The organism is Vibrio sp. V33_P6A3T137 (assembly GCF_009904835.1).
GTDB lineage: Bacteria > Pseudomonadota > Gammaproteobacteria > Enterobacterales > Vibrionaceae > Vibrio > Vibrio metschnikovii.
In genome coordinates, this window is sequence record NZ_WXWK01000102.1 from 1 (window position 1) to 41,784 (window position 41,784).

The 41,784-nt window shown below is 43.0% G+C and carries 43 protein-coding genes; 23 read left to right on the forward strand and 20 right to left on the reverse strand.

Annotated elements, in window-relative coordinates; translation table 11 throughout:
- On the reverse strand, positions 1 to 1,944 hold the full coding sequence (locus tag CAG60_RS09805) for a PAS domain-containing sensor histidine kinase (RefSeq protein ID WP_161438838.1): 1,944 nt from the start codon (positions 1,942 to 1,944) through the stop codon (positions 1 to 3).
- Between the two features lie 95 nt (positions 1,945 to 2,039).
- Here CAG60_RS09805 and CAG60_RS09810 point away from each other — a divergent pair, with 95 nt between their 5' ends.
- The gene (locus CAG60_RS09810; RefSeq protein WP_154168153.1) at positions 2,040 to 2,354 is read left to right on the forward strand and encodes a heavy metal-binding domain-containing protein; all 315 of its coding nucleotides are present in this window, start codon (positions 2,040 to 2,042) and stop codon (positions 2,352 to 2,354) included.
- Between the two features lie 97 nt (positions 2,355 to 2,451).
- On the opposite strand, the gene CAG60_RS09815 is transcribed toward CAG60_RS09810, so the two are convergent.
- Positions 2,452 to 3,318 carry a fructosamine kinase family protein gene (locus CAG60_RS09815; RefSeq protein ID WP_154168155.1) on the reverse strand — a complete coding sequence of 289 codons (867 nt, stop codon included), beginning with the start codon at positions 3,316 to 3,318 and terminating at the stop codon, positions 2,452 to 2,454.
- Between the two features lie 384 nt (positions 3,319 to 3,702).
- On the opposite strand from CAG60_RS09815, the gene CAG60_RS09820 reads away from it, so the two are divergent.
- Positions 3,703 to 4,044: a DUF3802 family protein gene (locus tag CAG60_RS09820; RefSeq protein WP_154168157.1), complete on the forward strand. Its 342-nt coding sequence runs from the start codon at positions 3,703 to 3,705 to the stop codon at positions 4,042 to 4,044.
- Between the two features lie 68 nt (positions 4,045 to 4,112).
- Here CAG60_RS09820 and CAG60_RS09825 read toward each other — a convergent pair whose 3' ends face one another.
- Both CAG60_RS09825 and CAG60_RS09830 read right to left on the reverse strand, forming a co-directional pair.
- Positions 4,113 to 4,595: an NlpC/P60 family protein gene (locus tag CAG60_RS09825; RefSeq protein ID WP_161438839.1), complete on the reverse strand. Its 483-nt coding sequence runs from the start codon at positions 4,593 to 4,595 to the stop codon at positions 4,113 to 4,115.
- 10 nt (positions 4,596 to 4,605) lie between these two features.
- On the reverse strand, positions 4,606 to 5,391 hold the full coding sequence (locus tag CAG60_RS09830) for a sterol desaturase family protein (protein WP_161438840.1): 786 nt from the start codon (positions 5,389 to 5,391) through the stop codon (positions 4,606 to 4,608).
- A gap of 111 nt (positions 5,392 to 5,502) precedes the next feature.
- On the opposite strand from CAG60_RS09830, the gene CAG60_RS09835 reads away from it, so the two are divergent.
- Positions 5,503 to 6,279, forward strand: a complete 777-nt coding sequence (locus tag CAG60_RS09835; RefSeq protein WP_161438841.1) for a tRNA-uridine aminocarboxypropyltransferase — start codon at positions 5,503 to 5,505, stop codon at positions 6,277 to 6,279.
- Positions 6,280 to 6,436: 157 nt separating this feature from the next.
- The gene (gene nagK, locus CAG60_RS09840; RefSeq protein WP_154168165.1) at positions 6,437 to 7,345 is read left to right on the forward strand and encodes an N-acetylglucosamine kinase; all 909 of its coding nucleotides are present in this window, start codon (positions 6,437 to 6,439) and stop codon (positions 7,343 to 7,345) included.
- An 86-nt stretch (positions 7,346 to 7,431) separates the two neighbouring features.
- Here nagK and CAG60_RS09845 read toward each other — a convergent pair whose 3' ends face one another.
- The 6 genes from CAG60_RS09845 to CAG60_RS09870 are packed head-to-tail and all read right to left on the reverse strand — an operon-like array spanning position 7,432 to position 12,332.
- Entirely contained in the window at positions 7,432 to 7,707 is a 276-nt protein-coding gene (locus CAG60_RS09845; protein WP_154168167.1) for a DUF2960 family protein, read from the reverse strand.
- A gap of 28 nt (positions 7,708 to 7,735) precedes the next feature.
- Entirely contained in the window at positions 7,736 to 9,523 is a 1,788-nt protein-coding gene (locus tag CAG60_RS09850) for a bifunctional molybdopterin-guanine dinucleotide biosynthesis adaptor protein MobB/molybdopterin molybdotransferase MoeA (RefSeq protein ID WP_161438842.1), read from the reverse strand.
- Positions 9,520 to 10,107: a molybdenum cofactor guanylyltransferase MobA gene (mobA, locus tag CAG60_RS09855; RefSeq protein WP_158143876.1), complete on the reverse strand. Its 588-nt coding sequence runs from the start codon at positions 10,105 to 10,107 to the stop codon at positions 9,520 to 9,522. Before mobA ends, CAG60_RS09850 begins: the two co-directional genes overlap by 4 nt.
- Complete coding sequence (locus CAG60_RS09860) at positions 10,085 to 10,798, reverse strand: energy-coupling factor ABC transporter ATP-binding protein (protein ID WP_154168173.1); 714 nt, start codon at positions 10,796 to 10,798, stop codon at positions 10,085 to 10,087. The genes mobA and CAG60_RS09860 overlap by 23 nt, the downstream gene beginning before the upstream one ends.
- A 13-nt stretch (positions 10,799 to 10,811) precedes the next feature.
- A complete protein-coding gene (locus CAG60_RS09865) occupies positions 10,812 to 11,510 on the reverse strand; it encodes an ABC transporter permease (protein ID WP_158138458.1) in 699 nt (232 codons plus the stop codon).
- Positions 11,511 to 11,516: 6 nt separating this feature from the next.
- Entirely contained in the window at positions 11,517 to 12,332 is an 816-nt protein-coding gene (locus CAG60_RS09870; RefSeq protein ID WP_161438843.1) for a substrate-binding domain-containing protein, read from the reverse strand.
- Positions 12,333 to 12,553: 221 nt separating this feature from the next.
- Between CAG60_RS09870 and CAG60_RS09875 the strand changes: the two genes are divergently transcribed.
- Both CAG60_RS09875 and CAG60_RS09880 read left to right on the forward strand, forming a co-directional pair.
- Positions 12,554 to 13,999: a sigma-54-dependent transcriptional regulator gene (locus CAG60_RS09875; RefSeq protein ID WP_161438844.1), complete on the forward strand. Its 1,446-nt coding sequence runs from the start codon at positions 12,554 to 12,556 to the stop codon at positions 13,997 to 13,999.
- Positions 13,977 to 16,031: a sensor histidine kinase gene (locus CAG60_RS09880; protein ID WP_161438845.1), complete on the forward strand. Its 2,055-nt coding sequence runs from the start codon at positions 13,977 to 13,979 to the stop codon at positions 16,029 to 16,031. The genes CAG60_RS09875 and CAG60_RS09880 overlap by 23 nt, the downstream gene beginning before the upstream one ends.
- A gap of 63 nt (positions 16,032 to 16,094) precedes the next feature.
- On the opposite strand, the gene fdhD is transcribed toward CAG60_RS09880, so the two are convergent.
- A complete protein-coding gene (gene fdhD / locus CAG60_RS09885; protein WP_154168179.1) occupies positions 16,095 to 16,913 on the reverse strand; it encodes a formate dehydrogenase accessory sulfurtransferase FdhD in 819 nt (272 codons plus the stop codon).
- Positions 16,914 to 17,121: 208 nt separating this feature from the next.
- Here fdhD and CAG60_RS09890 point away from each other — a divergent pair, with 208 nt between their 5' ends.
- The 10 genes from CAG60_RS09890 to cobB all read left to right on the forward strand — a co-directional run bounded on the left by CAG60_RS09890 (position 17,122) and on the right by cobB (position 26,659).
- Positions 17,122 to 17,586 (forward strand): DUF3305 domain-containing protein, encoded by a 465-nt coding sequence (locus CAG60_RS09890; protein ID WP_161438846.1) that lies wholly within the window; start codon positions 17,122 to 17,124, stop codon positions 17,584 to 17,586.
- Positions 17,576 to 18,100 (forward strand): DUF3306 domain-containing protein, encoded by a 525-nt coding sequence (locus tag CAG60_RS09895; RefSeq protein ID WP_161438847.1) that lies wholly within the window; start codon positions 17,576 to 17,578, stop codon positions 18,098 to 18,100. Before CAG60_RS09890 ends, CAG60_RS09895 begins: the two co-directional genes overlap by 11 nt.
- A 192-nt stretch (positions 18,101 to 18,292) precedes the next feature.
- Positions 18,293 to 19,954 carry a 4Fe-4S dicluster domain-containing protein gene (locus CAG60_RS09900; protein WP_161438848.1) on the forward strand — a complete coding sequence of 554 codons (1,662 nt, stop codon included), beginning with the start codon at positions 18,293 to 18,295 and terminating at the stop codon, positions 19,952 to 19,954.
- Between the two features lie 10 nt (positions 19,955 to 19,964).
- Complete coding sequence (locus CAG60_RS09905; RefSeq protein WP_161438849.1) at positions 19,965 to 20,600, forward strand: TorD/DmsD family molecular chaperone; 636 nt, start codon at positions 19,965 to 19,967, stop codon at positions 20,598 to 20,600.
- 61 nt (positions 20,601 to 20,661) lie between these two features.
- Positions 20,662 to 20,862: a transcriptional initiation protein Tat gene (locus CAG60_RS09910; protein WP_158138450.1), complete on the forward strand. Its 201-nt coding sequence runs from the start codon at positions 20,662 to 20,664 to the stop codon at positions 20,860 to 20,862.
- Positions 20,863 to 20,871: 9 nt separating this feature from the next.
- Entirely contained in the window at positions 20,872 to 23,724 is a 2,853-nt protein-coding gene (locus CAG60_RS09915; RefSeq protein WP_161438850.1) for a formate dehydrogenase subunit alpha, read from the forward strand.
- Between the two features lie 11 nt (positions 23,725 to 23,735).
- A complete protein-coding gene (gene fdh3B, locus CAG60_RS09920; RefSeq protein WP_004395267.1) occupies positions 23,736 to 24,344 on the forward strand; it encodes a formate dehydrogenase FDH3 subunit beta in 609 nt (202 codons plus the stop codon).
- 6 nt (positions 24,345 to 24,350) lie between these two features.
- Complete coding sequence (locus tag CAG60_RS09925) at positions 24,351 to 25,409, forward strand: formate dehydrogenase subunit gamma (protein WP_161438851.1); 1,059 nt, start codon at positions 24,351 to 24,353, stop codon at positions 25,407 to 25,409.
- On the forward strand, positions 25,393 to 25,815 hold the full coding sequence (locus CAG60_RS09930; protein WP_161429715.1) for a hypothetical protein: 423 nt from the start codon (positions 25,393 to 25,395) through the stop codon (positions 25,813 to 25,815). The genes CAG60_RS09925 and CAG60_RS09930 overlap by 17 nt, the downstream gene beginning before the upstream one ends.
- Positions 25,816 to 25,930: 115 nt before the next feature.
- Positions 25,931 to 26,659 (forward strand): Sir2 family NAD+-dependent deacetylase, encoded by a 729-nt coding sequence (cobB, locus tag CAG60_RS09935; RefSeq protein WP_161438858.1) that lies wholly within the window; start codon positions 25,931 to 25,933, stop codon positions 26,657 to 26,659.
- 110 nt (positions 26,660 to 26,769) lie between these two features.
- Here the strand turns inward: cobB and CAG60_RS09940 are convergent, their stop codons facing one another.
- The 5 genes from CAG60_RS09940 to potA all read right to left on the reverse strand — a co-directional run bounded on the left by CAG60_RS09940 (position 26,770) and on the right by potA (position 31,815).
- A complete protein-coding gene (locus CAG60_RS09940) occupies positions 26,770 to 27,807 on the reverse strand; it encodes an extracellular solute-binding protein (RefSeq protein WP_154168197.1) in 1,038 nt (345 codons plus the stop codon).
- A 126-nt stretch (positions 27,808 to 27,933) separates the two neighbouring features.
- On the reverse strand, positions 27,934 to 28,965 hold the full coding sequence (locus tag CAG60_RS09945; RefSeq protein WP_161438852.1) for an extracellular solute-binding protein: 1,032 nt from the start codon (positions 28,963 to 28,965) through the stop codon (positions 27,934 to 27,936).
- A 105-nt stretch (positions 28,966 to 29,070) separates the two neighbouring features.
- The gene (potC, locus tag CAG60_RS09950; protein ID WP_004395273.1) at positions 29,071 to 29,841 is read right to left on the reverse strand and encodes a spermidine/putrescine ABC transporter permease PotC; all 771 of its coding nucleotides are present in this window, start codon (positions 29,839 to 29,841) and stop codon (positions 29,071 to 29,073) included.
- Entirely contained in the window at positions 29,841 to 30,698 is an 858-nt protein-coding gene (potB, locus tag CAG60_RS09955) for a spermidine/putrescine ABC transporter permease PotB (protein WP_004395274.1), read from the reverse strand. Before potB ends, potC begins: the two co-directional genes overlap by 1 nt.
- On the reverse strand, positions 30,682 to 31,815 hold the full coding sequence (gene potA / locus CAG60_RS09960) for a spermidine/putrescine ABC transporter ATP-binding protein PotA (protein ID WP_161438853.1): 1,134 nt from the start codon (positions 31,813 to 31,815) through the stop codon (positions 30,682 to 30,684). Before potA ends, potB begins: the two co-directional genes overlap by 17 nt.
- A 519-nt stretch (positions 31,816 to 32,334) precedes the next feature.
- On the opposite strand from potA, the gene CAG60_RS09965 reads away from it, so the two are divergent.
- Together CAG60_RS09965 and CAG60_RS09970 are read left to right on the forward strand one after the other, a co-directional pair.
- Positions 32,335 to 33,138 (forward strand): hypothetical protein, encoded by an 804-nt coding sequence (locus CAG60_RS09965; protein ID WP_004395276.1) that lies wholly within the window; start codon positions 32,335 to 32,337, stop codon positions 33,136 to 33,138.
- Positions 33,131 to 33,925 (forward strand): glucosaminidase domain-containing protein, encoded by a 795-nt coding sequence (locus CAG60_RS09970; protein ID WP_161438859.1) that lies wholly within the window; start codon positions 33,131 to 33,133, stop codon positions 33,923 to 33,925. The genes CAG60_RS09965 and CAG60_RS09970 overlap by 8 nt, the downstream gene beginning before the upstream one ends.
- 73 nt (positions 33,926 to 33,998) lie before the next feature.
- Here CAG60_RS09970 and ttcA read toward each other — a convergent pair whose 3' ends face one another.
- The 3 genes from ttcA to CAG60_RS09985 form a co-directional block, all read right to left on the reverse strand.
- On the reverse strand, positions 33,999 to 34,931 hold the full coding sequence (ttcA, locus tag CAG60_RS09975) for a tRNA 2-thiocytidine(32) synthetase TtcA (RefSeq protein ID WP_158138445.1): 933 nt from the start codon (positions 34,929 to 34,931) through the stop codon (positions 33,999 to 34,001).
- A gap of 142 nt (positions 34,932 to 35,073) precedes the next feature.
- The gene (uspE, locus tag CAG60_RS09980) at positions 35,074 to 36,021 is read right to left on the reverse strand and encodes a universal stress protein UspE (protein ID WP_161438854.1); all 948 of its coding nucleotides are present in this window, start codon (positions 36,019 to 36,021) and stop codon (positions 35,074 to 35,076) included.
- 155 nt (positions 36,022 to 36,176) lie between these two features.
- Positions 36,177 to 36,929, reverse strand: a complete 753-nt coding sequence (locus CAG60_RS09985; protein WP_072669111.1) for an FNR family transcription factor — start codon at positions 36,927 to 36,929, stop codon at positions 36,177 to 36,179.
- Between the two features lie 246 nt (positions 36,930 to 37,175).
- Here CAG60_RS09985 and CAG60_RS16515 point away from each other — a divergent pair, with 246 nt between their 5' ends.
- From CAG60_RS16515 to CAG60_RS09995, 3 genes are read left to right on the forward strand one after another with little or no spacing between them, the layout of a single operon-like run.
- Positions 37,176 to 37,373 (forward strand): hypothetical protein, encoded by a 198-nt coding sequence (locus CAG60_RS16515; protein ID WP_154168201.1) that lies wholly within the window; start codon positions 37,176 to 37,178, stop codon positions 37,371 to 37,373.
- A 52-nt stretch (positions 37,374 to 37,425) separates the two neighbouring features.
- Complete coding sequence (locus CAG60_RS09990) at positions 37,426 to 38,610, forward strand: FIST signal transduction protein (protein WP_154168203.1); 1,185 nt, start codon at positions 37,426 to 37,428, stop codon at positions 38,608 to 38,610.
- Positions 38,611 to 38,619: 9 nt separating this feature from the next.
- Positions 38,620 to 40,353, forward strand: coding sequence for an ATP-binding protein (locus tag CAG60_RS09995; protein WP_161438860.1), 1,734 nt, complete (start codon positions 38,620 to 38,622; stop codon positions 40,351 to 40,353).
- A gap of 143 nt (positions 40,354 to 40,496) precedes the next feature.
- Here the strand turns inward: CAG60_RS09995 and CAG60_RS10000 are convergent, their stop codons facing one another.
- Positions 40,497 to 40,865 carry a DUF3693 domain-containing protein gene (locus CAG60_RS10000; RefSeq protein ID WP_161438855.1) on the reverse strand — a complete coding sequence of 123 codons (369 nt, stop codon included), beginning with the start codon at positions 40,863 to 40,865 and terminating at the stop codon, positions 40,497 to 40,499.
- A gap of 165 nt (positions 40,866 to 41,030) precedes the next feature.
- Here CAG60_RS10000 and CAG60_RS10005 point away from each other — a divergent pair, with 165 nt between their 5' ends.
- Together CAG60_RS10005 and CAG60_RS10010 are read left to right on the forward strand one after the other, a co-directional pair.
- Entirely contained in the window at positions 41,031 to 41,597 is a 567-nt protein-coding gene (locus CAG60_RS10005) for a 3'-5' exonuclease (protein WP_161438856.1), read from the forward strand.
- A gap of 2 nt (positions 41,598 to 41,599) precedes the next feature.
- On the forward strand, positions 41,600 to 41,784 hold a 185-nt coding region (locus CAG60_RS10010), incomplete at its 3' end, for a hypothetical protein (RefSeq protein WP_161438857.1).

Consider the following 41,784-nt stretch of genomic DNA (forward strand, 5'->3'; position numbering starts at 1 on the left):
CTATTGATTTTTACCATTGTCAATAATTAATGGTAGCTTTTTAGGTATGCGAATAATAAATTTAACACCATGATTAATCTCAGATTCAAATTTAAGATCACCGTTTAACTTTTGCTTGACCAAGTTGAAGACTAAATTTAACCCTAGGCCTGAACCACCATAACCTCTTTTACTGGTATAGAAAGGTTCAAATATCTTGTGATGTAAATGGGGAGCTACGCCACAACCATTGTCTTGATATTCAATTAATACACTATCCTCGATTTCTGATAACTGAATCGAGATTTTTGCATTAGGTTGCTGCTCGAAAGCATGATTGACACTATTGAGTACTAAATTAGTGACAATTTGCGTAATCACACCCGGTAAACTGTTCATTTTTATTGGACCGCTAGGGCTGATAATTTCCGGTTCAACTGGGATTTTCTTAGTCTCGGAATGCAAACTGGCCATTAAAGCATCTAAGGTTTGCACAAGTTCAAACTCACAGCGACTTTCAGATACTTGATCTACCGCAGTTTGTTTGAAATCTCGGATCAATTTTGCCGCTCGATTTAAATTGTTTTCGAGCATTTTACCGCTTGAGGTCATTCTTTGCATTAATTCTGAAAATTCAGTGCTGGTCAACGTTTGATTAGAAAACGCTTGATTGAGTGCTATCGCTGTTTCGTTGATGATGGATGCAGCTGTCACAGAGATACCAAGAGGGGTATTCACTTCATGGGCAACACCGGCAACCAAGCCTCCTAATGCTGATAATTTTTCAGCTTCAATCAGTTGTTTTTGTGTAGCTTTCAATTGCGCCATACTCAGTTCGAGATCGTGAGTTCTAATGGCGACTTGTTGTTCAAGACTTTCATTTAACTCATGCAATTGAAGTTGAGTGTTTTTGAGTGAGGAAATATTTAATGCAGTACCACGAAAACCAATGAAAATCTCATCTTTATAACGTGCGATGGCTTGTAACATCAGATATTGCTTTCCAGAAGCTTGTTCTATAGTGACTTCACAGTGATTAAAATTTCGTTGTTGTTCGAGAGCAATCAATAAGTCATTAGTTTTAGAAAAACAGTCAATGTCATTAAAAGTAGGTTTTTTTTCGAGATCGATTCTTAAGGTATTTATCATGCTTTCTGAGCAATAAATTAATTCTCCTTGTTGATTAGTCTCCCATAGCCAATCTGATGAGACTTGTGTGAAATCAGCCAGTCGTTCTTTTTCTTGTTGGATATTTTGATAGAGCTTAGTGATATTAGCCGTAATACGATTCGCTTCGTAACCAAGAAGATCAAGTTCATCATTTTTTTCCATCACCCATTTATGATTATTTAACTGTAAAGGTAAATCGGGGTGCCTTGGATTGTAGCGGCGTAAATACTCAACGATTTGAAATATTCTCTGGTTAATGCTTGAATGGAAAACTATTAATAATATCCCACACACAAAAAGAGTTTTAAATGCGTTAATCGCTAAAGTCGTTAAAAATTGTTGAAAGAGGGCGGTATAAATTTCTTCTGCATTAGACTCAACATAAATCGTACCAATGGTTTCAAAGCTCTGATCGGGTAGATTGAAATAAACCAATGGATAAGTATCGGTGATTGGATAGTTTTCCACTTTTTCTCCGGCGCTCAATACCGTTTGGACCGACTGTATTTCTAAGTATTGAATTTTTGGGAGATTAACCAATAGGTCGAGATGCTGTTGTAATAGCGCTAAATCGTAAGACCATAGTGAGCTAACGAGAAGCTCGGAATGTACATTTTCTACTTCATAATGTTTTTGGTTGATGTCATTGATCTCTTGTCTATAGTCCCAGTAGATTTGTAGCAATGTTGTCGTGAGGGTTAAAATACCACTCAAGATCACCATAATGATAATGATACGTCTGCCTATCCGACTTGAAAAAGGATTGCTTACGGCATCAGTGTATTGTTGTGTCATTACATACCTTCCAAATAGTCAGCGACTTTATAAAGTATAGCTGGTAAATTTAATTAATCTGTGTGAAAGCAAATAGATAAATAGTGAGGTATTTGATGATTTACACCACAACAGAAACCATTCCTGGTCGAGAGATTGTTGACATTCTTGGTGTTGTAATGGGCAATGTCGTTCAGTCTAAGCATGTAGGGCGAGATATTATGGCCAATTTAAAGGGCATTATTGGTGGTGAGTTGCATGGCTATACTGAGCTGCTTACCGAAGCGCGCGGTGTAGCGATTGAGCGGTTATTGATAGAAGCAAAACAACTCAAAGCGGATGCTGTGGTTGGGGTTCGTTTTACCACCAGTGCGATTACGAATGGCTCTTCGGAGGTATTGGCTTTTGGTACGGCGGTCAAACTAAAGTGATCATTTGAGGTTTAAAAGCAACACGGTATGTTTTAGAGCATGCCGTGTTGGGATGATTGGGTTCGTTAGATAGGGAGGCTTTATTCCTACCTTGAATTTAAAAAGCGAGGATTCTCTGTATCGCATCATCGGCTTGATTTAAATAGTGCCCACCAAATTGATTACAATGATTAAGACGATGGTAAAGATTATAAATCTCTTTACGTTGTTGGTACTTATTGTCTAGAGGAAGTAGGCTTTGGTAGCCTTGATAAAATTCATCTTGGAATCCAGTCATTAACTCTGTCATTGCAATATCACATTCACGATCCCCCCAATAACAAGCCGGATCATAACAAATTGGGCCGGTAACGGAATGGGCAACGTTACTAAACCAAAGAGCACCATGTAAAAGAGAAGGTTTAGGCGTGTGAGAGGTCAGTTGTTGTTTAATCACATCGACAAATTCATCAATGTTAACTAAAAATATCCCTTTTTCTTTGAGTAATTGTAGTTGCCAGCCGATACGCTGCTCTGCAAAGAACAGATGCCATTTTTTATTCCAAGGGTTGGGCTGAAGGACTTCACCGAGATAATTATCTTCATCAAAGCCGTACTCTTTTTGTTCTCCCCACTGATGAAGTTTCGCCATTTGTTGACCGAATCGATATTGGTTATTGAGGTCATCTAATGGTTTGGTTGGCAAATAATCTAAGATAATAAAGGAGTGATTTTTGGTCACTCCGACGACAATCGGTTGTGGAACCAAGACGGATTGACTCTCCGCGAGCAGACGCAGGCTATTTGCCTCCGCTTCATAAAGAGGCAAATTGTCACGATGATTAACTTTGACAAAATAGCGTTCGTTGCCATTAGAAATCATGTAACAATCATGAATATCACCAGCATTTAATTTGCTTCTTTCAACAAGATCAAATTGGAACGTTAGGGTTGCTGAGAGCTGTTGCGTGATGGCTTGCCACATAATGCTATTCCCATGCCGATGAAGTTCCCGATAGTCTAGATGAAATAAACCAACATTTCAGACTTCAAATGCACATAATTTCATTTAGTTAGCGTTTGGATGAAGTAAAAAGGAATAAATGTGATTACAGTCAAGTTTCCTAATCATAACCCGCAGCACATTTAACTGTACACCAGCTTTAAGATACAATAATGTCGTATCTCAAAGCTTGCCACGCTGTTGTGGTTGGGCAATCATCAACACCAAAACTCGCCTGCAGTTTCAGATGAGGCAAGAAATAACGCAAAGATTCTCGGTCATTAGACTGTGAAAAAGCGTGTTCATGACTTAATATTACTCAAGGCAACGTTGATTCTGGCAATAAGCGGTAAACGGAGAAGAAAAGTGGTTGTAGAAACCGATGGTTATTTAGCTCTGATCGAACATTTGGCGATGAACATGGATATCTTTACCCGTGATGGTGACATTGGGCAAGAGAGCGTCGAAGATGTCATTACCGATATGATTGCCAGTAACATTATGGCGATTTTCGAGCAAAATCCAGAGCTACACTCAAGTGTTCGTTTCCGCTTGTTAAAAGAAGCGGATTTGGTGGTTGATGATTTAGGCGAAGTCCTGACCAGTGTTTGGTATAAACCTGCGACCAACGAACAAATTTTATTTCTCGATGAGTATGTCGCTTTAGTTAAAAACTTGTTTGATACTGCGGTGAGTAAGTACGATTAACCTCATGGTTTTAAAACGACTTGCATTGAGTATATAAACTAGACCTGAGATCAACTTGCCACTGATAATTAAAGTGGCTTTTCTATTCTTCTTATTTGCCAAAACCTTGCTGCCCAGTAAGGGTTATCTAATCTCGATATGGTTACGCCTTGCGAGGTAGAGGCATGGACAAAGCTTTTATTTCCTAAATACACCCCGACATGGCGAGTGGACGGGGAGGTTTTGAAAAAAACCAAATCACCGTATTGTGCATCTCGGTAGGCGACAGCTTTACCTTGCTGGCTCTGTAACCATGTGGTGCGCGGTAAATGGTGTTGCCAGACATCGCGAAAGGCAACTTGTACGAAAGCTGAGCAATCAATGCCATTTCTGCCGTTTCCCCCTAATCGATAAGGGACACCTCGCCACTGTTGATACACGTTAAATAATGAAGTGTCAGGCCATTGCTCGGCATGTTGCCAATCCGATGTGCTTTGGTTTATTTGCTCTTGTTGTGATGCACATCCGCTGATAAGCAACAGGGCCATCAGTCCAACTATTTTGAATCTCATAGAACTTCTCTTAATCACGACGAAAAGGCTGACTGAGCATTTTATCCAGCCATTGTTCTCTACGTTGCTGAAAAAGGGGTAAGCCAATCGTCATTTTATCGTACCCATGTTCAGGCTGAGCGCGATAAGTCCCAAATAACCGATCCCAAATTGATAAACAAAAGCCAAAATTAGCATGAGTCTCTTTAGGAATAATCGAGTGATGGACGCGATGCATATCTGGTGTTACTAGCCACTTTCGTAACCAATCGTCAACCTTTAACGCCAGCTTAGCATTACTGTGATTAAACATAGCACTTGCGTTAAGGATTATTTCAAACAATAAGACCGCGCTAGGTGGAATCCCGAGTAATAACACCGCACCAATTTTTATCCACATCGATAACAATATTTCAATGGGATGGAAGCGTGCGCCTGTCGTCACATCAATATCTTGATCTGCGTGATGCATGCGATGTAAGCGCCAGAGATAAGGTACGCGATGAAATAAGACATGCTGACCATAAATGATCGCATCTAATAGGAGTAATGACAGCAGAATAACCAACCATGAAGGCAGCCCCAAGTAGTTGAAAACACCTATCTGATGTTCTTGTGCCCACTGGGCTGCAGAAAACGCGACGATAGGCATTAACAGCATAATCAACAAGCCGTTGAGTCCAACTAAGCCAAGGTTATTGACCCAGCGTAGCCATTTATTTTGCGTGAGCATTTTCCGAGGATAGAGTACTTCCCAAATCGCACAGCTGATCAGTACGACACCGAAAATAATCAAACGAACCGTTTCTGGTTGCATGCTTAAGAGGCTCCTTAAGTGATAAACTGGGTGTTCTTATCGTAAAAGACTAGCGGCTCATGGTCGTGAGCGGTAAAATCGCCGCCCCTATTTTATCATTGTGTGCGAGTTATGAGAGTCCACGCTTTTCACCGTTTGTATCAGGAACGCCTGCAGCAATCAACCAAACCTTTCCTTGCCCGTGGTTCAAAAATTTCTCGTTGCTCGTTTTGTCAGGTCGCGAAAAAGCATTGTTTGTGTGATTTTCAACCGAATATAGAGACTCAAGTCGCGGTGATACTTTTAGTCTCTGACAATGAAGTATTTAAACCGAGTAATACTGGGCGTTTGATTGCTGATACGGTGAAAGAAACTTATGTGTATCAATGGCATCGAACTCAGCCAGATCCTCATTTACTATCATTATTATCCGATCCGAAATTTTTTCCTATTGTCGTTTTTCCAGCCCAAACCGAGCAAGATAAACAACGTCAACTGACTACCGTGGCCGAGAATAGAGGAACACGTAAACCTTTATTGATCTTTATTGATGGTAGTTGGCGAGAAGCCAAGCGGATTTTTCGTAAATCTCCCTATTTAGCCACCTTGCCTTTGTTATCGATTGAGCCTGAAAAAGTCTCTAGTTACTTAATGCGTAAAGCCAGTAAGGATCAATATCTTGCCACAGCCGAAGTCGCGAGTTTAGTGCTCTCCCTTTGTGAGGATCAGCAAGCTGCAGAAACATTACAACTGTGGTTTGAAGCATTTAAAGAGAGTTATCTGCTCGGCAAATCTCAAAACCTGATTCACTTCAAAGGCGAAAGGCCTGCTCTGCAGCAGTGGCAAGATTATTCAAGTTCAGTATTGATGAGACTGAATACTGATCATAATAAAGTGAACTGCCTCTAACGTTGTACAATGTGTGTTGGTTTCCTGTGCAAACGAGCAACAGAAAACGATAAACTCGGGGATGAGTCACGGATAAAACCATCGCTATGATGGATAATATCGGCGTTTTTATTTTTGATATTTTAACCCAAGGTTGGGTGTTGAAGGAGAGATAAGCATGTATTACGGCTTTGATGTCGGTGGCACAAAAATTGAGTTTGGTGCTTTTGATGAGAATTTACAACGCGTAGCGACAGAACGTGTCGCAACTCCGACAGAAGACTACGCTTTATTGGTCGATACGCTGGTTGGATTAGTGGCGAAATACGATGCTCAATTTGCGGTTGAAGGTAAAATTGGTCTTGGCTTACCGGGGTCCGAGGAAGCCGATACAGGGAATGTATTGACGGTTAATATTCCCGCGGCAAAAAACAAACCTTTACGAGCAGATTTAGAAGCAAGAATTGGGCGTACGGTCAAAATTGAAAACGATGCCAACTGTTTTGCTCTTTCTGAAGCTTGGGACGAAGAGTTGAAAAATGAACCATCAGTGATGGGATTAATTCTCGGTACGGGGTTTGGTGGCGGTTTAGTTTATGACGGTAAGATATTCTCTGGTCGCAACCATGTAGCAGGTGAAGTAGGCCACATGCGCCTACCGATCGATGCTTGGTTTCATCTAGGAGACAATGCACCACTACTTGGCTGTGGATGTGGTAAAAAAGGCTGTTTAGACAGTTATCTCTCTGGTCGTGGTTTTGAGTTACTTTATCAACACTATTATGGTGAACAGAAAAAAGCGATCGATATTATCCATGCCAATGAAGCCGGTGAAGCCAAAGCAGTTGAGCATGTTGAACGTTTTATGGAACTGCTAGCTATCTGCTTCGCTAATCTTTTCACGGCCAATGATCCGCATGTTGTCGCTTTGGGTGGCGGCCTTTCAAACTTTGAGTTGATTTATCAAGAAATGCCTAAACGTGTACCTAAATACCTTCTACCCATCGCAAAATGTCCAAAAATCATTAAAGCGAAACATGGTGATTCCGGTGGTGTTAGAGGCGCTGCTTTTCTCAACATTAAGTAATTGCTGATTGTTAATCATCCAAATAAAGTGAGCTTGGCATTCGACAAGCCCACTTTATTTATAGAGTCGTTGTTTTTACAAGAGCGCTAATTGGTTTTCTTTGGCTTTTTACCAACGCCATGATTCTCTTTCGCTTGTAACGTGATGATCCCAAAACCGAGCTTCTTAAAATAATTATCACGGTAATTACGTACCGCTTTAGTATCCGATATCGCCTCTAGCTGCAGTTCCATTTTTAAATAGTCTGAGATATCAATCCCTTCGGCTTCCGCAACCGCTTCATGAATATTACGGTGCTTTTGATAAGAAAAGGTTAAGGTTTTTTGCTGCTCTTTATAGGTATAAATGATCGTACGAACCATGTTTTGCTCTTGAACGAAGTGTCATGGGCTAAATTCTGCCTTGAAGTGGGATGATTGTCACGCTTTCACCGATATTAACCTTGTCTATCGCGGGTTCAATTTCAATTAAACAGTTGGCCTCACTCATCGAGCGAAGAATTCCAGAGCCTTGTTGCCCCGTTGTTCGTACGGTTAACTGTCCATTGTCATCAATATGGTAAATGCCTCGGCTAAACTCACTGCGTCCTTGCCGCGAACGTAGCATCTCGCTGGCGATGGCTTTGATTTTTAATGGTTGCCAGTCCGTTTCACCCTGCATTTTACGCAGTGCAGGTTCGACAAATTGCATGAATGAAACCATGACCGCGACAGGATTTCCGGGTAAGCCAAAGAAAGGGCGTGTCGAGATATGACCAAAAGCAAACGGACGACCTGGACGCATATTAATCCGCCAAAAATCGATGTGTCCTAATGTATTTAATGCTGACTTAATAAAGTCCGCGTCACCAACAGAAACGCCGCCAGACGTGATAACAACATCAGCTTGATTGGCGGCTTGCTCAAGAGCGTGTGTTATGAGTACTTGATCATCGTCGAGAATACCAAGATCAATAACATGGCAACCAAGATGAGTCAGTAAGCCAAGCAACGTAAACCGATTGGCATCAAAGATAGTGTCTGGTGTGGCTTGAGTGCCGGGGGCTTGTACTTCATCTCCGGTGGAGAAGACTGCGACGGTGAGGCGGCGAAACACCGAGACTTCGGTCATACCCAGTGAGGCTAATAAGCCCATTTCGGACGATTGAACACGCTGTCCTGATGAAAAAACGCGACTGCCTAAAGCGATATCTTCCCCTGCTTGACGCACATGTTGCCCAGCTTGAATCGAGGCGTGAGGAAATGAGATAGAGGATGATTCAACGACCGCTTGTTCACGCATCACCACAGTATCGGCATCATCGGGCATTGCCGCTCCAGTCATGATTTTTACACATTCACCTAACGCCAAAGGGGAGGTATAACGATAGCCCGCCATCACTTCTGCGACCTGTGTATAGTGTTTGCGCTGTAAATCATCACTGCGGATAGCATACCCATCCATCGCGGAATTACGATAAGCAGGGACGTTCACCGGTGAGAAAACTGGCTCAGCAAGGACTCTTCCATAAGACTTACTGACCGCAATGGTTTCAACGTCACTTAAAGATGAGACGGCAGCAAGAATTTTTTCGAGCCCTTGTTCTACCGAGAGAGAGGCGGGCGATAAGGTATCGCAATTTACTACCGAAGGTTTTGTAAGCTTTGGTTGACTGTCTGGTTGATAATGGGCGACATAGCGCAAAATAAACTGACTTATCGCTTCAATATCATTGATGTTCATTTGCGGTAACAACGTATCGACGGTTTCATCGGCGGCAATGGCAATAATATTGTGATCATTTGGATAGAGCCAAGGTTTAGCCAGTGCTGCTCGATGGAGTTCAATTTTGGAAAAAGCAACGTTTTTGCATCCCTCAACCAGAATCAAGTCGAGTTGTTGTGAGTCAAAACGCTGCAAAAGGTCATCAAATGTTGCCTCAGTATCGACCGTTTCGGTCATCAATGCGTAACGTTTTCGCGAAGCAACGAGCATTTGTGATGCACCAGCCTTACGCAGGCGATAGCTATCTTTACCGGGCACATCGACATCAAAATCGTGATGAGCGTGTTTTAAGACTCCGATACGCAGTCCTTGGTGAGTAAGGTGGGGGAGCAGGGTTTCCAGTAATGTTGTTTTTCCCGTTCCCGAGTAAGCAGCGAATCCCAGTATCGGCAGAGAAGGACGTGACGTTGTCATGTATTTAACGCTCCAAATTGAGTCAGTTCTTGTGGCGTATTTAAATTAAAAAAGCAGGCAGGCGAGTCACTAAAGTCAACCTGTTGGGTATGGCATTCATCGTAGAGTAAAATGATTTTGCGATCGCCGCGGGCTAAAAAGGCATCGAGTTTAGGCAATACTCGTCGATGAAATAGAGTAAAGACAGGTTGTTGATGCTGGCCATCAAAGGCGACTAAAATCTCACTTTGTTGATTGACGGCAGCGCAGAACCTCTCGACCAGATCATCGTTAATCAATGGGCTGTCGCAAGGCACAAAGCCTACCCACTCGGTTGGAGAATGAGTTAATCCAGCATGAATCCCGCCCAGTGGGCCAGGAAAGTCTTTAACGATATCACTGATCACCGGTGCATACTGTTGATACTGCGTTTGATTTCTATTGGCATTGATAAAAATTTGCGTGGTCTGTGGGCGTAGTCTTGCAATTACATGGCCAATCAATGGTTGCCCATTAAGGGTAATTAATCCTTTATCTTCCCCTCCCATACGGCGAGCCTGACCGCCGGCTAAAATGACCCAGCTAGTGTGAGATGGAGGTAACATAACAATTCTCTTTGGTAATCGGTGAAATAACGTGTAGCCGTGGTGATTCAAACAGCTGATGTTCTTTTATCCACCATTGTTTATGACACAATTCGGTTAATGGATTATTTTGATGGCTGGTGATCACCAAGCTGCAGCCACGATTCAGTAAATCGTTGGCCATTATAACCAATCTGGCGATAGATTCTTCATCCAGTGAGGCGCTAGGCTCATCCATTAATAAAATCGCAGGATTTAAAATCCATGCTCTGGCCATTGCCACACGTTGCTTCTCTCCGCCAGAAAGTACAGACACGTGTTCGTTCGCTAAGCTTTCTAGCCCGACCATGCGTAAGGCCGTGATCACTTGGCAACGTTTTTCTTGGCTTGATAAAGCACAAAAACGAAGCCCATAAGCAATATTACGATAGACGGTATCATCAAATAAATAAGGCGTTTGATGAAGATAAATGATGTGTTGATCAGCACGGCGACCTAATAGGCGTTGCCACCAAGAACGATGATGAGAGACCGAACCGGTGGTTGGTTTCAGTAAACCTGCGAGGATCTTTAATAGCGTGGTTTTGCCAACGCCATTATCACCTTTAAGATAAACCGCTTCATGAGGACCTAATGTTAAAGCTGGAATATGAAATAAGCCTCGTTCTTTAAAACGCATGGATAACTGATGAGCAGTGAGTAATATCGGCATGTGACCTCTTTTATTATGCGCGTAGATAGCCTTTACCTCGCATGCTAGAGAGCAAAAAATTCAGAAGGAGCGCTAAACTGAGTAATACCATTCCGAGTGCCACTCCTTGTGCAAACGCGCCTTTTTGACTTTCCATCGCAATCGCGGTCGGAATATTACGCGTTAACCCCATAATATTCCCGCCGACCATCATCGAGCAGCCTACTTCGGTGACAATACGCGAAAAACTAGCGATCACGGCGGCACAAAGTGGAAAGCGAGTTTCCCACATCATGGTCAGAGCTATCCGTGGTAGTGATGCTCCTAGGGTCATCGCGGTTTCGACTGAACGCCGATCACTCGATTGTAACGCGCCGTGCATCATGGACACTAAAATCGGCAGGCAGATCAGCATTTGTCCTAAAATCATCGCTTTTTGGGTAAACAGTAGTTGCCAATCACCTAGAGGTCCTGCTCGAGACAGTAACATATACAGCAGTAAACCAATCACCACGGTGGGGACGGCTTGTAAGGTATTAATCAGCGAAAGCAGTAACCATTTGCCCGGAAAGTGACTGTAGGCTAAGACAAAAGCCAGTAATAATGCAGGCAGCAAAACTAACCCAACGGCCGCTAAAGAAACACTAAAAGAGACCGCGACAATGTGCCAAAGATCAGCATCAAAACTTAGCAAGAGTGATAATGCATCGAGTGTCGTTTGCCAAAGACTCATTGCGGCTTACTCATTGGCATTGGCGACAAATAGCGCTTGGCCATGGACACGAAATTGATTGATTAGTTGCTGACCTTTAGGATTGACTAACCAATCACTGAGTATTTTGGCACCTTGATAATGGGTGTTTGGATAGCGTTCTGGGTTCACTAAAATCACTTGATACGGATTAAACAGCAAGGGATCGACTTGATATAGGATCACAAGGTCAAGTCTATTTTGATAAGCTAGCCACGTTCCTCGATCGGTTAGGGTATAAGCTTGCATTTCCGATGCCATGGTCAGGGTGGGTCCCATACCTTGACCCACTGAGCGATAGTGAGAAAAAATCGGCGTTATTTGATTTTCTTGCCAAATCACCAGTTCTTTTTTATGAGTCCCTGATTCATCTCCGCGAGAAATAAACAAATGGTTATGCTCGGCAATTGCGCTAAAAGCCTGTTGGATATTGTCTTGTTCGCTAGCTTTTGCAGGGTCATTTTTAGGACCGACTAAAACAAAATCGTTATACATAAATTTACGCGGCAAAATACCATAACCCTTCTCGATAAATTGCGCTTCAGCTTTTGGATCATGAGTCATCACGAGATCCACATCTCCATTTTCACCCAGTTTTAATGCTTTTCCCGTGCCTGTTGCTAAAACATCGACTGTATAGCCTGAGTCTTTTTTAAATTCATCCAGTAAATAGTCCAAGAGACCGGAGTGATAAGTACTGGTAGTGGTGGCTAAACGAATGCGTAGTGAAGGATCGGCGAAAGTGAAGTGGCTATTGCTTAACAATAACAAGCAAGTAAGCAAGCGCAGTAAAGTCTGGTTCATATTTCTATCAATGTTTGGTGGCTGTGATGGTAGATAAGCAAAGTCGGTGCCAATATTGAGTATTGAAATTGTGCATTAAACATCAATAATTTCAGATATTTGCTATTCCTTTGACTAAGACCCCGTGACAATCTGTGTAAGCTAAGACAAAATGTCTCAACTTATCCTGATAAACGATAAGGTTTTTTGTCTCTCCATTTACAACGCACTAAAGGGAAATTATGGCTTATTTAAGCGATCACAAATCTGTGCAACACTATCACGCTTTTTCGGTCTTGGTGGTGGATGATGAAACGGGCATGCAGTCTATTTTACAAAAAGCATTACGTAAGTGGTTTTCGAAAGTAGATTGTGCTGGATGCATTGATGAAGCAGAAGTACTACGCGCAACGACCCATTATGATTTGATTATTTTGGACATTAATTTACCCGGCCGCTCGGGGATTGAATGGGAAGCGATCTTCGCTGAACAAGATCAGCGACCCGATGTGATCTTCATGACGGGTTACGCCGACTTAGAGACAGCCATCAGTGCATTGCAGTTAGGCGCTGCGGATTTTATTCTCAAACCGTTTAACCTTGAACAGATGCTCAAAGCCGTTGAACGCTGCATGGATAAGCGGTTACATCAACGCATGCAATATGCGTTACAACGTGACGTTCAACGTCATTGTGTTAGCCAAATTTTGGGGCAATCGCTACAGACCGAGCAACTCAAACAATTGATTATGCAATTTGCTCCTTCTCGTGCCTCTGTGTTGATTGAAGGTGAATCTGGTACCGGCAAAGAGTTGGTGGCGCGCGGTATTCATGAAGCCAGTGAAAGGCAGGGGCCATTTGTGCCTGTTAATTGTGGCGCCATTGCTCCAGAGCTTTTAGAGAGTGAGTTGTTTGGACATACACAGGGCGCTTTTACTGGCGCTAAGAAAAATCGTGAAGGCCTTTTTCGGGTTGCTCATGGTGGAACTCTGTTTTTAGATGAAATCGGTGAGATGCCACTGAGTATGCAATCATCTTTACTGCGAGTGTTAGAGCAGCGAGCGATCCGTCCGGTTGGCTCAGAAAAAGAGCTGCCAGTTGATGTGCGAGTTGTGGCAGCGACGAATAGAAATCTGTTTCAGGAGGTAGAAGAAGGCCGCTTTCGAGCCGATCTCTATTATCGATTAAATGTACTCAAAATTGAGGTCTTGCCGCTACGAGCGCGCAAAGCCGATTTGCATGAGCTGGTGCCTTTTTTTACTCAAACCTTGTGTGCAGAGCTGTCGCTGCCGACGCCTAAATGGGCTCATGAAGATATTAATGCACTGTTTGATTACGACTGGCCGGGGAATATTCGCGAATTAAAAAACCTCATTGAACGATGTTTGTTAATTGGTCAGCCGTTAGCGCATTACTGGCAGCCATTACCACGTGATGGTCAAAACAGTGACAATAAAGTGACGATGTCACCAAAGCCATCGGCGAGGGTTGAACCAAATCGAATCGAGTCTTATGGGTATCCTGCACATTGGAGTTTAAGACAAGTAGAGAAAGCCCATATAGAACAAATCGTTGCCTTTCATCAAGGTAATAAATCGGCGGCGGCTCGGGATTTAGGCGTTGCTCGCAAAACATTAGAGCGAAAATTCAAAGAGTGGGAAAGTGATGAGCAAATCAAGGTGCGTTAAGCCCTCATGGTGGCGAACGTGGCATCATCGTTTCCGAAGTATGGTCCGCTACCGACTGTTGATTCTGACTTCCGTACCGATTGCCGTCACATTAATGGCCTTGATCGGCATCAGTTTTTATTGGTCTTTGCATTATACATGGCAAAGTGCCTTGGTCGATGTGTCAGAACGGTTGGGGGTTGCTCAAAACAGCGTGACGCTATTGCAACAAAAACAGGCCAGTTATGTTCATGCCTTCGCCGATTCCTATGATTTTCAACATGGGCTTCGAGAGGGGTATTACTACCAGCCAGAGTTTATGGATTGGGTTCAACAACAAAAAAAACGTTACGAATTAGACTTCCTCCATTTTCAATTGGTTAACACGCTAGAACAGCAGTTTCGTTATTTGGATCTGACGCGAAAAGAGTCTTTTTTTGATGTGCTGAGTGCGGCTGAATTACAGCAATTGGATCCCGATTTGGCGATTCGCGCACAGACCCCGATGTTAAATGATCGATCGGTAGAATCGCGTGGATTAGTCAGTCGAACCGTCGTTCCGATCTTGATTGATCACAAGGTGATCGGTTTTTTAGAAGGTGGATTGCTACTGAATAATAGCACGTTACTCGTTGACCAAATTCGAGACTTAATCTATCCCGTACAAGCCAATCGATTAAGTCCAGCAGGCACGTTAACGTTATTTTTAGATGATTTACGGGCCAGCACCAATGTACCGCTTCATAGTGGTATTCAAGCTGGACGAGCGATTGGTACGCGAGTCTCTCAACCGGTAGCGGATAAGGTATTAAGACAAGGTGAACAATGGGTAGATAAGGCGTATGTCTATGATGCGTGGTATGTCAGTGCTTATCAGCCACTTCGCGATCAATATGATCAAGTCATTGGTATGCTTTATACTGGCTATCTACTGTGGCCATTGGTTAAAACCTACCTAACGAATATTATTGAAATGGGTAGCATGACCTTGATTTTACTTATCGTTTCCGGGCTCTTTGTCTATCGAGGTTCTCGTGATCTGTTTCGTCCAATTGAACGCATTCACCATGTTGTCAAACGGGTACAAGTCGATAAAAATCAACGCATTGGCTCATTAGGGTTGGATGAAAAACATGAGCTCGCTCAGTTGGCCAAGCAATTTGATCATATGCTGGATTTACTGCAACAACACAACCAACAAATTCAGCATGCCGCCGATCAGTTAGAAGCAAAGGTTCAATCGCGCACCGCCAGTTTGCATGAAAAGACGCAGCAATTAGAACACCATATTCAATTACTGAATCAAACTCGTAATAAATTGATTGCCCATGAAAAACTGGCCGCGCTTGGTGAGCTGACCGCGGGTATCGCCCATGAAATTAATAATCCTACCGCCGTGATTCTTGGCAATACTGAGCTTATCCGCTTTGAACTTGCTGACCAAGCCGCACGGGTGGCTGAGGAAATTGAGGCGATTTTGCTGCAAGTCGATCGGATCCGTAATATTACTCGCAGTTTGTTGCAGTACAGTCGTCATGGTGGTGTGCAAGATAAAATTACCTGGCAGCGTGTTAATCCGATTATTGAAGAGAGCATTACGCTGGTCAAAGCGGGCAGTAAGAAGCATGAAGTTGAGTTTATTACGCAGTTGCAAGCGCGCTGCTCTGTTGAAGTGAATCATCATCATTTGTTGCAAATTTTAGTCAATTTACAGATCAATGCCATTCACGCTATGCAAGGCAAAGGTCAACTGATCATTCGTAGTGAAGATTGGCAACAAGACGGAAAAGTACTCGGCGCGCTCATTCATGTTCAAGACCATGGTTGTGGAATTAAGCCTGAGCAATTAAGCAAAATATTTGCCCCTTTTTATACGACCAAGAGGCAAGGAACTGGGTTAGGTTTATCGGTATCACAGAGTTTACTCAGTCAAGTTGGCGGTGAAATTCGAGTTCACTCTGTTGAGGGGCAAGGTAGCACTTTTAGTATTTATTTGTTGGCGAAGGCGGAGAGCCCGCTATTGATCACGACGACGCGTTCATCTTCTGAATAATCTTTTTCTCTGAATGAGTGATGGCACTCATTCAGAGAGGAACATCAATCTCTTCGCGTAAGATTAGCTTTTGACATCAAAATCAATTTTTTCTGCGCCACTGTAGATTTCAAAACGCAGACCCTTTGCTCTCGCAATGGTGGTAATACCAAACTGATTGGCCAAATCTAAGCCCATTTGAGTGACCCCAGAGCGAGAAAGTAGGACGGGAATACCCATTTGCGCAACCTTAATCACCATTTCAGAGGTTAACCGTCCCGTCGTATAAAACAGTTTGTCATCACCTGAATCTCCTTGCAGCCAGAGTTCGCCAGCTAATGTATCGACAGCGTTATGCCGACCCACATCTTCGACAAAAGAGTGCACATGGTTATTTTGGCAAATCGCACAACCGTGAACAGCACCGGCTTTTTTATAGGTTTGATTATGATGAGTCAGCGCCTCTAACGTTGCGTAGATCTGTGACTGTTTCAAGCGTGTCTGTGGGACTTGATAGCCTTCTAATTGTTGCATCACATTGCCATACATCGTGCCCTGACCACATCCAGAGGTAACAGTTTTTTTCTTAAGCGCCGGTTGAACGCGGTCAGTATTCTCTTTAGTCACCACGGCGGCTGAATGCGTTTGCCAATCAATGATCACTGATTGAAGTTGTTCTCGCTCAGCAATAAAACCTTGGTTTTTCAAATAACCGAGCACTAACGCTTCAGGGCGAGAGCCTAGAGTCATTAGCGTCACCACTTCTTGCCAATTTAACAGTACGGTTAAGGGGCGTTCACAGGCGATGGATTTGGTTAATGGCTCACCATACTGATCATACACCGTTACTTCTATGGTTTGTTTTGGGTTTTCAGTAGCTTGAATAAGAGAGAATGCTGACACAAATTGTTCCTATACCGATGCTAAAAGTGCGTTAATCGCCAATCGTGATCGATGCCTACGAGTTAGGCAGAGATATAAAGAGAGCAGCAAATATCATTCCATATTCTCTTTTTCGTTGTATGTTATGTCGATTAATCGGATGGCGTAATAATTGCTTAAATGAGCAGATGTTGTTGATGGTATTGACTCAAGCAAGGATTTACTCTTCATGGCTTTCCCCATTTCACATTTAGTACCGTTGATCAAAAACGAATTTCAATGGTCCATTGGTTGTCTACTTCATTTACGCTCGTTTAATGTTGGACGTTGGGTAACGAGCCAATGGCAATTAAGCGGTTTTGAATTAATGCCTCAGGCTGACTTCAAAGCACGAGCTATATTGGAGCTCTTTCGCGATGAGCGAAGTGATTATCGATTTAACCTCAGTTCGCGAGAGCCTAAGTTATTCGTGATCGTGGAAAATAGTACCGATGATGATCACCCCAAACTGGTGTACATTACCGCCTCGCAAGGTGTGGCGGCTCGTTATATGGATAGCGACTACGTGGTGCTTTCTGAACCCATGCCTTTAGCGGTACAAGCGTGGATTGAAGCTTTCATTGGTCGAGAAGGTGAATTGCTCGACTACCGTTCTAAAAAGCGTAAAGGTGCCGGGAGGTCATGTGGCAACTGATTCTTTCTTTAATCGATGGTCAAAGCGTAAATTACATCAAGCAACGATATCAGAAGACGTATCTATTGATAAGTTGGGTAGTGACGATAAAACATTACCGAGTGCTCTACAACCTGAGAGTCTTTCTGAACCGCCTACGACCTTAACTCGCGATCAGACAACGTGTCCGACAGGCTTAGTGGCAGATGAGAGCATTGCTACCGAGAATGCGCTTTCCACACTATTGGTTTCGGCCTCTGCTGAGTTGAAAAAAAAGGCGTTACGGCAGCTTTTTTTCAATGGTGAGTTCAATCAAGTTGATGGTCTAGATGATTATGATGGTGATTATCATGCGTTAAAACCCTTGGCGAGTGAACTAGCACAAAGTGTCCGTGAATGGCTTATTGATGTCGACCCATCGAATGTAGACCTGATACCTGATCACCAAGATAACCATAACCACTTCGCTCATCAGTCAGTTATGCCACGTGATCCGATGGATGAAGGCGAACCAACATTGTTGGATAAAAAGTAGGGACATTTTGTCTCACTACTCAGTTTCATAATGAGACAAAATGTCTTACTGAATAACTTGTGATGAAGGGGGTATTTAAATTACTAACAAATCAATGAGATAGGTGACATTTCAAGTTGGAACGTTATTTGCTAAATCCATGTAATAAATAAGGGTAGGACAATGAGCCTGCTTTTAGCATGGAATTGAGCAATGTTAAACGACTATCTACAACAAGCCAGTAGCACTTCTGGTCAAGCGCGTTGGTTTGCCCTGCAACATACTGTTGAACTGCAGAATTTGATCCCACCAACGGTTAGCTATCAAAGTGGTGGGCATACGTTGTTGATCGGTCCCACCAGTTTGATTGAACGAGCGACCCAACAACTGCCTTCGATGAGCTCTTTGACGCTCTTATCGATTGACGGCCATCAGGGGCATTCAAGGACACTTTACTTTGCCGATTCGGTACAAATCAGTGGTTATCTTGGGGCATTCGATATTCAGGTGCTCAATCATGGTCAAACAATCAATTTAGCCCAAGCGGCAATCGGACAAGCATGTTTTGATATTGTGTTGGATCTCTCACTCAACGGGATTATGAGTGAAGAGGTGCCTGTTCCTGGATACTTTCCAGTAGGGAGAGGCGAAAATAAACTCGTTGAAGCGTTAGAAACCATTCCTACATTAATCGGGACTTTTGATAAACCGAAATATTTTCGTCTCAATACCGATTTGTGTGCGCACAGTTCACGAGGTGTGAAAGGTTGTGAGCGGTGTGTTGATGCTTGTCCGGCGGGGGCGCTTTCTAGTGAAGGGTCTGCACAAACAGGCCACCGAATCGAAATCAACCCTTATCTTTGCCAAGGTATTGGAACGTGCGCGACCGCTTGCCCAACGGAAGCGATCCACTACGCTTTACCTAACCCTACCGATACACAAAAGTTTGTTGAGCGACTACTTAATCATTATTTCCAGGCCCAAGGCGAAACACCGATCATTCTTTTTTGCAGTGATCGCCACGAAACTCATCATCTTATGGCGCTTAAAGCCTTACCCGATAATGTCATTCCAGTGATGTTAGAAGAGCTTCCTTCTGTCGGTATGGATACTTGGTTTGCCGCGCTGGTTAATGGCGCGACTCAGGTACTGTTTGCAGCTAGCCAGCATATGCCTGCGACCGTATTGCGTATTCTTCATCAAGAAGTGTCGTTAGCACAAACGTTACTAACCTCGTTAGGCTTAGACAAGCAGCGGATTGATATTTTGTATTTGGAATCGCTAGGCGAAGGGCTTCCAGTTCTGTGTGAAGACGATTTGACACTTCGATTGGGTGAGCTCTCTGGTAATAAACGCCAACGCTTGTATCAGGCATTAGATGCACTTGCCACTCAATATCAACCAAATTTGATGATTCAAGCGCTGAATAGCTCGGCTCCTTTTGGCTCAATTGAGTGCGCCAGTCAAGATTGTACCTTGTGCATGAGCTGTGTCGCGGTCTGTCCTACACGAGCTTTGCATCATAGCGGTGATATCCCAGCTTTACATTTTATTGAACAAGACTGTGTGCAGTGCGGTTTATGTGTCACTGCATGCCCTGAAAAAGCCTTGACGGCGCTACCAAGAATTAATTGGGACCATGATGAGCGACAAGCGGCGCAGGTGTTACACCAAGAAGAGCCCGCCCGCTGTTTACGTTGCCAAAAAGCATTTGCGCCTCAATCAATGATCACCATGCTGCAAAATAAGTTACGTGGTCACTCTCATTTTTCAGATCCCATTTCTCTCAATCGAATCGCCATGTGCGAAGACTGTCGAGTGATTGATATTTTTGAAGCGATGGCTGAAAACCCAGAGCAGCAACTTCACTATTAAGGCGATGTTTATGCAAGTTACCGACACTATACGTACCGAGATTTATCTGATGTTGGCCTCCCTGTTTCGCGCTCCTCCTCGTCAGTCACAATTGCAGTTTTTAGCTGACTTAGAGATTGAAGATAACTCAAGCGTGATGAGTCAGTGTTGGTTAGCCTTAAGGCATGCTGCACAACATACTGATATTCATAGCCTTGAAGAGGAATATCAATGGCTATTTATTGGTATCGGAAGAGGTGAAGTGGTGCCCTTTGCTTCATGGCACCTGACGGGATCATTGATGGAAAAACCTCTAGCGGATCTTCGCCAGCATATGGCGCAGCTTGGTTTGCAGCGTTCAGACTCGGTGAAAGAGCCAGAGGATCATATTGCCGCCTTATGTGAAAGTATGGCGTGGTTGATCAGTGATATGCCTGAGCAGCAAGGTGAATTTTTTCATCGTCATATCAGCTCTTGGTTTAATCACTTAGCGCAACAAATTGAGCAAGCCGAACATGCGAATTTTTATCGAGCGGTGTCTCAAGTATTTAAGGCTTTTTTAAGCTTAGAGAGTATTCAGATGACACCAGCTAGCATTGCTAGTCAATGTAATACCCATGTTATGCATGTAAAAAATACCATTGAGCAGAATGTCAGCGAATTATAACCAGCGTCCTACAACGGCAGTGGAATCATCACTGCGGTTATATGGAAAAAGGAAGAAAGCGATGAAAAAACAATCAGATATTAATCAGAGTCGGCGCACGATATTAAAAAGCATAGCTGGTGCCGCCGTTGTCGGAGGTGTGGTGGCTTCGACGAGTCCGTCGGCGTTAGCGGTAGAGACAGTGGAAGAGGCGACGCCACAGCCATTGCAAAAAGGGTATCACGAAACTCAACATATTCGCGATTACTACGCCAGTTTATAGGAGCTGATAATGAAACTGACCAAACGTTCAGAGCAGGTCGAACAGCCTAATGCACTAGGGCTCAGTCGTCGAGCTTTTATTCGCAACAGTTCATTAGCCGCAGGTGGTGCGCTTGTTGGTTCTGCTTTATTTGCTCCTGGAATGATTAAAAAAGCTCAAGCAACCTCGCGACCTAATCAGGTCAAAACGGAAATAAAGCGTACCATTTGCTCACACTGTTCCGTTGGTTGCGGTATTTATGCTGAAGTTCAAAACGGGGTTTGGACAGGCCAAGAGCCAGCTTTTGATCACCCTTTTAACGCGGGTGGGCACTGTGCAAAAGGCGCGGCCTTACGCGAGCATGGTCATGGTGAGCGACGTTTGAAATATCCGATGAAGCTTGAGGGCGGAAAATGGAAAAAACTCTCATGGAAACAGGCAATCGATGAAATCGGCGATGAAGTTCTAAAGATTCGTCAACAGTCGGGGCCAGATTCAGTCTACTGGCTTGGCAGTGCTAAGCACAGCAATGAACAAGCGTATCTCTTTCGTAAAATGGCCTCATTATGGGGAACCAATAACGTTGACCACCAAGCGCGAATTTGTCATTCCACGACCGTAGCAGGCGTTGCCAATACTTGGGGTTACGGTGCGATGACCAACTCCTTTAATGATATGCATAACTGTAAGTCGATGTTGTTCATTGGCTCGAATCCTGCGGAAGCGCATCCGGTCGCGATGCAACATATCTTGATCGCCAAAGAGAAGAATAATTGCAAAATTGTGGTTGCCGATCCTCGTCGTACGCGCACCGCAGCCAAAGCGGATCACTATGTGTCATTGCGTCCCGGAACGGATGTCGCCTTTATTTGGGGCGTGCTCTGGCACGTATTTAAAAATCAGTGGGAAGATAAAGAATTCATTCGCCAACGTGTGTTTGGCATGGATGAAATTCGTCAAGAAGTGGCGAAATGGACACCTCAAGAAGTGGAGCGGGTCACCGGAGTGAGTGAGTCGGATGTTTATCAAACCGCGAAGCTACTCTCTGAACATCGCCCTGGCTGTATTATTTGGTGTATGGGCGGCACTCAGCACACAACAGGAAATAACAATACTCGTGCTTACTGTGTGCTTGAATTGGCTTTGGGGAATTTGGGTAAACCGGGTTCCGGGGCGAACATTTTTCGTGGTCATGATAACGTTCAAGGAGCAACGGATTTAGGGGTACTTGCTGATTCGTTGCCTGGTTACTATGGGGTCGCAGAAGGGGCATGGCGTCATTGGGCCAAGGTATGGGATGTTGATTTTGATTGGATAGCGAATCGCTTTGATCAAGGGACTTACGGTGGCACTAAGCCAATGAATAGTTTCGGAATTCCTGTATCTCGTTGGATTGATGGCGTACTGGAGAATAAAGACAATATTCAACAACGAGAAAATATTCGCGCTATGTTCTATTGGGGTCATGCGGTTAACTCGCAAACTCGTGGCGTAGAAATGAAAAAAGCGATGCAAAAGCTCGACATGATGGTGATTGTCGATCCTTATCCAACCGTTGCTGCAGTCATGAATGAGCGCAGCGATGGCGTGTATTTGCTTCCGGCCACGACCCAATTTGAAACTTACGGCAGTGTGACCGCGTCGAATCGCTCTTTGCAATGGCGTGATCAAGTCATTGAACCGTTGTTTGATTCCAAACCTGATCATGAAATCATGTACTTACTGAGTAAAAAACTCGGCTTTGCCGAGCAACTTTGTAAACACATTCGAGTTGAGAATGATCAACCACTTATTGAAGACATTACCCGTGAATTCAATAAAGGGATGTGGACCATCGGCTATACCGGACAAAGCCCTGAACGTTTAAAAGCGCATCAACAGCATTGGCATACTTTCCATAAAACCACTTTAGAAGCAGAAGGTGGGCCAATTCATGGTGAGACTTATGGTCTACCTTGGCCTTGCTGGGGGACTCCAGAGATGAAGCATCCCGGAACGCATATTTTGTATGATACTTCTAAACCGGTTGCTCTGGGCGGAGGGACGTTCCGAGCTCGCTACGGCGTTGAGTTTGAAGGTCAATCACTACTCGCAGAAGATAGCTTTTCAAAAGGCAGTGAGATTGAAGATGGTTATCCGGAGTTTACCGATAAATTACTCAAACATTTAGGATGGTGGGACGATCTGACCGAGGCCGAAAAAGTCGCAGCAGAAGGACAAAACTGGAAAACCGATCTTTCTGGTGGTATTCAACGAGTGGCAATTCAGCATGGCTGTATTCCGTTTGGCAATGCGAAAGCTCGTGCCATTGTGTGGACATTTCCGGATCGAGTGCCACTACATCGTGAGCCACTGTACACGCCAAGACGCGATCTCATCGCTGATTATCCTACTTGGGAAGATAAAGACGCGATTTTTAGAATGCCGACGCTCTATAAATCGATTCAAGATATCGATAAATCTCAAGAATATCCGATCATTCTGACTTCTGGGCGCTTAGTCGAGTACGAAGGTGGTGGCGAAGAAACCCGTTCAAACCCTTGGTTAGCCGAACTGCAGCAAGAGATGTTTGTTGAGGTGAACCCTAAGGATGCCAATGATCTTGGTTTCAGAGACGGTGACATGGTTTGGGTTGAAGGGGCAGAAAAAGGGCGTATTCATGTTAAAGCCATGGTGACACGTCGCGTTAAACCCGGTATGGCGTTCATTCCTTTTCATTTTGGCGGCAAATTTCAAGGTGAAGATCTTCGTCATAAATACCCACAAGGTACCGATCCTTATGTGATTGGTGAGTCAGCGAATATCGCGACCACTTATGGGTACGATCCTGTTACTCAAATGCAGGAAACTAAAGTCACCTTGTGTAACATCCGTAAAGCGTAAGGAGTAAACCAATGGCTAAAATGAAATTCCTTTGTGATACCAAACGCTGCATCGAATGCAACGGCTGTGTCACGGCCTGTAAAAATGAAAATGACGATGCTCTGCAATGGGGAATCCAACGTCGTCGAGTGGTCACACTCAATGATGGCGAACCGGGAGAGAACTCGATCTCGGTAGCTTGCATGCACTGTACAGATGCGCCTTGTATGGCGGTCTGTCCGGCGGACTGTTTTGTCAAAACGGAAGATGGCATCGTGCTGCACAATAAAGATCTTTGCATTGGTTGTGGTTACTGCTTATTTGCTTGCCCGTTTGGTGCTCCGCAGTTTCCTAAGCAGTCTGCCTTTGCTGAGCGTGGGAAAATGGATAAATGTACGTTCTGTGCTGGTGGACCTGAAACAGAACCGGGTTCCCCCGAAGAACGTCGTAAATATGGTGCTAACCGGATTGCTGAAGGCAAATTACCGATGTGTGCTTCCTTATGTTCGACTAAAGCACTACTGGCTGGTGATGCCGCGGTGGTTTCAGATATTTTCCGTCAGCGCGTGGTAGAGCGCGGAGCTAAAAATGCTGGGTGGACCAATGGCGAAGATCTCGCTTTCGATGCCACAAGGAGTTAAGTAGCGATGCAATATCAGATAAAGCGTGCGTTTCAGCAGGTCTTGGTGCTATTGATCTTAACTCTTAGTTGTTTATCTCTCCCATTATTAGCCAATGAGGGCGAGTCCACTAATCACAATGTGGCGCAAAAAGAGATCTCTCAATTAGCGGGTGCCGACTTTTGGCGTCAAGTGAGGCAAGGTCAAGAAGGCTATACCACATCACGTTCTCCTGAGCATGGCGTGTTAATCAGTACACCGGGTGAAATGTGGTTTGTCTTAAAAGAGAAATGGATGTCTCCTACTGGGGCAGTGGCGATTTTTGGTAGTATTGTGATGGTTGTGATGGCCTATTGGTTGATGGGGCCGATCATGCTTAGCCAGCCAAGAACGGGGCGAAAATTAAAACGTTGGTCGCGTTTGGATCGAGCGTTGCACTGGAGTATGGCGTTTACTTTTCTTACCTTGGCGTTCAGTGGTTTAATGTTGGTTTATGGTAAACACTTTCTTAAACCTTACATTCCTACCGATTGGTGGGGAATGGTCATTTATTCCGCTAAGCAATACCACAATTACGTTGGCCCCTTATTCTTTGTGTTGCTGATTTTTATGTTGCTGAAATGGTGGCGAAAATCCTTATTCAACAAGGTTGATTTCCAATGGTTTTTAAAATTGGGAGGAATGGCGGGCAAGCACAAAGGAACCCATCCTTCGGCTGGCTTTTCCAATGGTGGTGAAAAAGCGATCTATTGGCTTTTGATCGTATTTGGTAGCTTTGCTGCGATCAGTGGACTTATTTTAGACTTTCCGATTTTTGGGCAAACACGCCGCGATATGGAACTCTCGAATTTGATCCACATGTTCTCTGCTTTAATCCTTATTTGTGGCTTTATTTTCCATATTTATATCGGTTTATTTGGTATGGAAGGAGCATTAGAAGGGATGGTGACAGGTAAAGTCGATGAGACCTGGGCCAAAGAACATCATGATTTATGGTATGAAGAAGTCAAAGCGCGAGGCGAAATTGAAGCGGCTGACCATCAAGTTCCAAAGATACAGGAGAGTCATGATGATCCCCGCCAGTAAAAATAAATCCGTTTGGTTTGTGTATATCGCCAGTTTGCTGACCCCATTTACTGGGTTACTTTCTGGGGTGATTGGCATTATCTATGCTGGCTATCGGTTGGATAAAAACCAAGATGGCGAGGTGGCGAATTCCCATTATTACGGATTAATTCGTACTTTTTTCTTATTCTTAACCTTTTTTGTGGTGTTAATTGTCACCGTTGCTACGGCAAATGGCGTTCTGATGGGAGTCAATCGTTATTGGTTTAGTAATACTTGGTTAAGTACGATTGGCTACGCTATCCCTTATCTTGGCGCGTTCATTGCGTTAGGTGCCATTACCTTATGGTTTTGGCGTATGGTGCAAGGTATGAAGCAGCTACGAGCCGATATTGCTCATCGCCCAACGAAAGGCCCGAATCTTTAAGCATCACACCCAGCGAGTCTGGGTGTTTTTTTCGACTATTGTCTAAGCCTTGAAATTAGGGACGCTCGTTTATCAATGCTAAACTGGTGTAAAGATTGAAAATAAGGAATGGATGATGAATTTCCCCTATCGCAATATTGTAGTATTGACCGGCGCGGGGATATCTGCCGAGTCGGGTATTCAAACCTTTCGGGCCCAAGATGGATTATGGGAAAACCACCGGATTGAAGATGTTGCCACACCAGAAGGTTTTGCTCGTGATCCTGATTTGGTGCAAGACTTTTATAATCAGCGCCGCAGAAAACTAGGCTCTCCTGAGATTCAACCCAATGCGGCTCATCTTGCTCTTGGCGAGCTAGAGCGACAACTGAATGGTTCAGTAACCATCATTACTCAGAATATTGATGATCTGCATGAGCGAGGCGGTAGTCAAAACATCATTCATATGCATGGCGAGTTATTTAAAGCTCGCTGTAGTATGTCTAATCAAGTGGTTGAACAAAAAGGCGATTTATTGACCGGTGAACTGTGTCATTGCTGTCAAATTCCGCAACAAATGCGGCCTCATATTGTTTGGTTTGGGGAAATGCCTTTGCGGATGGGGGATATTTATAGCGCATTAGAAAAAGCCGATTTATTTGTCTCTATTGGTACATCTGGTGTGGTTTATCCGGCGGCTGGTTTTGTGCATGATGCGAGAATGCACGGCGCACATACGATTGAAATTAATTTAGAGCCGAGCGCGATTGAAAGTGAGTTTGCTGAAAAACGTTATGGCAAAGCGACGCTTGAGGTCCCTCGTTTAGTTAACGAGCTATTAATGCTGCAAGATTCCCCTCGATAAGAGGACAAGAACCTCATTTTTTGGTAACGTCACATCGTTTTCATCTAGCACAGAAAACAGGCAAGAAAAAAGCGGCATCAGCCGCTTTTTCACATTGATAGAATCGCTGATTACTTCACTTTTAAGCGTTGGAAGTAGTTATCGTATAATATTGATGCTTCACCGACATCATCTTGCCATTCACCGCTATCCATGACTGATTGTGGTGGGAAGATATTCGGGTCATTGACAAACTCGGCAGGTAATAGCTTATGGGCCGTTTTGACTGGTGTTGGATAGCCGATTTCCAGCGCAATTTTTGCTGCATTTTCCGGACGCAATAAGAAGTCGATCATTTTATGTGCCGCTTCGATATTTTTGGCACCTGCAGGAATCGCAATGCTGTCCATCCAGAAAATAGCGCCTTTTTCTGGCCAAATAATCTCAATATTGGCTCCTTCTTGACGCGCCATGTAGGCAGACCCATTCCACAACATCCCAAGCGAAACTTCTCCGGCTAAAAACGGGTTGGCTGGGAAATCAGAGTTAAAGACCAAGACATTTGGCATCAGTTTGGTTAGCTCTTGATAAGCGGCTTCAATCTCTTCTGGATTGGTACTATTTGGCGAATAACCCAATTTACTTAAAGCCATATGGAACACTTCACGAGCGTCATCCATCAGCATAAGCTGACCACGCCATTTGGCATCCCATAAATCGTTCCAATTGGTCAGTGCTGATTTATCAAGCATGTCGGTGTTAATGCCAATACCTGTCGCTCCCCAGATATAAGGGATTGAGTAACGGTTTTCGGGATCAAAAGATTTATTGAGAAAATTAGGGTCAAGATCCGCAAAATGGCTTAATTGATTTTTGTCGATGGGTTGCAGCATGCCTTCTTTGCGCATCTTAGAGACAAAATAAGTTGAAGGAACCACTAAGTCATAACCAGCACCTTGGGTTTTTAACTTCGCGTACATGCTTTCGTTTGATTCGTACGTCGAATAAATAACTCGGATACCGGTTTCTTTACTAAATTCTTCTAGTACATCGCTAGGGATATATTCCGACCAGTTATAAAAATACAGCTCGGTATCGTTGGCCATCGCGTGGGTAGTGAATAGAGTCGCTGCGCATAGTACGCCCGCATACAGTTTACTTTTCTTCATTACAATTCCGTATTTTGGTAGCAAAAGCCCAAATAGGCTAGAGAGATTAGCTAAATCAGCCGCCAAGTATACCAGCTCACAAAAAAATAGGCAGCTAATGCTGCCCATTTACTTAAGCTCGTAGGTTTATAAACCTGATTTTAAACGCATAAAGTAGTTTTCATACTTAATGGTTTTGTCTCCCACCGCATCTTGCCATTCCACGCGATCTAAATCTTCTTGAGATGGGAATAGGGGGGCGATATTTTTGAACTTAGCGTTCGATTCCGCCACACCTGTTAAGTAGCCAGTATCATGAGAGATTTGCTCAGCGATTTCAGGGCGCAGTAAAAAGTCGATCATCTTATGGGCGGCGTCGACATTTTTCGCTCCTGAAGCAATGGCGAAGTTATCGACCCAACCAATACCGCCTTCTTTCGGGAAGATCAGTTTGATCGGTAATCCTTCATTTTGCGCTGCCGCTGCAGAGCCATTCCATAACATCCCTAAACCGACTTCACCAGCAAGATAGGGTGCAGCAGGGTTGTCAGAGTTAAACACCAAAACATTCGGCATTAATTTACGCAATTCAGCGTAGGCTTCATCAATTTGCTTATCGTCAGTGGTATTACCGGAATAGCCGAGTTTACGCAGAGCGATATGGAACACTTCGCGAGTATCGTCCATTAACATCAATTGTCTCGCCAGCTCAGGCTTCCAAAGGTCACCCCAGCTTTGGAAATCATTCGGGTCATACATATCGGTATTGACCGCTAAACCGGTAATGGCGACCACATGCGGAATTGAGTAGTCGTTGTTCGGATCATAAGGTTTATTCAGGTAGTTAGCGTCTAAATTACTGAAATTAGACAGCTTAGACTTATCTATTTTCTGAATCATACCCTCATCACGCATTTTGGATACGAAATAGGTTGAAGGAACAATAAGATCGTAGCCCTGATTATGGGTTTTTAGTCTGGCGTATAAAGTTTCATTTGACTCATAAGTTGAGTAAATGACTTTGATACCGGTTTCACGAGTAAACTGTTCAAGGATATTACTGTTAATGTAAGGTCCCCAGTTCATGAAAACCAATTCTTTATCTTGCGCGATAGCTGAATTTGACAACAGTGAAAGCGCACATGCACTACCAGCTAATAAAGTAGCCCATTTTTTCATCGACGTTAGCTCCAAACCAAACGTTGCCCATTAGGGCGTTACATAGAGAAACAGAATGGTCATGGTGGCCATTCTGTTTCGTGTTTTTAACATGCAGTGAGTATATTACTTCACTTTTTCTCTAGCTAACAACTGTGAAGTGATCACAAGGATTAATGAAACCACTAACATCACAGTCGCTAACGCATTCACTTCCGGTGAAATCCCAACCCTAACCATAGAGTAAATCTTTAAAGGGAGAATTTCATAGGTTGGTCCTGTCACAAAAGAACTGATGATGACATCATCGAGTGACAAGGTAAAACTTAATAACCAACCTGCCGCAACGGCTGGCTTAGCAAGTGGGAAAATAATATTTTTCAATATAACCCATTCGCTCGCTCCGAGATCTTTTGCCGCTTCTAACATCTTCACATCAAAACCATTCAAACGGCTGTAAACCGTGACGACCACAAAGGGTAAGCAGAAGGTGATGTGCGCAATCAAAAGGGTTAGAAAGCCCAATTGAAAGCCGAGGACTAAAAACAGCGCCAGTAATGAAATTGCCATTACGATATCTGGTGACATCATGACAACAAACAGCATGCCATTGACCATTTTCTTACCTTTAAACTGGTAACGAAATAGGGCAACAGCCGTCAAGCTACCAATAATTGTCGCTGCGGTCGCTGAAAAGACCGCAATATTGATAGAGTGCCAGGCGGCTTGCATTAAGCTGTCATTATTAATCAAAGCATGATACCACTTGGTCGTGAAGCCACCCCAACGAATCCCAAAGCGGTTGTCGTTAAAAGAGTTCACAATCAAAACAATAATCGGTAGGTACAAAAATAAGTACACTAAGCTCATAAAGCTAAATCGAACTGTCTTTCCCATTAGCTTAGCTCCGATTTCTTATTCAAGAGTTTACCTGCTCGATAGTACGCATAGAGCATGACGGCCATGGCTAAGGTGAGGGCAATACTTGTCGCCGCACCAAATGGCCAGTCTCTTGCGTTGAGCACTTGGCTCTTAATGACGTTACCGATCAATAAGTTTTTCGCCCCTCCCAGTAAATCAGAAATATAGAACATTCCTAATGCTGGTAGCAGTACCAGTAAACAGCCGCCAATAATGCCGGGCATGGTTAAGGGTAAAATGACTTTAATTAGCGTTTGTAACTTGTTCGCACCAAGATCTCGTGCTGCTTCTATATAAGTATGATCGAGCTTCTCGATCGCAGAATAGAGAGGCAAAATCATAAATGGCAGCAAGATGTACACTAAACCAATCATTACCGCGGTTTCGGTGAACATGATACGGATCGGAGTATCGATGATGCCGATGCTTAATAATGCTTTATTCAAAATACCTTGAGTGCCCAAAACAATTTTTAATCCATAGGTACGGATCAGCGAGTTAGTCCAAAATGGAACAATCACTAAAAACAGCATAATAGGGCGCCATTTTTGTGGCATTTTGGCAACGATATACGCAAATGGATAGCCGACCACAAGGCAAATTAAGGTCGCCACGATAGCCATGTAAAATGAGTGCAGCATCACTCTGGCATAAATCGGATCCATTAAACGAAGATAGTTATCGAACGTAAAGGTAAAAGCGATTAAGTTCGATTCATCACGCGTTAAAAAGCTGGTCACAATGATCATCAGATTGGGGATTAGAACAAACAGCCCTAACCAGCCGACAATCAAAACAATAATTGCGTTTTGTAGATTAAGCTTGTTGCTCATCATTGAGGACGACCTCCCAGCTTTCAACCCAAGTGATGGCGACTTTCTGGCCGATAGAGTGGTCTACGTCTGGATCATCCTCGTTAAAGAATTCACTGACCATGACATGCATGCCTGACTCTAATTCAACCACTGACTCTAACGTCATACCTTTATAAGTACGATCGATAACATGACCAACAATACCCGCACTTTCTGATTCTTTGATCTCTTCAATGCGTAAATCTTCTGGACGCAGTAAGACTTGCAGTTTATCGCCGCTAGTTACGGGTTGATCATAATAGACAATCGCAGGAACGCCCTCGATCTGTACGTTAATGCATTTATCATCGATGCGATCTTGAGTGACGGCATTAAATACGTTGATCTCACCGATAAATCGGGCAACAAATAGGTTTTTGGGCTCTTCATAAATTTCACGTGGTGAACCATCTTGCTCGATGCATCCATCGCGCATAACAATGATTCGATCCGACATGGATAAAGCTTCTTCTTGATCGTGAGTAACGAAGATGAAGGTTATGCCCAGTTGACGTTGGAGTTGCTTCAGCTCGATTTGCATCTGTTTACGCAGTTTATAATCGAGAGCGGATAAAGATTCATCCAACAATAACACTTTAGGTTTATTGACCACGGCACGAGCAATCGCAATACGTTGTTGCTGACCACCAGAAAGCTGATGTGGCTTACGTTGCGCCATTTGCTCTAAGCGAACCATGCGTAGTGCTTCCATTACTCGTGGTTCAATCTCTGCGCTCGGTACTTTCTGCATACGCAATCCGAAAGCTACGTTATCAAACACGGTCATATGAGGAAACAAGGCGTAACTTTGGAAGACCGTGTTGACATGCCTCTGCTCAGCAGGAACTTGAGTCACATCTTGACCGTCAAGTAAGATCTGGCCGTTATCGACCGTCTCAAAACCAGCAATCATTCGTAGTACGGTGGTTTTCCCACACCCTGATGGGCCAAGTATAGTTAAGAATTCACCGTGATTGACATCTAAATTCAGGTGAGAAATGATCTCTTTACCATCAAAGCTTTTGCTAATGCCAGATAGACGAATAACTGGCTTTCCTACCGAGTGTTGTTTGTTCAACGTCTGTTTTTCTCCCACAGTGGTTGTATACCCAAAAAATGGCAAAAACGTCGTTGAATGGCTAATGGTTCATTCAAACAATCGTCCTTAACTTTTTTGAGTATAGGAGCGTGATATACAGTGCATTATTATTCCCGTTTAGCTTAAAGTGGCAGCAGACGTTGCCATCACTCTCGGTTGTTCGGGGATAACACGAAAACCAGTCATAAATCAGAATCATACTTGGTGTACTTATACATCCAATTTATACACTGGTTATACCTTTTCAAAGGGCGCATCATAATTAGCATACCCGACGAAATCAAAGTATTTTCTTATCTTGAAACAGAAAAAATTTTGCATCGTTGAGTGATGATTCTTTACCATGCCCTGTTAACGAATAATAAAGGCTTTTAAGTGGTCAATTATCAGCCATATGAAGCATAAAGCAAGCTGAGTTTGACAGTAAGATTTTAGACTCGACGGTATTTCAGTATAATGAAAAACTATCTCCATTTGTTTCGAAAGCATTTTTGACAGGCCAAACTAGGGCGAATTATGAGCAATAATATCGAGAAAGATTTTAACTTAGGGGGAACGTTGGAACGCGCTCTTTCTGGTGATTACCAACTTAAGATAGGTGAGGTACTAAAAGAAGCATGGGATTGTACCCTGAAACACTTCCTGTCTTTTTCTCCTGCCATTGTTATTTTGGTCGTGATCCAATTGGCGATTTTTATCATTGCCTTCAGATTAATGGTCGGCGATCCGTCGGTCATCTTTTCTTTATTTGCTCAAGAGGGCAATATCCCTCCGGGCGTTATTCAAGGGATTTTGATTGCTAACTTTAGCTACGAAGTAGTCAGTGCTCCGATTTATGCTGGCGTGAGTTTAATGGCCATGAGTCATGCTGCCGGGCTTAAAACTAGGACCAATCATATTACTAAAGGGTTGCAGTTCACCATACCAGTAATTATTGCTTCATTATTGAGCCTAGTACTACAAGGGGTTGCCGGGATGGTTTTCCCACTCCTCTCGATGTATTTTTCACTGGCTTTTAGTAATTCGATTTTACTGATCTGTGAAAAGAAAGTTCCCCCGATGCAAGCACTGTGGCTATCATTACGTGCAGTAAACAAAAAACTACTACCTTTAGCGGGTATCTACGCTTTACTGATGTTGATGTTTGTAGCTGCCGTCCTGTTTTATGGTATTGGCTTAATCTTTGTTCTGCCTTTCTTTTTTCATGTGAAAGGCATTATTTACCGTAATATGTTTGGTATTCGTTTACAAATCGTTGCCACGAAGAAAACCAATAGCGATGATGATCATGATGCAAATTCACAAATTTTTAATGCGTAAGCGCTTTATCCTCATAGGGTTAGCGATGGTGTTGATTGGATTGAGTCTTTATTACTCAACTCGGACTGCTGATCACCCTTCGGTTGAGTTAACCGGCCATGCAGTATCAGCAGCCCCTGATTTTTCATCGATAACGGATATAGCAGAGAAAAAAGAGGCATTTTTTTCTTATTTAAGACCTGGGGTTGCGTTTGAGAACCAACGTATTTTACAAGAAAGGCAACAATTGCAACGACTAGCTACCCGTTTTCAGCAAGGCAAACTGTCAGCCAAAGATAAGACACTGGCGGCTCAATTGGCAGAACAATACGGTTTAGCACTGAATAAGGGAAATCGACTGAGTAGTGAATGGCTGAATGGTATGTTACAGCGTGTTGACGTTTTACCAGAAGCGTTAGTGCTGACTCAAGCTGCTAATGAGTCCGCCTGGGGAACTTCGCGTTTTGCTATTGAAGCGAATAACTATTTTGGTCAGTGGTGCTATTCTCCGGGCTGTGGGGTAGTACCAGCAGCAAGAGGCGCAGGAATGACCCATGAAGTGGCGAAATTTTCTTCGGTGCAAGAATCGATTCATCGTTATTTTATGAATGTGAATCGTAATGCGGCTTATCGTGATTTACGTAAAATTCGTCAACAGTTGCGTCAGAATGATGCCAATCTATTCAGTGTGGATAGTGCGCTGGCTTTGAGTAATGGATTATTGCGTTACTCTGAGCTTGGCGCGGATTATGTACAAGATGTACAGGCGATGATCCGCCATAATCAAGTCTATTGGGTAGAGCAATAACCTGAAAACACCAATAAAGGCTGCCCAGTGGCAGCCTTTATTGGTATCCGTTCAACTGGTTATCAACAACATGCTACAAGTTAGTCACGTCTAATTTTAATGCAGGATCAAACGGCATCACCGTATCGTCTTCATCGAGAATAGGCTGTGGGACGGGTTCTTTATCAAAACCAATGTCACCACCATTAATGACGCCAGAATCACGATTGATCGATTTAAAATCGAATAATTCAAAGTCGGCAAGATGGCTAGGCACGACATTTTGCATGGCTCTAAACATGGTTTCTATACGACCAGGAAACTGTTTATCCCAAGCATTAAGCATCTGCTTAATATTTTGGCGCTGCATATTGGGCTGTGAACCGCATAAATTGCAGGGAATGATAGGATAAGCGCGATGGTTTGCGTACTTGATGATGTCTTTTTCTCTGCAGTAAGCAAGGGGGCGAATCACCACATGCTCGCCATTGTCAGAGACTAACTTAGGTGGCATCCCTTTCATTTTTCCGCCATAGAACATATTCAAAAACAAGGTTTCAATAATGTCATCACGGTGATGGCCTAAAGCAATTTTAGTGGCCCCTAACTCCTTCGCTGCGCGATATAAAATACCACGGCGTAGGCGAGAACACAGAGCGCACGTGGTTTTACCTTCGGGAACTTTATCTTGTACGATTGAATAGGTGTCTTCTTCAATGATCTTATACTCAACGCCTAATTCTTGAAGGTATTCAGGTAGAATATGTTCAGGAAATCCGGGTTGTTTTTGATCAAGATTGACAGCGATGAGTGAGAAGGTGATCGGTGCACTTTTTTGCAAACTCATCAGAATGTCGAGCATCGTGAAGCTGTCTTTGCCTCCCGATAAACAGACCATGATTCGGTCGCCATCTTCAATCATATTAAAGTCAGCAATAGCTTGCCCCGTATTACGACGAATACGTTTTTGTAGCTTATTGAAATTATAATGTTGGGCTTTAGTCAACTCTTGAGTTTGCTCTGTCATTGGCTTTCGTTCTTTAATCTTCCACACAAAATGAAGTGCGTATAATACGGATCTACTGACAAGATGCCAGTATTAAGCATGCCCGATAACAAAAAATCCCCAACCAAGGGGGATGGGGACTTATAGATAGTAAACAGAGTGTTTAGCTAGCGATGTTAGGATCAAGAGGGCTAATATACCCAGCGGGTTTTAGGGCAAGGACATCACAGTTGATTTTATCAATGACTTGTTCAGCGGTATTACCAATAAAGACGGCTGAAAGTCCAGTTCGCCCTGTCGTTCCTAAAATGACCATCGCCGCATCAAGCGTTTTGGCTGCCTCGGGAATAATATCTTCAGGTAAACCTTGTTGAACAATAGTTTGGCTTTCATCTAAACCATGTTTTTGTCTTAGTGCTTTCATCGATGTGAGGTGATGGCCACGAACGGCATCAGTATAAGTGGTCGGGTCAAACTCAGGTAGCTCAATCGTAATATTGGCTGGCGTTACCGGGTAAGCATTAACTAAATAGGGCGATGCCCCAAGACGTTGAGTTAAATTGAGTAATTGTTCGACCATGATATCGTTGAGCTGAATATGAGTGTCAACCTCTGAACCGACGTGAACAGAGGCGATAATATTCGCATTCTCAGGCCAGTGACTGTGTTTAACCAGTAAAACAGGAGTCGGGCATTTGCGCAGTAGATGCCAATCAGTAGGAGTAAATATTACTGATTCCAATACATCATGTTTATGAGTGCCTTTGATAAGAATATCATGTTGACCAGAGAAGACTTCTGCAATGATCGCCTCGTAAGGACGATTGTGCCAAACCACCTTTACATCAAATTGAATGGATGAATCGATATAAGGTTCAGCAACGCTTCTCATCCATTGTTCTCGTTGTTGAATCACGCCTCTGCGCATCGCATCTCGTTCATCAATAGAAAGCATCGAAGTCATGTCATAAGAAAAATCATAAATCGACATAAAGAAAGTGATATGACTCGGGGATTGGCTTTTTGCTGCTAGCTGAACTGCTCTGGCTAATGCCGGTTGTTCATCGTGATTAATGTCTGCAACAACTAATATTTTGCTATAGATACTCATAACAAACTCCTTGTTTGTGGAGGAGGTCAATAACTCACAGACCTTAGAGATACTTTAACGCAGTTGGAGAGAGAGTTTTAGTGAAGAGAGTCAGTTTTTTAAGAAAAGTATGATGCAGCTCATCAAAGTGCTGCATCATCGCCATGAATCAAGAATTACTTGCTGTCTTTCGATACACCCGCTAATTGCATTAAAGCGTCATGATCTAAAATTGTGATGTATTTGCCTTTCACGCTAAGCATTTCTGATTTTTGAAAACGTCCCAGTAAACGACTGATAGTTTCTACGGTTAAGCCTAAGTAATTGCCAATGTCACCACGAGTCATGGTTAAACGGAATTCGCGAGGGCTAAATCCTCGTTGAGAAAAACGCGTTGATAGATTATACAAGAAGGCCGCCAATCTCTCTTCGGCATTCTTTTTTGAGAGTAATAGGATCATCTCTTGATCGCCCTTAATCTCGTTACTCATCAAACGCATAATTTGTTGGCGTAACTTAGGCATTTTTCCAGAAAGGTCATCTAAGATTTCATACGGTATTTCACAAACCATTGAGGTTTCTAATGCCTGAGCAAAACTTGGATGAGAGTCGCCAGTGATGGCATCGAACCCAACCAAATCACCGGCAAGGTGAAAAGCGGTAATCTGTTCATCACCTTGTTCAGTAATGGTATAACTTTTAATGGTTCCTGAACGAATCGCGTACAGAGAGCGAAGTTCATCACCGGCTTTGAAGAGCGCTTGTCCTTTTTGAATCGGCTTTTTACGCTCAATAATTTGGTCAAGCTGGTCCAGTTCTGATTCGTTCAGTGTAAACGGAATGCAAAGTTGACTGATACTACAGTCTTGACAATGAATGGCGCAGCCACCAGATTGAATACGCTTTGCCGCAGGCTTTTCAGAAATCATAACAACCTTTCACTAAATTGATGTACATCAAGAATTCTAGCATTCATTATCGTCAAAGGATAGTGATCCATAAACAACTAAAGAGAGTAAGCACAGTTAATATTGGTAATCGGTATCATGGTCACGGACGTTAACATTTAAAAGCGGATGTAGTACTCTCTTCTTTCTATTTACATACCCACGATGAGCACTGCAAGACCAAGTTACTGATTCGGTTAGTCATTGATGATAAAGGACACCCCCCTAATGCCAGCAGAAAAACTGACAAAAAACAAGCTGATTCAAATAATCGTTATGTTAACTATTCTGATATCGGCATTCACCTGGCGCACTATAACTCATTATTCAACAGATAAAGAAGCAACTAAAGAACACCCAACGTTAAAAAATGAGTCTATCGATCACGAAAACACCCAATCATTGCAGTACAAAGACAGTCAATAAAAAAGTATCGTGGTAATATTGCATCATTAACGCATCTTTATTAGTTTGATATATGCAATTTACTACCACTTTTACTCATGCCACGAGACCTGAAGACGCAATAGGGCAGTTAGCAGAAACATTGAAAAAAGATGGCTTGTCCAACCTAATTTGCTACTACTCACAAGAGTATTCCGCGAAGCAGATACAGCAAGAACTTCGCCTACATTTTCCAGGAATCCCATTTATTGGCTGTTCTTCATGCCAAGCGATCATGACTGATAAAGGATTTCATATCGGGCCTGTTGTGGCTTTAATGGCTATTTATGACTGCTCTTATAGTGCGTATGGCACTGGTTTAGTCGAGTTAGGTCAAGAGGATGATCGGCAAGCCGCTTATGTCGCTATTCAACAAGCTTTGCGACAAGCGAATAGAATTGGTGAAGTACCAAGCTTAATTCTGTTGCATTCGACACCCGGCCATGAAGAGGCATTTATTGATGCGATTGATGCAACCTTTGGCACTCACGTTCCTATTATCGGTGGGAGCGCAGCTGATAATCATATTCAAAAACAATGGTCTATCATTACCCAACAGGGATGGAGCTCTAATGGCATAGCTTTGCAGCTATTTTTTCCATCTAAGCCACTAACCTCGGGTTTTAGTGCTGGTTATTCACCGACTGAGTTTGAAGGCGAAATTACCCAAGCTAGCCATCGATGTATTCAGAGTATTGATGGTGAGCCAGCCTCGGCTATTTATAAAGAGTGGATCAGCGATCACTCCAATATTCAATTTAACGATCGACATCTGTTTGAGCATGTGACTCGATTTCCTTTAGGAAGAGTGGCCGGATATGTTAATCAACAGCCTTACTATAAATTGTGTCATCCTATTCAAATGCTCAATGATGGATCGCTTGAACTATTTGCTACGATTAATGAAGGCGAAAAAATAAGATTGATGACCGGTTCAAAAGAACAGCTACTCAATCGAGCATCACGAGTGATCCAAGATGCAAATACACAAAACTATCATGAGTCATTACTGCTCGGCTCGATTATCATCTATTGTGCAGGGGCAATGCTCCGTCTAGGAGAAGATGTACAACTCGTTCATAAAAAACTGGTCGAGCAAATGCATGGTCAGCCTTTTATTTGTCCATTCACTTTTGGTGAACAGGGACGTTTTATTGGTGGCGAGAATGCCCACGGAAATTTAATGATAGCATCGGTTATCTTCTATGAGTCAGAATAGACAAAGATGATAGAACAAGACAAAAATGAGCAGCTGAGTGAGGTGCTACTTGAGTTAGAGAGAAGTAAAGAGAGAGAGCTTCGCTTAGCGGAAGAGAACCGTGTTATTCTCAGCGCCATATCGGCGCTTAGTCATGCTGATAATAAATATCAGATATTTGAAGAGCTTAAAAACGTCCTTCATCGATATATTAACTTTGATGATTTTATTGTTATTGCTAAAAACACGCCAAATTCGTTATTTTCAACCTTTCTGTCCTCCAATATCGCGTTTCAAGGCAAGCAGTGGCTTAATGGTGATAAATTTCAACGAGTATTACAAGGCGAGTGTATTATCCTATTTGAGCCCACCAAGCTTGCCGAATTTCAAAATCTTAATCCATTTCTTCAAAAAACAATAAACTCCGCGTTAATCACAGGTATCCAAACGCAAACCAGCGATTCCGTATTACTGCTTTTAGGCAGTAGGAAAGGGCAGTTTAGTTTAGAGACCAAAGCAACGTTGCAACGTTTTCGTCCACTCCTCGAGCGGGCCATTAACGATATTGAACATAAAGAAGAATTGCAAAGCTTAGTGCGTATAAAAACTCATGAACTCTATATTGCACAGCAGCAAGCAGAACATGCTAACCAAGCTAAGTCGCAATTTTTAGCGATGATGAGTCATGAGCTGAGAACGCCGCTCAATGCTGTTTTAGGGTTAATTGATATTTTGCGAGAAGACTCTAATCACTCTCAACTTGAGTTATTAGAACAAATGGAAAATTCAGCAGAACTTCTGTTAGTGATCATCAATGATATTCTTGATTTAAGTCGCATAGAATCAGGGCACTTTAAGTTACATCGTCACTGGGTTCATTTGCACAAGAAGCTTGTTCATGCTCTGTCTTATCATCATAAAGCGTGTGTTGCTAAAGGGATCCGCTTTAATGTTCGAACATCAATTTGTGATCATTATGAATATTGGGTTGATCCTGTACGTTTAATGCAAATACTGTTCAATGTGATTGGTAATGCGATCAAATTCACCGAAGCAGGCTCTGTTGATGTCCGGTTAAGTACCGCAAGAAATGAGTTGGTCATCCATGTCGAAGACACCGGAATTGGAATTGAGCCCGAGCGAATAGAACATTTGTTTTCTCCATTCATTCAAGCCGATAGCTCTATTACTCGTCATTATGGTGGCACAGGGCTTGGCTTAGCGATTACTAAACACCTTGTAGAATTGATGAAAGGAACGATTTCAGTCAGCAGTTCTTTAGGACAAGGCAGCCATTTTACCATCCGTCTTCCCGTCGATTCACGACAAACACATAGCATTAAGATTGATCCCCTTGAACCTATTTTAAAACAAGCCTCCAGTAGTCAGAGTAGCCAAGGACATATCTTAGTTGTTGAAGATACCAAAACTAACCAAATGGTCATCCAGTTAATCTTATCGCGCATGGGTTACAACGTCACAATGGTGAGTGATGGACAACAAGCCGTATCATTAACAGAAACTAGCCATGCATTTGATTTGATTCTTATGGATATCTCGATGCCAGTGATGGATGGAATTGAAGCGACGAAAATCTTGCGTAGTAAGAATATCCAGACACCGATCATCGCGCTTACGGCCCATGCAATGCAAGATGATCACGCTACATTTCGACAAGCGGGCATGAATGATGTGGTTTTAAAACCCATTCGTAGCCAAGAATTACAACGCATTATTAAACAGTATTTAAATCCTCAAGAATAATTACCATATTGTTCAATGTGCAAACATGAACCAATATGGTAATTATATACTTTATGGTAAATAGACTTATGTTTAATACAATAAGTAAAAGGAAGAATAGGAGCGCTGTAAGGATAAGTCTCGTGTATCTAAATGCACACCATTTAACATAATATACATAATGCGCAGTATGACGACTCTAATTTATCGCCCATGTTAACTAGCATAAATCCCACGTAACCCATTGTTATAGCTCTTAATCCTAGCCCGTTGTGCTTTTTTGCTATGTGTTCCCATAGCTGTTTTATGCGTGGGTTTTCGTTGCGGTCTGCATGACATCCGAGTAATGCCAGCTCTGGGTCAATTCCTGCTTGCTCTGCGAGAAAAACGGCTTCCTCATCAGTCATATAGCGAATGCCTTTTCTTATATTGCTTATCTTCTGCGGCGATAGGTTCAAGTCATGCGCAATTTGCTTGTCTTGTACGTAGTTTTTCGCCTTTTTGTATGTGTCTAACAGTTCGTTTGCATACATAGTCACCTCCGGTATTTCTTTCATTCTAGCTGTTTAATCCTGATTTTTCGCTATTGATAATCCTGCATAATCGATATTACAATCCTGATAAATCGATATTGGCCGTTCTGGTCGCTCCCTAGCTTCTGGGGCGGCCTCTTCAAACAAGTAGCTTTAGGGGGTTACATGGAATCAATCAATCTAGACAACGCCGTCATTCTTGACACTGAAACTACGGGTTTATCATCTGCTGACCGCATTTGTGAAATATCTGTCATTTGTGCTAAATCGGGTCAGGTCTTGTACACGTCCCTTATAAATCCACAGATTTCTATACCCGCTCAAGTGTCTGATATACACGGCATTACCAATGATGACGTAAAAGATAGCCCTGTTTTCTTTGATGCTTGGGAACACATAGAACCTCTCATTAAAAACAAAACTTTGCTTATCTACAACGCTGACTTTGACATCAGAATGATTATTGCTTCTCTTGGCTCTGAGTGTTCACGCTCTTATTTGGTATCTCTTGCTTGGGCTCTTGAGCGTAACGCTCGTTGTGTTATGCGTTGGTATGCTCAGTTTTACGGTTCATTGTGTGGCAATGATGTTACTCCCCGTTTTCAGCGTTTGACTAATGCCTGTTATCAGCAAGACGTTGATATTTCTAGCCTTACCGCGCATCGCTCTTTATCTGATTGTGAAATGACTCGCCGATTGATTAATGCCGTTAATGCTAAGTTGGGGGCTTAATCATGGAATTTAAAATTCTTTCAATGCTTTTAGCCTTGGCTCTTATAGCCATCTTTTTCACTTTTCCTAATTTTGAAATTCATTCATTTCATTATCAGACTCTTGATAAGCAATTATCTCGTCATCCAGACCTTGAGCCTCTTGTTTCAGACGCTATGTCTGACGGAAAAATTACTTTCTCTGAATA

What these genes read in the sequence shown, in the direction of transcription:
- CAG60_RS09805 (WP_161438838.1), bottom strand. Translation starts at nt 1,944, where the DNA reads ATGACACAACAATACACTGATGCCGTAAGCAATCCTTTTTCAAGTCGG.
- CAG60_RS09810 (WP_154168153.1), top strand. Translation starts at nt 2,040, where the DNA reads ATGATTTACACCACAACAGAAACCATTCCTGGTCGAGAGATTGTTGAC.
- CAG60_RS09815 (WP_154168155.1), bottom strand. Translation starts at nt 3,318, where the DNA reads ATGTGGCAAGCCATCACGCAACAGCTCTCAGCAACCCTAACGTTCCAA.
- CAG60_RS09825 (WP_161438839.1), bottom strand. Translation starts at nt 4,595, where the DNA reads ATGAGATTCAAAATAGTTGGACTGATGGCCCTGTTGCTTATCAGCGGA.
- CAG60_RS09830 (WP_161438840.1), bottom strand. Translation starts at nt 5,391, where the DNA reads ATGCAACCAGAAACGGTTCGTTTGATTATTTTCGGTGTCGTACTGATC.
- CAG60_RS09835 (WP_161438841.1), top strand. Translation starts at nt 5,503, where the DNA reads ATGAGAGTCCACGCTTTTCACCGTTTGTATCAGGAACGCCTGCAGCAA.
- nagK (WP_154168165.1), top strand. Translation starts at nt 6,437, where the DNA reads ATGTATTACGGCTTTGATGTCGGTGGCACAAAAATTGAGTTTGGTGCT.
- CAG60_RS09845 (WP_154168167.1), bottom strand. Translation starts at nt 7,707, where the DNA reads ATGGTTCGTACGATCATTTATACCTATAAAGAGCAGCAAAAAACCTTA.
- CAG60_RS09850 (WP_161438842.1), bottom strand. Translation starts at nt 9,523, where the DNA reads ATGACAACGTCACGTCCTTCTCTGCCGATACTGGGATTCGCTGCTTAC.
- mobA (WP_158143876.1), bottom strand. Translation starts at nt 10,107, where the DNA reads ATGTTACCTCCATCTCACACTAGCTGGGTCATTTTAGCCGGCGGTCAG.
- CAG60_RS09860 (WP_154168173.1), bottom strand. Translation starts at nt 10,798, where the DNA reads ATGCCGATATTACTCACTGCTCATCAGTTATCCATGCGTTTTAAAGAA.
- CAG60_RS09865 (WP_158138458.1), bottom strand. Translation starts at nt 11,510, where the DNA reads ATGAGTCTTTGGCAAACGACACTCGATGCATTATCACTCTTGCTAAGT.
- CAG60_RS09870 (WP_161438843.1), bottom strand. Translation starts at nt 12,332, where the DNA reads ATGAACCAGACTTTACTGCGCTTGCTTACTTGCTTGTTATTGTTAAGC.
- CAG60_RS09875 (WP_161438844.1), top strand. Translation starts at nt 12,554, where the DNA reads ATGGCTTATTTAAGCGATCACAAATCTGTGCAACACTATCACGCTTTT.
- CAG60_RS09880 (WP_161438845.1), top strand. Translation starts at nt 13,977, where the DNA reads ATGAGCAAATCAAGGTGCGTTAAGCCCTCATGGTGGCGAACGTGGCAT.
- CAG60_RS09890 (WP_161438846.1), top strand. Translation starts at nt 17,122, where the DNA reads ATGGCTTTCCCCATTTCACATTTAGTACCGTTGATCAAAAACGAATTT.
- CAG60_RS09900 (WP_161438848.1), top strand. Translation starts at nt 18,293, where the DNA reads ATGTTAAACGACTATCTACAACAAGCCAGTAGCACTTCTGGTCAAGCG.
- CAG60_RS09905 (WP_161438849.1), top strand. Translation starts at nt 19,965, where the DNA reads ATGCAAGTTACCGACACTATACGTACCGAGATTTATCTGATGTTGGCC.
- CAG60_RS09910 (WP_158138450.1), top strand. Translation starts at nt 20,662, where the DNA reads ATGAAAAAACAATCAGATATTAATCAGAGTCGGCGCACGATATTAAAA.
- CAG60_RS09915 (WP_161438850.1), top strand. Translation starts at nt 20,872, where the DNA reads ATGAAACTGACCAAACGTTCAGAGCAGGTCGAACAGCCTAATGCACTA.
- fdh3B (WP_004395267.1), top strand. Translation starts at nt 23,736, where the DNA reads ATGGCTAAAATGAAATTCCTTTGTGATACCAAACGCTGCATCGAATGC.
- CAG60_RS09925 (WP_161438851.1), top strand. Translation starts at nt 24,351, where the DNA reads ATGCAATATCAGATAAAGCGTGCGTTTCAGCAGGTCTTGGTGCTATTG.
- CAG60_RS09930 (WP_161429715.1), top strand. Translation starts at nt 25,393, where the DNA reads ATGATCCCCGCCAGTAAAAATAAATCCGTTTGGTTTGTGTATATCGCC.
- cobB (WP_161438858.1), top strand. Translation starts at nt 25,931, where the DNA reads ATGAATTTCCCCTATCGCAATATTGTAGTATTGACCGGCGCGGGGATA.
- CAG60_RS09940 (WP_154168197.1), bottom strand. Translation starts at nt 27,807, where the DNA reads ATGAAGAAAAGTAAACTGTATGCGGGCGTACTATGCGCAGCGACTCTA.
- CAG60_RS09945 (WP_161438852.1), bottom strand. Translation starts at nt 28,965, where the DNA reads ATGAAAAAATGGGCTACTTTATTAGCTGGTAGTGCATGTGCGCTTTCA.
- potC (WP_004395273.1), bottom strand. Translation starts at nt 29,841, where the DNA reads ATGGGAAAGACAGTTCGATTTAGCTTTATGAGCTTAGTGTACTTATTT.
- potB (WP_004395274.1), bottom strand. Translation starts at nt 30,698, where the DNA reads ATGAGCAACAAGCTTAATCTACAAAACGCAATTATTGTTTTGATTGTC.
- CAG60_RS09965 (WP_004395276.1), top strand. Translation starts at nt 32,335, where the DNA reads ATGAGCAATAATATCGAGAAAGATTTTAACTTAGGGGGAACGTTGGAA.
- CAG60_RS09970 (WP_161438859.1), top strand. Translation starts at nt 33,131, where the DNA reads ATGCGTAAGCGCTTTATCCTCATAGGGTTAGCGATGGTGTTGATTGGA.
- ttcA (WP_158138445.1), bottom strand. Translation starts at nt 34,931, where the DNA reads ATGACAGAGCAAACTCAAGAGTTGACTAAAGCCCAACATTATAATTTC.
- uspE (WP_161438854.1), bottom strand. Translation starts at nt 36,021, where the DNA reads ATGAGTATCTATAGCAAAATATTAGTTGTTGCAGACATTAATCACGAT.
- CAG60_RS09985 (WP_072669111.1), bottom strand. Translation starts at nt 36,929, where the DNA reads ATGATTTCTGAAAAGCCTGCGGCAAAGCGTATTCAATCTGGTGGCTGC.
- CAG60_RS16515 (WP_154168201.1), top strand. Translation starts at nt 37,176, where the DNA reads ATGCCAGCAGAAAAACTGACAAAAAACAAGCTGATTCAAATAATCGTT.
- CAG60_RS09990 (WP_154168203.1), top strand. Translation starts at nt 37,426, where the DNA reads ATGCAATTTACTACCACTTTTACTCATGCCACGAGACCTGAAGACGCA.
- CAG60_RS10000 (WP_161438855.1), bottom strand. Translation starts at nt 40,865, where the DNA reads ATGTATGCAAACGAACTGTTAGACACATACAAAAAGGCGAAAAACTAC.
- CAG60_RS10005 (WP_161438856.1), top strand. Translation starts at nt 41,031, where the DNA reads ATGGAATCAATCAATCTAGACAACGCCGTCATTCTTGACACTGAAACT.